The organism is Pseudomonas sp. NPDC087814 (assembly GCF_044742865.1).
Classification (GTDB): domain Bacteria; phylum Pseudomonadota; class Gammaproteobacteria; order Pseudomonadales; family Pseudomonadaceae; genus Aquipseudomonas.
On the sequence record NZ_JBIUVK010000054.1, the window covers coordinates 1 to 42,147 of the forward strand.

The following is a 42,147-nucleotide window of genomic DNA, read 5'->3' on the forward strand; positions in this document are numbered from 1 at the left end:
CTTGACCTCTTGCGGCATCCAGTGGTTGGCGCAGCCGTCGAGGTATTTCTGCCAGGCCCAGTCGTACTTGAAGGGTACGAGTTGGTTGAGGTCGGCGCGGCAGTTGATCATGCGCTTTTCGTCAACGGCCACGCGGGCGGCGGAGCCTTCGAGTTCGGCGAGGCCTTCGGCGACGTCGAGTTTGTCGAGGGCGGCCTTGGCGCGCACGATGGCGGCGGAGTCAGCGGCGGTGACGGCGCGGGCTTCGATGGCGGCAGCAGCGCCGGCGCCGTCGAGGCGGTCCATGTTGGCTTCGGTGGCGTGGCCGGCGTTGGCGCCTTTGGCAACTACTTCGCCGTCTTCTTCTTTGTCGAACTCGTCCCAGCTCAGCATGACGTGTCGTCTCCTGCGTGAGGGCTCTAAGGTGCCCGTGTGAAACCGGATGGTTGGGTGTTCACACGGCCCAAAGGCCGCGGTGGATCTTAAGGAATCGTTTGTTGCAGCTAGCGCACGCATTAAACGGAATCAGGGTTACGGGTGTTCTGCTTGAGGCTTGAGGGGCGGAGCAATGCTTACTGGCTCCAGCGGGGGCCTCAGGTCTGGCTCTTCGTCCCCATGTAAAGGGATATTGCAGGCCCGATTTACCCGCGCATTATAGGGAAAAATTCGACTTTGTGTTGCGGCGGATGGTCTCGGTGAGCGGCCAAAATGGTGGTGTTTGCAGCCAAGGTCCGGGTTTACAAGGCTTTGCCTGGCTTGGATTTTTTTGACGGGCGGTAGGCGTTTGTTTCAGCGCGCCGAACTGGGGCAGATTCGGTCTGGAAGTTCTTGCGCCGTTTGGCGCAAGAACGGGTCGCGGGGGGTTACTGGGCTGCGGCTTTGATGCTGGCAAACATTTGCTTGCCAGCCTTGGCGGGGTCCGCGTCTTTATTGCTCATGAAGTTGCTGACCACATCAAACACCGCCCCTTGCACCGCCTGGGACGTGGACATGTTGAAGGCCATGCTCGGCTCCAGCGTGCCGGCGTTCTCGGCTTCGGCGAAGTCCTTGGCGGAAGCCTGGGCACAGCTGTCGAACTGGCTCATGTCCAGGCCCTTGATCACCGGGATGGAGCCTTTGTTCTGGTTGAACACGCTCTGGAATTGCGGCTCCAGGGCGATCTTGGCCAGGTCGTCGCGAGCCGCGTTGTTGCTCGGCGTATCATTTTTACTGGACGGTTTGAACATGGCCAGTGAGTCGATGGTGTAGCTATAAATGCCTTGTGAGCCGGGGAAGGGCACGCATTCATAATCGGCCCCGGCTTTTTTACCCGCCGCGGTCCACTCACTCTTGGCCCAGTCCCCCATGATTTGCATGCCGGCCTGGCCATTGATGACTTTGGCGGTTTCCATGTTCCAGTCCTGACCTGCGCCATTGGGGTCCATGTAGGTCTTCAACTTGCGCAGCGCGACAAAGACTTCGGTCATTTTGGGGCCGGTGAAGGTGGCTTCGTCGTTGTCGATAAAGGCTTTCTGGAAGCCATCGGCGCCCAGGATGCTGAGCACCAGGCCTTCAAATACGGTGGTGTCCTGCCAGGGTTGGCCGCCGTGGGCGATGGCGATATAGCCGGCGGCCTTGAGTTTGTCGCCGGCGGCGTAGAGTTCTTCCAGGGTGGCCGGGGCTTTGGACACGCCGGCTTTCTTGAGCACCTCGGGGTTGATCCATAACCAGTTGATGCGGTGGATGTTGAGTGGTACGGCGACGTAGTGGCCGTCGAATTTCATCAGTTGCGCAATGCTTTCGGGCAGCAGGCTGTCCCAGTGATTGGCCTTGGCGACGTCGTCGACGCTGGTCAGCAGGCCCAGCTTGCCCCACTCCTGAATGTCCGGAGCTTTGATCTGCGCGGCAGAGGGCGGGTTGCCGGAGACGGCGCGGCTCTTGAGGACGGTCATGGCAGCAGCGCCACCGCCGCCGGCCACGGCACTGTTTTGCCAGGTGAAGCCGTCTTTCTCGATCAGTTGTTGCAGCACTTGCACAGACTTGGCTTCCCCGCCCGAGGTCCAGTAGTGGACGACTTCAACAGTGCCTTTGCTGTCGGCTGCGTGAGCGGCGAACGTGCAAAGGCTGGCGAGGGAGATGGCAACGGCAAGGCGATGGGGGATTTTCATGTGGGATAACCCTTTTTGTTGTTTTAGGGAGCGGTGCTTATTCCAGCCCCAGCCCTTTGCGGCCGAGGGTGTTCAGTTGCGGCGTCATGAAGCGGTCTTTCCACTCTTTCTCGTAGTCCTCCCGGGCGAAATCATCCGGTGAGGCCCCTTGCTCGAACGCCCTGAGCACATCCTTGGCGTACCGCAGGTTTTTCGGGCACATGGGCGCGGCGGGCACGTACATCACGTTGCCCCAGCCCTGTTGATTTTCGACGGGGGCGACGCTGTGGATCACGTCGCAGTGCCACCACACCGAATCGCCGGCCTGCACGTCCGGAATCGGGGTCATGCCCTGGACCAGCAGCGGGTGCCATTTCTCTGAAACTGGCAGCACCTTGCCCGGCGCAACGCCGCACAGCTCATCTTCGGGGACATCGTCCAGCAGCGGGCGCAGCAGCATGTAGGCCATGGCCTTGGGGATCGGCAAGGTATGCAGCACGCCCTGGTCGGCCTGCATGTCGCACAGTGCGGTCCAGCCCTGGAAGGTGCGGAAGGCCGAGCATTTCACCGTGTCCTTGTAGGCGTATTCATCGACTTCGGTGCGATGGGCGGCGTCCCAGGGGTCGTAGGACTTGAAGTCGTTGCGGTAGATCTTGTCGAACACCTTGAGGTAGGCGGGGTGCAGCCAGCGTTCCAGGGCGCCCGAGTCGGTGTGCGGGCCAAGCCCTTTGGAGCTGGTGCCCGGTGGGCGGCGGCGGACGCGGTCGGGGTATAGCGCATTGATGTCTGGGTCGAACCATTGCCGGCCTTGGGAATCGTAGGTCCACAGGCGATTCAGGAACGACTGCGCGGCGCCCATGCGCTCGTGTTGGCGCAGTTGCATCTGGGCGTCGGACCAATAGATCGGGAATATCTCCGGGCGCGAGGCTTCGAGGTTACCGAAGAAATTGTCGGCCGGGCCGCGATACACCTCGTCGAAATGGTTGTGGTCGAGGTAGTCCAGCAGGCTCTTGTCCCACCCCAGCACTTGTTCCCTGGGGAAGTGGTTGCGGATCACCAGGCAGCCCCTGCGCTTGATGATTGCCAGTTGTGCTTCGGTGACCTGGCCGTTGGCGATGGTTTCAAAGTCAAGCTCGGGCCAGGCGGACTGCTGTGCCTTGATCGAGGCGATTTCAGTACTGATGAACTCGCTGACCTCGGCGAACAGCGTAGGCACATCGCCGATCTGCGCGCGCAGGGCCTTTTTCATCGCGACGATGCTGCGCTTGTAGTCGTCCGGCAGCTCGGCGCATTCGAAGGCGTGGTAGTTGCTCATGGGGTGACCTGTCTTGTTGTTGTGTGCATACAGGTATGGAATCACCCCGGCCCGCCTGGGCGGCAGCCTGATTTGGCGCGTTGAGCAGTACGATTGTGGCGTTTGTTGTAAGGCGTATAGAAGAATCGGCTTATTGAAAGTGATGCCCGTGTTGAAGCCGAAACTGTGACGGCGTCATGCCCTTGTGCGCCTTGAACTGCCGATTGAACAACGCCTGGGAGGCATAGCCGACCTGTTCGGAAATCGCGCTGACCGCCAGGTTGCCCTGCATCAATAAAGCGCAGGCATGTCCGATGCGTAGCCGGACGATGTAGTCCAGCGCCGTGCAGCGTGTGTGTTTGCGGAACATGCGATGGAAGGCTGAAACGCTGACGCAGGCCATTTGCGCCAGCTCGGGAATGCCGACAGGTTGCGCATAGTGGCCGTGCAGGTAGTCCAGGACGCGGCGGATGCGCGCGTCTTCAACGATGTGAGGGGCGGCGTTTTCCGTCGCGATGCGCTGCGCGGCGATATCCCGGGACAATGTGTTGAGCACGGTAAGCAACGAGATCAGTCGCTGGGAAGCGTCTTGCTCGACCATGGCTTCGATCACCGGGCGCAGCGCCCGGGACGTAGCATCACTGAAACTCAACGCCTGTCGCGCAGCAGCCAATAGCGCGCGCGTCGACCCCATCTCCGGAAACAGTTGCACCAGCGAGTCCGCCCAGGCCTCGGAAAACCAGATGACCAGGGCAATGTGCGGTTTGGCGGGGTCGATCAGCTCGGCGGAAGACCAGCTATGGGGCACGTTCGGGCCCACCAGCACCAGGTCGCCGTCATCGTACAGCGCCACATCGTTGCTGATATAGCGGTGCCCGCGGCTGTTGAGGGTCAGGGTCAGTTCGTATTCGGGATGGTGATGCCATTCAAACGGAATCGCTTCCGGTAGACGCCTGTTCAGCAGGGTCCAAGAGGTGTTCGCCTCGGTGGGGATTTTTTCGAAACTGGCTCGCATGAATACATCCTGCCTTGCAGGTGAGGTGGCGGCGCCACAATCGTAGCATTCGATTCAAGCGGTAGGGGATAAGCCGGCTCTTTGCCGCAAGAACGATTTCTTGCGGCGAATAAGATCAGGTTCAGTTCAAACTAACGAAGTTATTATCCGTTAGAGCAACCGTTACCCATGACCTGATATTGAAGAATATGACGCTGACCTTGTGAGTCTTCATATTCCATCTTTACCGGTACTACTTGGCATACATCCGGGACTTCACTCATGGACACTACTTTGGCGACGTCCAGATGGGTGCTGTAAGTGTAATCCTCAACAATCGGGGTGCTCTGGCTGGCTACGTCAGTCGGGGCTTCGTCGGCCAGGGCGGCGGTGGCGCACAAGCTGCTAAGGGCCATAACTAATAACGCTTTCATTTGACTATTTACCTTTTGGCGGTCGAAAGGGGTCACGGGGCCCTTGTGAGGCCACGTGTGTAACTTGATTGGGAAGTTCGGATTAACGTTGCCTTCGTGGGGGCTGTTACGTTGTTAATCACAGTGCCTTGATGGCGAGGTTGATTTTAGGCGTCCGAGTTATATTCATATACCCGTGCTTTTGATAAACACTATTGGTGGTTTTTGTAACAATCGCGAAATGAAGGTTTTTTCAGAAACCTGCAAAGCGCCACGGGCCGCGGGCCAGAGCGCTGTCGGGGGATAGGTGGGCAATTTGTAGGGGCTTGTTACTACCATCGTCGAATGGTTCTATAGGTCCGGCCCGGCTACAACAGGGCCATACAACAACAACTATGTCACCGAGGTAAGAAAGATGAGTGCGGCTTCTCTGTACCCCGTTCGCCCCGAAGTAGCAGCCAATACGCTGACCGATGAGGCGACCTACAAGGCCATGTACCAGCAGTCGGTGGTCAACCCCGACGGTTTCTGGCGCGAGCAAGCCAAGCGCCTTGACTGGATCAAGCCTTTCACCACGGTGAAGCAGACCTCCTTCGACGATCACCATGTCGACATCAAATGGTTTGCCGACGGCACCCTCAACGTTTCCTACAACTGCCTGGACCGCCACCTCGCCGAGCGTGGCGACCAGCCAGCAATCATCTGGGAGGGCGACGACCCTGCCGAAAGCCGCACCATCACCTACCGCGAGCTGCATGAAGAAGTCTGCAAGTTCGCCAACGCCCTGCGCGGCCAGGATGTGCACCGCGGCGACGTGGTGACTATCTATATGCCGATGATTCCCGAAGCCGCGGTCGCCATGCTGGCCTGTGCCCGGATCGGTGCGATTCACTCGGTGGTGTTTGGCGGGTTCTCGCCAGAGGCCCTGGCCGGTCGGATCATCGACTGCAAATCCAAGGTGGTGATCACCGCCGACGAAGGCATTCGTGCCGGCAAGAAGATTTCCCTGAAGGCCAACGTCGACGACGCCCTGACCAACCCGGAAACCAGCAGCATCCAGAAAGTCATCGTGTGCAAGCGCACCGGTGGCAACATCAAGTGGAACCAGCATCGCGACATCTGGTACGAAGACCTGATGAAAGTGGCGGGCACCGTGTGTGCGCCGAAAGAGATGGGCGCCGAAGAAGCGCTGTTCATCCTTTACACCTCCGGCTCCACCGGCAAGCCGAAGGGCGTGCAGCACACCACCGGCGGCTACCTATTGTACGCAGCCCTGACCCACGAGCGCGTGTTCGACTACCGCCCGGGCGAAATCTACTGGTGCACCGCCGACGTCGGCTGGGTCACCGGCCACACCTATATCGTCTATGGCCCACTGGCCAACGGCGCGACCACGCTGATGTTCGAAGGCGTGCCGAACTATCCGGACATCACCCGGGTGGCGAAGATCGTCGACAAGCACAAAGTGAACATCCTCTACACCGCACCGACCGCGATCCGCGCCATGATGGCCTCCGGCACCGCCGCCTGCGAAGGCGCCGATGGCAGCAGCTTGCGCCTGCTGGGTTCGGTGGGTGAGCCGATTAACCCGGAAGCGTGGGACTGGTACTACAAGAACGTCGGCCAATCCCGTTGCCCGATCGTCGATACCTGGTGGCAGACCGAGACCGGCGGCAACATGATGAGCCCGCTGCCGGGCGCCCATGCCCTCAAGCCGGGTTCGGCGGCGCGCCCATTCTTTGGCGTGGTACCGGCGCTGGTGGATAACCTCGGCAACCTGATTGAAGGCGTGGCCGAGGGTAACCTGGTGATCCTGGATTCGTGGCCGGGCCAGGCACGTACGCTGTATGGCGACCATGACCGGTTTGTGGACACCTACTTCAAGACCTTCCGTGGCATGTACTTCACCGGTGACGGTGCGCGTCGTGACGAGGATGGCTACTATTGGATCACCGGGCGGGTGGATGACGTGCTGAACGTGTCCGGCCATCGCATGGGCACCGCCGAGATTGAGAGCGCCATGGTTGCGCACCCGAAAGTCGCGGAAGCGGCGGTGGTGGGGGTGCCTCATGACATCAAGGGCCAGGGCATCTATGTGTATGTCACGCTGAAAAACGGCGAAGAGCCGAATGAAGCGTTGCGCCTGGAGTTGAAAAACTGGGTGCGTAAAGAGATCGGGCCGATTGCTTCACCGGATGTGATCCAGTGGGCACCGGGCTTGCCGAAGACCCGTTCGGGGAAAATCATGCGCCGGATCCTGCGCAAGATTGCCACCGCTGAATACGACGGGTTGGGCGATATCTCCACCCTGGCGGATCCGAGTGTGGTGGCGCATTTGATCGAGACGCACAAGACCATGAACGTCGCGTAAGGCGGGTTTGTGGGACGAAGCCCCATTCGGCGTAGGCCGGGTGGGGCTTTTTTGTGCGATCGGACAGGCGACCTATAACCCCTGTGGGAGCGGGCTTGCTCGCGAAGGCGGCGTGTCAGCCAGCACATCACCCACTGACACACCGCCTTCGCGAGCAAGCCCGCTCCCACATTTTGATTGCATTCCAAGATTGGTCATTCAGTGGGGCGACTTACACAAAGCCAATAAATATCGGATTGTGTTGTAGGAAGTTTCTGAATGTTACCGAGCCCGGCAAATGTGTAACCCCACGCCCAAACATGAGGCAAAGTGCTACGCCGTTGCCCCGAAAACCCGCGTCTTAGACGCCCTGAAAAATTAGATCCAACGCTACACTTGCCGTGCTAGAAGGGTTTGCGAATAATAGGCCCGCAACTTGCAGCGTTAACAGGTTTAATATCTTTTGCCTCTGCATAAAATCAAGAGGCTGTCAATGTGCTGGAACCGCTTTCTCGGTGCTTCTGTAAATTGTTGTCGCATTGAGGAAATATCGGCTTCCGGCCTGTCGTTAGAATGCCGATCACTCGCTCGTCGTCGCCGATGCTGAACTGGCGCAGGACGCAGCACCGCTATTCGGTTTCACTCATTCGCATCGTGGGCCCTGGCTCATACTGCTGTTTTGCCCTATACCGATGGAGTCCCAAGATGAAGAAACTCGTGCTGTTGGGCGCCCTGGCGCTGTCCGTGCTGTCCATGCAGGCTTTCGCCGAAGGCAAGCCACTGAAGATTGGTATTGAAGCGGCTTACCCTCCGTTTGCCTCCAAGGCACCGGACGGCAGCATCGTCGGTTTTGACTACGACATCGGCAACGCCCTGTGTGAGCAGATGCAGGTCAAGTGCACCTGGGTCGAGCAGGAATTCGACGGCCTGATCCCGGCGCTGAAAGTGCGCAAGATCGACGCCATCCTGTCCTCGATGTCCATCACCGACGATCGCAAGAAGTCCGTGGACTTCACCAACCGCTACTACCTGACCCCAGCTCGCCTGGTATTGAAGGAAGGCACTGCCGTCAGCGACAGCCTGGATGAATTGAAAGGCAAGAAAATCGGCGTGCAGCGCGGTTCGATCCACGACCGTTTCGCCAAGGAAGTGCTGGCTCCCAAAGGCGCCACCATTGTTCCTTACAGCTCGCAGAACGAAATCTACCTGGACGTAGAAGCCGGTCGCCTTGATGGCACCGTGGCCGACGCCACCCTGTTGCAGGAAGGTTTCCTCGACACGCCAGCCGGTAAAGGCTACGCGTTCACCGGCCCGGCCTTCACTGACGCCAAGTACTTCGGCGACGGTATCGGCATCGCGGTACGTAAAGGCGACAAGGAAAACCTGGACCGCATCAACGCTGCAATCGCTGCGATCCGTGCCAACGGCAAGTACAAGGCAATCCAGGACAAGTACTTCAACTTCGACATTTACGGCCCAGAAGCCAAGTAAACCGTCGCAGCTGTCTGTCCAGAATGGCGCAAGCACCAGGATCTCTGAAGTTTGCGCCATTTTTTCATCCCCCTTTTCGAGGACCTGAATCATGTTGAAAGGCTACGGGGCTGTCATCCTCGATGGCGCATGGTTGACGCTTCAGCTCGCCTTGTCGTCCATGGCCCTGGCCATTGTTCTGGGTCTGATCGGGGTCGCGTTGCGCCTCTCGCCGGTGCGCTGGTTGGCCTGGCTGGGCGACCTGTACTCCACGGTGATCCGCGGGATCCCCGACCTGGTGCTGATCCTGCTGATTTTCTACGGTGGTCAGGACCTGCTTAACCGCGTTGCGCCGTTGCTCGGCTACAACGACTACATTGACTTGAACCCCTTGGCCGCCGGTATCGGCACCCTGGGTTTCATCTTTGGCGCCTACCTTTCGGAAACCTTCCGTGGCGCCTTCATGGCCATTCCCAAGGGCCAGGCCGAAGCCGGCCTGGCTTATGGCATGAGCCCGTTCCAGGTGTTTTTCCGGGTGATGGTGCCGCAGATGATTCGGCTGGCGATCCCCGGGTTTACCAACAACTGGCTGGTACTGACCAAGGCCACCGCATTGATTTCGGTGGTGGGCCTGCAAGACATGATGTTCAAGGCCAAGCAGGCGGCAGACGCCACCCGCGAACCTTTTACCTTCTTCCTCGCAGTGGCGGCGATGTACCTGGTGATCACCAGCGTGTCGTTGCTGGCCCTGCGTCATCTTGAGAAGCGCTACTCGGTAGGCGTAAAGGCGGCTGATCTATGATCTTCGACTACAACGTCATCTGGGAGGCCATGCCGCTGTACCTCGGCGGCTTGCTGACCACCCTGAAACTGCTGGCCATTTCGCTGTTCTTCGGTTTGCTCGCGGCCTTGCCCCTGGGCCTGATGCGCGTGTCCAAGCAGCCCATCATCAACGGTGTTGCCTGGCTCTACACCTATGTGATTCGCGGCACGCCGATGCTGGTGCAGCTGTTCTTGATCTACTACGGCCTGGCCCAGTTCGAAGCGGTGCGCGAAAGCTTCATGTGGCCACTGCTGTCCAGCGCGACCTTCTGCGCGTGCCTGGCGTTTGCCGTGAACACCAGCGCCTATACCGCCGAGATCATCGCCGGCAGCCTCAAGGCCACGCCCCACGGCGAGATCGAGGCAGCCAAGGCCATGGGCATGTCGCGCTACAAGCTGTACCGCCGGATCCTGCTGCCATCGGCCCTGCGCCGGGCGCTGCCGCAATACAGCAACGAAGTGATCATGATGCTCCAGACCACCAGTCTTGCGTCCATCGTCACCCTGATCGACATCACCGGTGCCGCACGCACGGTGAACGCCCAGTACTACTTGCCGTTCGAAGCCTATATCACTGCGGGTGCGTTCTACCTGTGCCTGACCTTCATCCTGGTGCGCCTGTTCAAGTTGGCCGAAGGCCGCTGGCTGAGCTACCTGGCTCCACGGAAGCATTGATATGGAACGTATCGATCACCTGTTGCCCTGGGGTCACCTGGGCTGCGAACGCCAGCTGACGGTGTTTCGTTTCGGTAGCGGCGAGCGCAAGGCTTATATCCAGGCCAGCCTGCACGCGGATGAATTGCCCGGCATGCGCGCCGCCTGGGAGCTGAAAAAACGCCTGACGGAACTGGAACAGCAAGGCGCCCTCAACGGCGTGATCGAGCTGGTTCCCGTCGCCAATCCGATGGGCCTGGGGCAACTGCTGCAAGGCAGTCACCAGGGCCGTTTCGAGATCGGCAGCGGCAAGAATTTCAACCGCGACTTCGTTGAGTTGAGCGAGCCGGTTACCGAGTTGCTCAACGGCAAGCTGGGGGATGATCCTCACGCCAATGTGCGCTTGATCCGCCAGGCCATGAGCGATGCGCTCAATGCGTTGCCGGCGCCGAGCAGCCAGTTGCAAGGCATGCAGCGGGTGTTGCTGAGCCATGCCTGCACCGCCGACGTGGTCCTCGACCTGCATTGCGACGCCGAAGCCGCGTTGCACATGTACGCGCTGCCGCAACACTGGCCGCAGTGGCGTTCGCTGTCGGCGCACCTGAATGTGAAGGTCGGCCTGCTGGCGGAAGATTCCGGCGGCAGTTCGTTTGACGAAGCCTGTTCGCTGCCGTGGCTGCGCCTGTCCCGGGCGTTCCCCGAGGCGCAGATTCCCCTGGCATGCCTGGCGACGACTCTGGAGCTGGGTGGCCAGGCCGATACTGGCCGTGACGAAGCGATTTTTCACGCCGAAGGCATCCTGGCGTTCCTCGCCGAGCAAGGCCTGATCCGTGGTGAATGGCCCGCGCCGCAGCACGAGCCCTGCGAAGGCCTGCCCTTCGAAGGCACCGAGTTGTTGTTCGCGCCCCACGCCGGTGTGATCAGCTACCTGCGTAAAGCCGGTGACGTAGTCGAAGCCGGCGACCCGATATTTGAAGTGATCGATCCCTTGTCCGACCGCGTGAGCATTGTTTGCGCGGGTACGCCTGGGGTGTTGTTTGCCGTTGAACGGCTACGTTATGCCCAAGCGGGTTTCTGGCTGGCCAAGGTGGCGGGGCGCGAAGCGCTGCGGCACGGGCGCTTGCTCAACGACTGACCAACTGTTTTTGTGAGAACCGACCGCATGTACAAACTTGAAGTCCAAGACCTGCATAAACGCTATGGCAGTCATGAAGTGCTCAAAGGTGTTTCCCTGGCCGCCGCGGCCGGTGATGTGATCAGCATCATCGGGTCCAGTGGCTCGGGCAAAAGTACCTTTTTGCGCTGCATCAACCTGCTGGAGCAGCCCCACGCCGGCAAGATTCTGCTCAATAACGAAGAGCTGAAACTGGTGGCCAACAAAGACGGCGCCATGAAGGCTGCAGACCCGAAACAGCTGCAACGCATGCGTTCGCGACTGTCGATGGTGTTCCAGCATTTCAACCTGTGGTCCCATATGACCGCGCTGGAAAACGTCATGGAAGCACCGGTGCACGTTCTGGGCATGTCGAAAAAAGACGCCCGGGAAAAGGCCGAGCACTACCTGGCCAAAGTCGGTGTGGGCCATCGTAAGGATGCGTTCCCTGGCCACATGTCCGGCGGTGAACAGCAACGCGTGGCGATTGCCCGTGCCCTGGCGATGGAGCCTGAGGTGATGCTGTTCGACGAACCCACTTCGGCGCTGGACCCGGAGCTGGTGGGCGAAGTGCTCAAGGTGATGCAGGACCTGGCCCAGGAAGGCCGGACCATGGTGGTGGTGACCCACGAAATGGGCTTTGCCCGTGAAGTCTCCAACCAACTGGTGTTCCTGCACAAGGGCATCGTCGAAGAGCGTGGCAACCCGCGCGAAGTGCTGGTCAACCCACAGTCCGAGCGTTTGCAGCAGTTTCTTTCCGGCAGCTTGAAGTAAACAGAACTGCTTTTATGCACTGAATTAGTGCAAGCTTCACAATCCTGAGGTTGCCCAATCCCCTGTGGGAGCGGGCTTGCTCGCGAAAGCGGTGTATCAGTTGATACATCCGGTGACTGATCCACCGCATTCGCGAGCAAGCCCGCTCCCACATTTGGATCTTCACCCGCTTTAGAGATTTGTGTTGGTTTACGGGCTAGCATTGGCCTTTGTCTTCATTACTGTTACTCGCTTCGGATAGCACTCCATGACTGCCCATCGAATTGGTTTCCTGATTTGGCCCAGCACTAAAGCACTGACGCTTGCGCTGGCTGAGGAGGCCTTGCGCGTTGCTCAGCGGGTGCATCCGGACGTGGTGTACGAACTCTCGTTTTTGCAGGCCGAGCCGCCAATGGACGGCGCCTGGCAACTGCCGGGTGAGCCCTGGGCCGGCAAGCTGGAAGGTTTCCAAAAGCTGTTCCTGCTGGCCGATGAGCCACCGACCGTCATCGCCTCCCAGCTCAGCACCGCCCTCAAGCAACTGGTGCGTGCCGGGTGTGTGATCGGCGGCCTGTCGGCCGGTGTGTATCCGTTGGCTCAGCTCGGTCTGCTCGACGGCTATCGCGCCGCTGTGCACTGGCGCTGGCAGGACGATTTCGCCGAGCGTTTCCCCAAGGTGATCGCCACCAGCCATCTGTTCGACTGGGACCGTGACCGCCTGACCGCCTGCGGTGGCATGTCGGTACTCGACCTGCTGCTGGCAGTGCTGGCCCGTGACCACGGCGCCGAACTGGCCGGGGCAGTCTCGGAAGAACTGGTGGTAGAGCGCATCCGTGAGGGCGGCGAGCGCCAGCGCATCCCACTGCAAAACCGTCTGGGTTCCAGCCATCCAAAGCTGACCCAGGCCGTGTTGCTGATGGAGGCCAACATCGAAGAGCCGCTGACCACCGACGAAATCGCCCAGCATGTGTGCGTGTCCCGACGACAGCTCGAGCGGATCTTCAAGCAATACCTCAATCGCGTCCCCAGCCAGTACTACCTGGAACTGCGCCTGAACAAGGCCCGCCAGATGCTCATGCAAACCAGCAAGTCGATCATCCAGATCGGCCTGTCCTGCGGCTTCTCCTCGGGGCCGCACTTCTCCAGCGCCTACCGCAACTTCTTCGGCGCCACCCCTCGTGAAGACCGCAACCAGCGCCGCAGCAGCAGCCCGTTCGAATTGTCGTCGGTGCCGTCCGAGCGCGGCTAGGCATCAGTGCTCGGCCGGCATCTCCAGGCATGGCGCTGTTCCTGTGCGCGGATGAGATCAGCAGCAGACCAAAACGGCCATCGGCGACGGCATTGGATAGTTGTGCCTCACCGACCGCCCAAAACCGGCCCGGGCGGTTTAAACTGCGCCATTGCGATGCTATTTGTCGCATTGGCGTAAACCCGCGAAAATCGCGGGTTGGCGCTATAAGAAGTTGTCGCTTGGCGGCAAGGCCGCGCTGAAAACTGTCCTTACAATCCCTGCATCGCCCGCCAGTTTCAGGCAGGCGTTCCTCTTCAGGAGACTCCGATGTCCGTTGAGCAAGCCCCGGTGCAACGTGCCGATTTCGACCAGGTCATGGTTCCCAACTACGCACCTGCCGCTTTCATCCCCGTGCGTGGCGCAGGTTCGCGCGTATGGGACCAGGCGGGCCGAGAGCTGATCGACTTTGCCGGCGGCATCGCGGTCAACGTATTGGGCCACGCCCACCCGGCGCTGGTCGGTGCACTGACCGAACAGGCCAACAAGCTGTGGCACGTGTCCAACGTCTTCACCAATGAGCCGGCCCTGCGCCTGGCCCATAAGCTGATCGACGCCACGTTTGCCGAGCGTGTGTTCTTCTGCAACTCCGGCGCCGAAGCCAACGAGGCCGCCTTCAAGTTGGCCCGTCGTGTCGCGTTCGACCGCTTCGGCACCGAGAAATACGAAATCATCGCCGCGCTGAACAGCTTCCACGGCCGTACCCTGTTCACCGTGAACGTGGGTGGCCAGTCGAAGTACTCCGACGGCTTCGGTCCGAAGATCGTCGGCATCACCCACGTGCCTTACAACGATCTGGAGGCGCTGAAAGCCGCCGTCTCGGACAAGACCTGCGCCGTGGTGCTGGAGCCGATCCAGGGCGAAGGCGGCGTGCTGCCGGCAGAACTGTCGTACCTGCAAGGTGCCCGCGACCTGTGCGACGCGAACAACGCGCTGCTGGTGTTCGACGAAGTGCAAACCGGCATGGGCCGCAGCGGCGAGTTGTTCGCCTATCAGCATTACGGCGTCGTGCCGGACATCCTCACCAGCGCCAAGAGCCTGGGCGGCGGTTTCCCGATCGCGGCCATGCTGACTCGCGAAGACCTGGCCAAGCACCTGGTGGTCGGCACCCACGGCACCACCTACGGCGGCAACCCGCTGGCGTGCGCGGTGGCGGAAGCGGTGATCGACGTGATCAACACGCCAGAAGTGCTGGCCGGCGTTAACGCCAAGCACGACTTGTTCGTTTCCCGTCTGGAGAAGATTGGCCAGCAATACGGCATCTTCACCGAAGTGCGTGGCCTGGGCCTGCTGCTCGGTTGCGTGCTGAGCGATGCCTGGAAAGGCAAGGCCAAGGACATCTTCAACGCCGCCGAGCGCGAAGGCTTGATGATCCTGCAAGCCGGCCCGGATGTGGTGCGTTTCGCCCCGAGCCTGGTGGTGGAAGATGCCGATATCCAGGAAGGTCTGGACCGCTTCGAACGTGCGGTGAAAAAGCTGACGCAAGCCTGATGGACCGTTGGGTGCCCGGCGAGTCGGGCGCCCAACACAAATTTTGTATGCCGGACTCTTTAGTTGAAGCTGTGAAGATCAAATGTGGGAGCGGGCTTGCTCGCGAATGCAGTGGCTCAGTCACCTGAAATGTTGAATGACACACCGCTTTCGCGAGCAAGCCCGCTCCCACACTTGACCTCACTGATTTCAAGATCGTGTCCGGCATTTTTTCCTGTGAGTTTTCGAGTTAAGGAGTGACACCATGCTGGTGATGCGCCCCGCGCAAATGGCTGATCTGGGCGAGGTACAGCGTCTGGCTGCGGACAGCCCGATTGGTGTCACCTCCTTGCCGGATGATGTCGAACGCCTGAGCGACAAGATCGCTGCGAGCGAAGCGTCCTTCGCCGCCGAGGTCAGCTTCAACGGTGAAGAAAGCTATTTCTTCGTCCTGGAAGACACCGACGCCGGCAAGCTGGTGGGCTGTTCGGCCATCGTTGCCTCGGCCGGCTACTCGGAACCGTTCTACAGCTTCCGCAACGAGACCTTCGTGCACGCTTCCCGCGAGCTGAAGATCCACAACAAGATCCACGTGCTCTCGCAGTGCCATGACCTCACCGGCAACAGCCTGCTGACCAGCTTCTACGTGGTGCCGGAGCTGGTGGGTTCGCCGTGGTCGGAGCTCAACTCCCGTGGCCGCCTGCTGTTCGTGGCCGGCCACCCGGAGCGCTTCGCCGATTCGGTGGTCACCGAGATTGTGGGCTACAGCGACGAGAACGGTGATTCGCCGTTCTGGGACGCCATCGGCCGCAACTTCTTCGACCTCAACTACGCCGCTGCCGAGCGCCTGTGCGGGTTGAAGAGCCGGACCTTTCTCGCCGAACTGATGCCGCACTATCCGATCTACGTGCCGCTGTTGCCCGACGAAGCCCAGGAAGCCATGGGCCAGGTGCACCCGCGGGCGCAGATCACCTTCGACATCCTGATGCGCGAAGGCTTCGAGACCGACCATTACATCGACATCTTCGACGGCGGCCCAACCCTGCATGCGCGCGTCTCGGGCATTCGCTCGATCGCCCAGAGCCGTGTGGTGCCGGTGAAGATCGGTGAGATGGTCAAGGGTGTCGGCCGCCAGTACCTGGTGAGCAACGGCCAGTTGCAGGATTACCGCGCGGTGATGCTGGAGCTGGACTACGCGCCGGGCAAGCCAGTGACCCTGGACCTGGAAACCGCCGAAGCCCTGGGCGTCGGCGAAGGTGCCAGCGTTCGACTGGTAGCGGTTTAAGAATGAGTTTCGCGGGTGGCTTGCAAGGCGGCCCGTTTGAGGAGATAGCATGATCGTTCGTCCCGTACGCAGCAGCGATTTACCGGCCCTGATTGATCTGGCGCGCAGCACCGGCACCGGCCTCACCACCTTGCCGGCCAACGAAGAGCGCCTGACCCATCGGGTCGGCTGGGCTGAAAAGACCTTTCGCGGCGAAGCCGGGCGCGGTGATGCGGACTACCTGTTCGTGCTGGAAAACGACGAAGGTCGCGTGGTGGGGATTTCCGCCATCGCCGGTGCAGTCGGTCTGCGCGAGCCCTGGTACAACTTCCGGGTCGGCCTGACGGTCAGCGCCTCCCAGGAGCTGAGCATCTACCGTGAAATCCCGACGCTGTTTCTGGCCAACGACCTGACCGGCAACTCCGAGCTGTGCTCGTTGTTCCTGCACGCCGATTACCGCAACGGCCTTAACGGCCGCATGCTGGCCAAGGCGCGCATGCTGTTTATCGCGGAATTCCCGCAGCTGTTCGGCAACAAGATCATCGCCGAGATGCGCGGCATGTCCGACGAAGCCGGGCGCTCGCCGTTCTGGGAAAGCCTGGGCCGGCACTTCTTCAAGATGGAATTCAGCCAGGCCGACTACCTCACCGGCGTGGGCAACAAGGCGTTTATCGCCGAGCTGATGCCGAAGTTTCCGCTGTACACCTGCTTCCTGTCTGAAGACGCGCGCAATGTGATCGGCAAGGTCCACACCGACACCGAGCCGGCCCTGAGCATGCTCAAGAGCGAAGGTTTCAGCTACCAGGGCTACGTCGACATCTTCGACGCGGGCCCGGCGGTGGAGTGTGAAACCACCAAGATCCGCGCCGTGCGCGACAGCGAAGCGCTGGTGCTGGCGATTGGTACGCCGGGCGACGACGCCACGCCGTTCCTGATCCATAACCGCAAACGTGAAGATTGCCGCATCACCGCCGCGCCGGCGCGGTTGGCTGCGGGCACCCTGGTGGTCGATCAACAGACCGCCAAGCGCCTGCAACTGATCGCCGGTGATCAAGTGCGTGCCGTACCGTTGTCCGCTGCCCGGGAGTCGAAATAATGAATTCGCTATACATCGCAGGTGAATGGCTGGCTGGCCAGGGTGAAGTGTTTGAGTCGCTGAACCCGGTGACCCAGCAGGTGGTGTGGTCGGGTAATGGCGCCACCGCCGAGCAGGTCGAGTCCGCCGTCCAGGCCGCACGCCAGGCGTTTCCGGCCTGGGCCAAGCGTTCGTTGGAAGAGCGCCTGAGCGTGCTGGAAGCCTTCGCCGCCAACCTGAAGAGTCGTGCTGACGAACTCGCCCGCTGCATCGGTGAGGAAACCGGCAAGCCTTTGTGGGAATCGGCGACTGAAGTCACCAGCATGGTCAACAAGGTCGCGATCTCGGTGCAAAGCTACCGCGAGCGTACCGGCGAGAAGAGCGGCCCATTGGGCGACGCCACTGCCGTGTTGCGCCACAAGCCCCACGGGGTGGTGGCGGTGTTTGGCCCCTACAACTTCCCGGGTCACTTGCCTAACGGGCATATCGTGCCGGCCTTGCTGGCGGGTAACACCGTGCTGTTCAAACCGAGTGAGCTGACCCCGAAAGTCGCCGAGCTGACCGTGCAATGCTGGATCGACGCCGGCCTGCCGGCGGGCGTGTTGAACCTGCTGCAAGGCGCGCGGGAAACCGGGATCGCCCTGGCGGCGAATCCGGGCATCGACGGTCTGTTCTTCACCGGCTCCAGCCGCACCGGCAACCATCTGCACCAGCAATTCGCCGGGCGCCCGGACAAGATCCTCGCGCTGGAAATGGGCGGCAACAACCCGCTGGTGGTGGACGAAGTGGCCGATGTGGATGCGGCCGTGTACACCATTATCCAGTCGGCGTTTATCTCCGCTGGCCAGCGTTGCACCTGTGCCCGTCGCCTGCTGGTGCCGGAAGGCGCCTGGGGCGATGCGTTGCTCGCACGCCTGGTGGCGGTGAGCTCGACCATCGAAGTCGGCGCATTTGACCAAACGCCGGCGCCGTTCATGGGCTCGGTGATTTCCCTCGGTGCTGCCAAGGCGTTGATGGATGCCCAGGAATTGCTGTTGGCCAATGGCGCCGTGGCGCTGTTGGAAATGACTCAACCCCAGGCCCAGGCTGCGTTGCTGACGCCGGGGATTATCGATGTGACCGAGGTTACGGAACGCGCTGACGAAGAGCTGTTCGGCCCACTGCTGCAAGTGATCCGCTACGCTGATTTCGAGGCGGCGATTGCCGAGGCCAACAACACTCAATACGGCTTGGCGGCCGGGTTGCTGTCGGATTCCGAGGCGCGTTACCAGCAGTTCTGGCTGGAAAGCCGCGCCGGGATCGTCAACTGGAACAAACAGCTGACGGGTGCTGCGAGCAGCGCGCCATTTGGCGGGGTAGGGGCTTCGGGCAATCATCGCGCCAGCGCCTATTACGCGGCGGACTATTGCGCGTACCCGGTGGCCTCCCTTGAGACCCCGAGCCTGGTGCTACCGGCGACGTTAACCCCGGGTGTGACGCTGATCTAAATGTGGGAGCGGGCTTGCTCGCGAAGGCGGTGTGTCATTCAACATTTCAGGCGACTGAACCACCGCTTTCGCGAGCAAGCCCGCTCCCACACTTGATTTGTGGTGTGTTCAAGTAATTTGATGCCTATAAAAATACAGATGTTCGTGGAGCCTCGCCGATGAAATCCTGTGAAGTCAATTTTGACGGTCTAGTGGGGCCGACCCATAACTACGGCGGCTTGTCCTACGGCAACGTCGCGTCCCAAAGCAACAGCCAGCAGTCCTCCAACCCGAAGGAAGCTGCGCTGCAAGGCTTGGCGAAGATGAAGGCCCTGATGGAAATGGGCTTTGTGCAAGGTGTGCTGGCGCCCCAGGAACGTCCGGATGTGGCCGCCTTGCGCAACCTCGGTTTTGCCGGCACCGACGCACAAGTCATCCAGCAGGCCGCCAAGCAAGCCATGCCGCTGCTGGTTGCCAGTTGCTCGGCGTCGAGCATGTGGGTGGCCAATGCCGCGACCGTCAGCCCGAGCGCCGACACCTTTGACGGTCGCGTGCATTTCACCGCCGCCAACCTCAACTGCAAATACCACCGCAGCATCGAACACCCGACCACCAGCCGCGTGCTGGGGGCGATGTTCGCTGACCAGAAGCACTTCGCCCACCACGCCGCATTACCGGCGGTGGCGCAGTTCGGTGACGAAGGCGCGGCCAACCACACGCGTTTCTGCCGGGACTATGGCGAGGCGGGCGTAGAGTTTTTCGTGTTCGGCCGCAGCGCGTTCGACACCCGCTACCCGGCGCCGCAAAAGTACCCGGCACGCCAGACCCTCGAAGCTTCCCAGGCGGTCGCGCGCCTGCACGGCCTGCGGGATGACGGCGTGGTCTACGCCCAGCAGAACCCGGCGGTGATCGATGCCGGTGTGTTCCACAACGATGTGATCGCGGTGGGCAATGGCGAGGTGCTGTTCTATCACGAGGATGCGTTCCTCAATACCGATCAGATGCTCGGTGAATTGCAGGGCAAGCTCGGCAAGCTCGGCGGCAATTTCCAGTCGATCTGCGTGCCACGGGCCCAGGTGGGTGTTGAAGACGCGGTGCGTTCCTACCTGTTCAACAGCCAGCTGCTGACCCGCGCCGACGGTTCGATGCTGCTGATCGTGCCGGAAGAATGCCGCGCCAACGAGCGTGTCTGGCAGTACCTGCAAGGCCTGACGTCCTCCGGCGGGCTGATCCGCGAAGTCAAAGTCTTCGACCTCAAGCAAAGCATGCAGAACGGCGGTGGCCCGGCGTGCCTGCGCTTGCGTGTAGCCTTGAATGAAACCGAACTGGCGGCGGTCAACCCAGGGGTTATCATGACGGCGCCGTTGTACGACACGCTGACCCAATGGGTCGACAAGCACTACCGCGACAGCCTGCGGGAAACCGACCTGGCTGACCCGCAATTGCTGCTTGAGTGCCGGACGGCACTGGATGAACTGACGCAAATCCTTAAACTGGGCTCGGTTTATCCTTTCCAGATCAATTAACGCCGCACGGCTGAGAACTATTTATGACCACCGACACCCTGAAACTGATCCTTGAAGACACCGACGGCACCCAGCTGGAAACTTCCTGCACCCGCGTCGCCGTGGTGTGGCAGGGCAAGGAGATCTGGATCCAGCACGACGGCCGTGGCCAACTGCTGATCGGCGTGGACGTGGAAGAAGGCGACGCGGAATACGCCAACCTGCTGATGCGCCCATTGGCCACCAACCTGATGAGCCTGCAACTGGAAATGGAACCGGCCGACGTTGAAGGTGATGACGACGATCACGTCCACGGTCCTGGCTGCAACCACTAAGGAAGCTGCGTATGCTCGCCCTCGGCAAACTGCTTGAACTGACCCTCGCCGGTCGCGAACCGGCGCAAAAAATTCAACTGACTGTCGACGGCGTGCAACTGCGCTGGCTCAGTGAGGGCGCGCTGGAAGTGCGGCCTCCTGAGGCGCGGGACAACGGCTGCGACGTACTGCTGTCGTCCGGCATCCATGGCAACGAAACCGCGCCAATCGAATTGGCCGATCGCTTGCTGCAGGGCATTGCCCGTGGGGAGATCAAGCCCCGTACCCGTATCCTGTTCCTGTTCGGCAACCCCGAGGCCATGCGCCGTGGCGAGCGTTACCTCGAACTGGACGTCAACCGGCTGTTCAACGGCCGTCATGAACAAAACATCGGCCCTGAAGCCATGCGCGCCGCCGAGCTTGAACAGTTGGCCCGCACCTTCTTCAGCGTGCCTGGGCGTAGCCGTTTGCACTACGACCTGCACACCGCCATCCGTGGCTCGAAGATCGAGCAGTTCGCACTGTACCCGTGGAAGGACGGTCGCCAGCATTCACGTCGTGAACTGGCGCGCCTGCGAGCCGCCGGCCTGGAGGCGGTGCTGTTGCAGAACAAGACGTCGATCACCTTCACGGCGTTTACCTACGAGCAGCTGGAGGCCGAGTCCTTCACCCTGGAGTTGGGCAAGGCCCGGCCGTTCGGGCAGAACCAGGGCGTGGACGTATCGCGCCTGGAAACCCGCCTCACGCAGATCATCGAGGGTAACGAGCCGGCCACCGAGAGCCTGGATGGCCTGCAGCTGTTCAGCGTCTCCCGGGAAGTGATCAAGCACAGCGATACCTTCGTCCTGCATTTGCCGGCGGACGTGGAAAACTTTTCGGAGTTGGAGAAGGGTTATCTGCTGGCCGAGGACATTGCCAAGACCCGCTGGGTGATCGAGGAGGAGGGCGCACGCATCATCTTCCCGAACCCGAAGGTCAAGAATGGCTTGCGAGCAGGGATATTGATTGTGCCGACCACGGATGCCGGCCTGGCCTGAATCCCGAGACCGACTCGGTCAAATGTGGGAGCGGGCTTGCCTGCGATAGGATCAACTCGGTCTGCCAGATACACCGAGGCGATGCTATCGCAGGCAAGCCAGCTCCCACACAAGCCCAGCTCTGAGACTGGGCTTTGTGGTATTGCTTAAACCGCGAGAGCCCGTGGCTCATTGCGACGCAGTGCGCGAACCTTGTGCAGGGTGTCGGCGCAGGTGCGTGCCGCTTCCTGGCCCTTGTGCACGAAGTGCTCATAGAAGAACGTATGGTGCTCGCTGCCCGCGTGGAAGTGGTGCGGGGTCAGGGATACCGAGAACACCGGCACTTCGGTTTCCAGCTGGACCTGCATCAGGCCGCTGACCACGGACTGGGCCACGAACTCGTGACGGTAGATCCCGCCGTCCACCACCAGGGCGGCCGCGACGATACCGGCATAACGGCCGGACTTGGCCAGCAGCTTGGCGTGCAGGGGCATTTCAAAGGCGCCGCCGACTTCGAAGAAATCGATGTCCGATTCCTGGTAGCCCTGGGCGATCATTTCGGCGAGGAAACCTTTACGGGATTGGTCGACAATATCCTTGTGCCAGCAGGCCTGGATAAACGCGACGCGCTCGCCGTGATGGTTTTTGCTTTTGCTGTCGATTGCGGTGGGTTGCATGTTCTGACTCCTGTTTAAGAAAAAAACAGGGCGTTATGAATCGAATGGGATTTAAGGGTACGCACAGCGGGCTCATGTGAACATGACGTCAGCGCGGCCCTTAGGTGCCAATCCCGTTCTCTCTTCATCCGGACTATGACCGTCGGCCCCGGGATCACACCGGGTCTGCTGACCTTGTCGCCGTCCTGCCGAGGCAGTTCGAGGCGCCAAGCGCTCGCGGGCTATGCACATTGCGTGCAATTACCGCCGGTGGGGAATTACACCCCGCCCTGAGAACGTTGCCGCCAGAACCCTGGCGGCGGAGAGTTTTTATCATGGTTTTTCAGAAACTGCACGGTTGGTTTATCGATAACCTATATCGGTTTGTTTGGTTGGTATTCGATTGTGCAAGCGCGGGGCTTGATATTCCGCGGGTTTGCCCGCAGTAATCGTCAACACAAGAAACGCTCCAATCCGCTAGAGGCTAGTTTGATGAACGTGATTGACCTGCGCAGCGACACAGTGACCCAACCGACCCCTGGCATGCTCGAGGCGATGGCCACTGCCGCCAGCGGCGACGACGTCTACGGCGAGGACCCGAGCGTCAATCGCCTGGAAGCCGAACTGGCCAAGCGCCTGGGTTTTCCCGCCGCGTTGTTCGTGCCCACCGGCACCATGAGCAACCTGCTGGCGTTGATGGCGCACTGTGAGCGTGGCGAGGAATACATCGTCGGTCAGCAGGCCCACACCTACAAATACGAAGGCGGCGGCGCGGCGGTTCTCGGCTCGATCCAGCCACAACCCCTGGAAGTGCAGGCCGACGGTTCCCTGAACCTGGAGCACGTGCTGGCCGCGATCAAGCCGGACGACTTCCACTTCGCCCGTACCCGCTTGCTGGCGCTGGAAAACACCATGCAGGGCAAGGTCCTGCCGCTGGAATACCTGGCGGCCGCGCGAGCCTTTACCCGGGAACACGGCCTGGCCTTGCACCTGGACGGCGCGCGGCTCTACAACGCGGCGGTCAAGCTGGGTGTGGATGCGCGGGAAATTGCCCGGCACTTCGATTCGGTGTCGGTGTGCCTGTCCAAAGGCCTGGGCGCGCCTATCGGCTCGGTGTTGTGCGGCTCCACGGCATTGATCGCCAAGGCCCGCCGTTTGCGCAAAATGGTCGGTGGCGGCATGCGCCAGGCCGGTTCGCTGGCGGCGGCGGGGCTGTACGCCCTGGATCACCAGGTGCAGCGCCTGGCCGACGACCACGCCAACGCCCAATGGCTGGGGGATGAACTGCGCAAGGCGGGTTATACGGTGGAGCCGGTGCAGACCAATATGGTCTACGTCGACATCGGTGATCGAGCCCAGGCCTTGAAGGCGTTTGCCGCCGAGCGCGGGATCAAGTTGAGCGCGGCGCCTCGCCTGCGCATGGTCACGCACCTGGACGTCAGCCGGGCGCAGATCGAGCAAGTGCTCGCGACATTTGTCGAGTTTTCCCGGAAATGACAGTGCAGACCGTCTAATTGACTGTTTCTATCACATAAACACGCTGTACCACGGGCAAAGGGCCGATATAATGCGGCCCTTTGCCGTCGCTCCGTCTGATGACGTTTAGCACTGGCCTTTGGCCGCAGCCTCCGTGGAAGAACCTAATGAAAAGCGCAGAAATCCGTGAAGCCTTCCTTCGCTTCTTCGAAGAGCAAGGTCACACCCGTGTCGCCTCCAGCTCCTTGATCCCAGGCAATGACCCAACCCTGCTGTTCACCCACGCGGGGATGAACCAGTTCAAGGACTGCTTCCTGGGCCAGGAAAAGCGCGCCTACACCCGCGCCACCAGCAGCCAGAAGTGCGTACGCGCCGGCGGCAAGAACAGCGACCTGGAAAACGTGGGCTACACCGCCCGCCACCACACATTCTTCGAGATGCTGGGTAACTTCAGCTTCGGCGACTATTTCAAGAAAGACGCGATCACCTTTGCCTGGACCTTTCTGACCGGCGTGCTGAAGCTGCCGAAGGAAAAACTCTGGGTGACCGTCTACGCCACCGATGACGAAGCCTACGACATCTGGACCCAGCAAATCGGGGTGCCAGTCGAGCGCATGATTCGCATCGGCGACAACAAGGGCGCGCCTTACGCGTCCGACAACTTCTGGACCATGGGCGATACCGGCCCGTGCGGCCCGTGCACCGAGATTTTCTACGATCACGGCGCCGACATCTGGGGTGGCCCACCGGGCTCGCCGGAAGAAGACGGCGACCGCTACATCGAAATCTGGAACAACGTGTTCATGCAGTTCAACCGCACCGCCGATGGCGTGTTGCATCCGTTGCCAGCGCCGTCGGTGGACACCGGCATGGGCCTGGAGCGGATCAGTGCGGTGATGCAGCACGTTCACTCCAACTACGAGATCGACCTGTTCACCAACCTGCTGAGCGCTTCGGCGGCGGCCATTGGCTGTGCCAACGACAACCAGTCGTCGCTCAAGGTGGTGTCGGATCACATCCGTTCCTGCGGCTTCCTGATCGCCGATGGCGTGCTGCCGTCGAACGAAGGCCGTGGCTATGTGCTGCGCCGCATCATCCGTCGCGCCTGCCGTCACGGTAACAAGCTGGGCGCCACCGGCAGCTTCTTCTACAAGATCGTTGCCGCGCTGGTGGCCGAGATGGGCGATGCCTTCCCGGAACTCAAGCAGCAGCAAGCCAACATCGAGCGCGTGCTCAAGGCTGAAGAAGAGCAGTTCTCCAAGACCCTGGAGCACGGCCTGAAGATCCTCGAGCAGGACCTGGTCGAGCTCAAGGGCACCGTGGTGCCGGGCGACGTCGTGTTCAAGCTGTACGACACCTACGGTTTCCCGATGGACCTGACCGCCGACATCGCCCGCGAACGCGAGCTGACCATCGACGAGGCCGGGTTTGAGCGTGAGATGGAAGCCCAGCGCGTCCGTGCCCGTTCCGCCAGCTCCTTTGGCCTGGACTACAACACCCTGGTAAAGGTTGATGTGGCGACTTCGTTCATTGGTTACGAAGCCACCGTTGGCTCGGCCAAGATCGTGGCTATCTATAAGGACGGCAAGTCGGTTGACGTGCTGAACGAAGGTGACGAGGGTGTTGTGGTCCTCGACCAGACCCCGTTCTACGCTGAATCCGGTGGCCAGGTTGGCGACTGTGGTTTCCTGAGCTCCACCTCCGGTCGTTTTGAAGTGCGCGACACCACCAAGACCGGCGGTGCGTTCCTGCATCACGGCGTGCTGGTGCTGGGCAACCTGACCGTCGGCGCGCCGGTGGACACTCAGGTAGATGCCGACGTACGGCATGCAACTGCCTTGAACCATTCTGCCACTCACTTGCTGCACGCTGCGTTGCGTCAGGTGCTGGGTGAGCATGTGCAACAGAAGGGTTCGTTGGTCGATAGCCAGCGCCTGCGTTTTGACTTCAGTCATTTCGAGGCGATCAAGCCTGAGCAGTTGAAGGCCCTGGAAGACATCGTCAACGCCGAGATTCGCAAGAACACCCCGGTGGAAACCGAAGAAACCGATATCGAGACCGCCAAGCAAAAAGGCGCCATGGCGCTGTTTGGCGAGAAGTACGGCGACGAAGTGCGCGTATTGAGCATGGGCGGCAGCTTCTCGGTGGAGCTGTGTGGTGGTATTCACGCCAGCCGTACCGGCGACATCGGCCTGCTGAAAATCATCAGCGAAGGCGGCGTGGCTTCCGGCGTACGTCGTATTGAAGCGATCACCGGTGCTGCGGCCCTGGCCTACCTCAATGCGGCAGAAGAACAACTCAAGGAAGCGGCCGGCCTGGTCAAGGGCAGCCGCGACAACCTGATCGACAAGCTCTCCGGCGTACTGGAGCGCAACCGTCAGCTGGAGAAACAGCTGGAGCAGTTGCAGGCCAAGGCGGCCAGCGCGGCGGGCGACGATCTGTCGGCTTCCGCCCTGGACGTCAAGGGTGTGAAAGTGCTGGCCGTACGCCTGGACGGTCAGGACGGCAAGGCGCTGTTGGCCTTGGTCGATCAGTTGAAGAACAAGCTCGGCCGCGCAGTGATCCTGCTCGGCAGTGTCCATGAGGAAAAGGTCGTTCTGGTTGCCGGTGTAACCAAGGACCTGACTGGCCAACTCAAGGCCGGTGATTTGATGAAGCAAGCCGCCGCGGCAGTGGGCGGGAAGGGCGGTGGTCGTCCGGACATGGCGCAAGGCGGTGGTGTTGACGCCGGCGCCCTGGACGCGGCCCTGGCCCTGACCGTGCCGTTTGTCGAGGCAGGTATTTAAGACGCTGTTAATGAGCCCGTGGTCTAGTCGCGGGCTCAGTCAGTGCTGGTTGATTGAATAACAGGCGCCCCTTTACGGGCTGAGGCGGCTTAGAAATGGCTTTGATCGTACAGAAATTTGGAGGCACCTCGGTCGGCTCTGTCGAAAGAATCGAGCAGGTCGCCGACAAGGTTAAGAAATTCCGCGATGCCGGCGATGACCTGGTGGTGGTGCTGTCGGCCATGAGCGGCGAGACCAATCGCCTGATCGATCTGGCCAAGCAAATCAGTGGCGATCAGCAACCGGTTCCCCGTGAACTGGACGTGATCATTTCCACCGGTGAGCAGGTGACCATCGCATTGCTGGCCATGGCGCTGAACAAGCGTGGTGTGCCGGCGGTGTCCTACACTGGCAACCAGGTCCGCATTCTTACGGATAGCGCGCACACTAAAGCCCGCATCCTGCAGATTGATGACCAGAAGATTCGCGCTGACCTGAAAGCCGGTCGTGTGGTAGTTGTCGCCGGTTTCCAGGGCGTCGACGAGCACGGCAACATCACCACCCTCGGTCGTGGCGGTTCCGACACCACTGGCGTGGCCCTGGCGGCAGCCCTGAAGGCTGACGAATGCCAGATCTACACCGATGTGGATGGCGTCTACACCACCGACCCGCGGGTCGTGTCCGTGGCCCAGCGCCTGGACAAGATCACCTTCGAAGAGATGCTGGAAATGGCCAGCCTCGGTTCCAAGGTGTTGCAGATCCGTGCCGTTGAGTTTGCCGGCAAGTACAACGTTCCGCTGCGCGTACTGCACAGCTTCAAGGAGGGTCCGGGCACCCTCATTACTATTGATGAAGAGGAATCCATGGAACAGCCGATCATTTCCGGTATCGCTTTCAACCGTGATGAAGCCAAGCTGACTATCCGTGGCGTGCCAGACACCCCGGGCGTGGCTTTCAAGATCCTGGGCCCTATCAGTGGCGCGAACATCGAAGTCGACATGATCGTGCAGAACGTCTCGCACGATAACACCACCGATTTCACCTTCACCGTGCACCGCAACGAGTACGATGCGGCGGAGCGGATCCTGCAGAACACTGCGAAGGAAATCGGCGCCCGTGAAGTGGTCGGCGATACGAAGATTGCCAAGGTGTCGATCGTGGGTGTGGGCATGCGTTCCCATGCGGGCGTTGCCAGCCGCATGTTCGAAGCCCTGGCCAAGGAAAGCATCAACATCCAGATGATCTCCACATCGGAAATCAAGGTGTCGGTGGTGATCGAAGAGAAGTACCTGGAACTGGCTGTACGCGCACTGCATACCGCTTTTGAGCTGGACGCTCCGGCCCGACAGGGCGAGTGATGCGTTGCCAGGAAGGCGCGGTTATCCGCGCCTTTCATTTTTTTGCCGGGTGTGTGGTTAAGACCTGTTCTTTTACCTGCGCTCGACAATACTTAGGCGTGTAGGGCTATGGCCATTTGGTTGTAGGTCGAATGCCTTTTTTTTGCAGACTGTTGTTCCCGAAATGAAATGCGTGAGGAGAAAGGTATGCTGATTCTGACTCGTCGATGCGCAGAAAGCCTGATTATTGGTGATGGCGAAATCACCGTGACCGTGCTCGGCGTCAAAGGCAATCAAGTGCGTATCGGGGTTAACGCTCCGAAAGAGGTGGCTGTCCACCGCGAGGAAATCTACCTGCGGATCAAGAAAGAGAAGGACGAAGAACCAAGCCATTAATTTTTATCGTTTTTTATGTTTGCAAACGGGGATGAAGCTGGTTAATATACGCCCCGTGTTGCGGAGAGCTGGCCGAGTGGCCGAAGGCGCTCCCCTGCTAAGGGAGTACACCTCAAAAGGGTGTCGGGGGTTCGAATCCCCCGTTCTCCGCCATTATTTGCTTAGTACGTTGCAATCTGGTTTTTTCGCTAAGTTGTTGAAACTAAACGAAAAAATAGCTTTACATAGAGATTGAACGGCCTATAATGCGCGGCAACAAATGCACTCGTAGCTCAGCTGGATAGAGTACTCGGCTACGAACCGAGCGGTCACAGGTTCGAATCCTGTCGAGTGCACCAAACAACAAAAAGCCCGCCTAGTGCGGGCTTTTTGCCGTCTGGGGTTTTTATTTCCCGGGGCGCCTTTTTCTCCCGCCCATGTGTTTTCCTCTCAAGCTGCGTCGTCGCAGTTCATATGTGTGGCCAATGCTCAGCTTTGTGTCGCAAGCGCTTGTTCTTTCCAGTTTTTTGACGTTAAACGCGGCCGCCCGGTGTATCATTGCGCCCGTCAGCCCCGCCGGGGCTTGTGGAACACCTCCATGGACTTACCCAGTAGTTACTCAGTACCCCGTTTTACCAATCATGAATTGACTGATTGATCCTTCCGGCGTGCCCCGCTGCTGGGAGTGGAGTTCGCCTATGACCGAAGTTGAAGTAAAGAAAACACAAGAAAGCCTGCAGGATCGCCTGGCTCAAGTCGTCGAGCTGCTGCAGCGCCAGCGCGTGGTCGAAGACCTGACGCATCGCCAGGAAGGCGCGAACAATGACCGGGTCGAGAACCTGGTCCACCGGCAAAACCTTGTCGAGCTGCAACGCAAGCTCGATGACCTGCACTCCGCCGACGTTGCCTACATCCTCGAAGCCTTGCCGCTGAATGACCGCCTGACCCTTTGGCAGTTGGTCAAGGCTGACCGCGACGGCGACATCCTCCTCGAAGTATCCGACTCGGTCCGTGAAACCCTGATCGCCGACATGGACGATCACGAGCTCCTGGCGGCCGCCAAGGACATGGATGCCGACGAACTCGCTGACTTGGCTTCCGAGCTGCCGCGTGACGTCGTCCATGAGCTGATGGAAACCCTCGATGGCCAGCAGCGCGAGCGTGTGCGCTCGGCGTTGTCCTACGACGAGGAGCAGGTCGGTGCGTTGATGGACTTCGAGATGGTCACCATCCGCGAAGACGTCAGCCTGGAAGTGGTTCTGCGCTACCTGCGCCGGTTGAAAGAGCTGCCAGGCCACACCGACAAGCTGTTCGTGGTCGACTACGAAGGGATCCTCAAGGGCGTACTGCCGATCAAGCGCCTGCTGGTCAATGATCCGGACAAAAAAGTCGCGGACGTCATGGCCAGTGACCCGGTGAGTTTCCATCCGGACGAAGACGCTTACGACGCGGCCCAGGCGTTTGAGCGTTATGACTTGATCTCGGCCCCGGTGGTCGACAAGAACGGCAAGCTGATCGGCCGTCTGACCATCGATGAAATGGTCGACCTGATTCGTGAGGAGAGCGAAAGCGAAGTCCTCAACATGGCCGGTCTGCGGGAAGAAGAGGATATTTTTGCGTCGGTCTGGAAGTCCCTGCGTAACCGCTGGGCCTGGCTGGCGGTGAATTTGATTACCGCGTTTATTGCTTCACGGGTGATCGGCCTGTTTGAAGGCTCCATCGAGAAGCTCGTGGCCCTGGCTGCACTGATGCCGATTGTGGCGGGTATTGGCGGTAACTCGGGTAACCAGACCATCACCATGATCGTCCGCGCCATGGCGCTGGATCAGGTGGGGACCGGGCATGGCAAGCGTTTGATGCGCAAGGAGCTTGCGGTCGCGCTGATCAACGGCCTGGTGTGGGGCGGTGTCATCGGTATCGTGGCGTACCTGCTGTATGGCAGCTGGTCGCTCGGCGTGGTCATGACGGCGGCCATGACGCTTAACCTGCTGCTGGCAGCGTTGATGGGGGTTCTGATTCCAATGACCCTGGTGCGCCTTGGACGAGACCCGGCGATGGGCGCCAGTGTGATGATCACGGCCATGACCGACAGTGGCGGCTTCTTCATCTTCCTGGGCCTGGCAACCATCTTCCTGCTTTGATCCCTTCCATGGATCGGGGGCGTTTGCCCCTTGATCCTTTCCTGACCAAATCCCGGGCAAAAAAAAAGCCAGCGCATGGCTGGCTTTCAGCTTTCAGTTGCCAATCAGTTGGCTTCTGCAGCTGCCTCAACGTCGTGGGCGATCAGCGAGACGAGAGCATTTTGCTGGCGGTGGGAGAGCTGACGAAAACGCTGCAGCAGTTCGCGTTCGTGCAGTGACAGCTCGGGGCTGTCCAGGCGCATGCTCAGCTCGTCGCCCAGCGCACCTTCCTGAATCAGGCTTTGTTCCAGGCGTGCGATGATTTCGGAGTTCATGCTGCGGTGATGATTGCGAGCCACCTCGGCAATGCGTTCCCGCATTCCGTCTGGCAGACGTACGACGAACTTGTCAGCCGTACGGCTGGAATAAATTGCCTGTTTCAATGGGCGCATATATTTAACCGGTTAGTTCAGGGGAGCGGTTTTTGGAATTGGCCGCAAGATGCATGTTAGGACAAGGTTTGCTGCCAAATGTTCAACCTGAATTGCAAAGAGGCCGCATCATGCCTCAGATTTGCCAGTTCCTTGGCGTCAATTCTGTGACAAATATTGAACCGGCTACCGGCTTTATGCCAGTACTCATTTCAAAATTTGCGGACTGGTTGGAAAACTTTCCGCGGACGCACCCAAATGAGTGTTGAGCCCGCAGACCCTGGGCGCAAAAGGCTTTTCGGGCGCACATCCTATAGCAATATGGCCTTTTGCCCTTAACTTTAAGATTAGTGGCAAATTGCCAATTTACGAATGCGGAGCGACATATGGTCGGCTGTCCGGACGGACGAGCCGAGGCGTGGCAGCGATTTTAGCGAGGGCGACGAGCGGGGGGATTCAGCGCAGTACGGGATCGAATTTGATGCGGCGACCAATGAAGACTGCCAAGACCCACAGGCTGCCAAACACGCCGGCGGCGACGAAGGAGACTGTCTGTACGTTTTGCGACAATACGTTCAGGCCGAGGCCGGCGGCGGCCAGTGCCAGGGTCAGAAACAGCCAGGCGGACTTGTTCATGGAATGCTCCGGTAAGCGGTTCAGAAAACCCAGTGTTCAGTGGCAGGAGCAGCTTGAGTGCCCTGGGTCAGTTGCAGTGGGGATTGCATGTTCGGCTTCATGACAGCCAGTTGCGGGCGCTGTTGCAGGTGATGGGGAATCGCCTGGCTGACCTGCGCGGCGTCGTCGGAAGTGGTGGACTGAAAATGGAACATCACCAGCGCAGCCAGTGCAACGGTATTGAGGGCTAGTAGAAGTGCGCTGTTCATGTGCATGTTCTCCGCAGGTGGCTGGGCCGGACTGTATTTGTAGGATAAAGGATTGCAGGTGTCGTGCCAGTCTTTAATTGACAATAAATCCTTTAAAATCAGACATTTATATAGCGTCCAGATTGCCATGCTGTTGCAATTTGCAATGATGGCATTTTGGGGGAGTGCATTTTGCACGATGGTCCGAACCGTCCGTAATCGTTGAGCGGAATACCACCGGCTGTCACTGGCATGGGCCTACACTCAAAAAGCCAACGGACGACATGACAAAATTCACCTGCGCCGTTAACATGCACGCCGTCCGTCGCCGTGCCCATCGCCGGTTGGCTGTCATTAGTCCCAGTAGCTCAATTGGATAGAGCATCCCCCTCCTAAGGGGAAGGTTGGCCGTTCGAACCGGCCCTGGGACACCACTTCACCGTTGCTGCCCATGCGGCCTCGACGTCCGCAAGCCCCGATCAGATTTATCTGGCGGGGCTTTTTTGTGGCCGGGCGTTTGAGTGCGGCAGACTTTTCAAACACCAACCGAACCTTGCCCGCGTTTGAGGTTCACACGGGAGGCAAGAGCGGGGCGGCGCAAGTATTCGTCTGCATCCTGTACCTCGCGGGTGACTGGCGAGCGTCTGACACGTAGCCAATTGGCATGAGCAAAATATTCCCCGGCAACCGCATGTTTTGGCTGTCCGGACCCGACGACCCGGGACTATCATTCCGGTAGTCCTGACACCCACAGCAAGGAGCCGCTCGGAACGCCGATGCGCCAGATCTGGAAACCTTTTCGAGCCCTTTATTTTGCTTCCCTGATGATGCTGATCGGCTCTGGCCTGCTCAGTACTTACCTGGCCTTGCGCCTGGCGGCAGATCACGTCGACAGCCTGTGGGTCGGTGCGTTGATGGCCGCCAACTATTTTGGCCTGGTGTTGGGGGGCAAGATCGGTCACCGCCTGATTGGCCGCGTCGGGCATATCCGGGCCTACGCCACCTGTGCCGGGATCGTCGGCGCGGCGGTGTTGGGCCACGGGCTGATCAACTGGCTGCCAGCCTGGATTGTGCTGCGGATGATTGTCGGCCTGGGCATGATGTGCCAGTACATGGTCATCGAGAGCTGGCTTAACGAACAAGCTGAAGCCAAGCAACGCGGTGCGGTGTTCAGCGGCTATATGATCGCCTCGTACCTGGGCCTGGTGCTGGGCCAGTTGATCCTTGTGATGCACCCGCAGTTGGGGCTTGAGTTGCTGATGCTGGTCGCGCTGTGTTTTGCGCTGTGCCTGGTGCCGGTGGCCATGACTCGCCGCATTCACCCGGCGCCGCTGCATCCGGCGCCGATGGAGCCGCGCTTCTTTATCAAGCGGGTGCCGCAGTCCCTCAGTACGGTGTTGGGGGCCGGGCTGATCGTCGGTTCGTTCTACGGTTTGGCGCCGCTGTACGCGTCTCAGCAAGGGCTGACCACCGAGCAGGTCGGCCTGTTCATGGGTAGCTGCATTTTCGCCGGGCTGCTGGTGCAGTGGCCATTGGGCTGGCTGTCCGATCGATATGACCGCGCGCTGTTGATTCGCTGTTTCGCCTTGTGCCTGGCGGTGGCCGCGTTGCCGTTGGCGATTATGACCCAGGTACCACTGGAAGTGCTGTTCGTCGCGGGCTTTCTCTGTTCCCTGGTGCAGTTCTGCCTGTATCCGCTGGCTGTGGCGTTTTCCAACGACCACGTCGAGGGTGATCGCCGGGTGTCGCTCACTGCGATGTTGCTGGTGACCTACGGCATCGGCGCCAGTGTCGGCCCGCTGTTGGCCGGTGTGGTGATGAAGCTGTTCGGCAGCCATATGCTGTATGCGTTTTTCAGCGTGTGCGCATTGATCCTGGTGTGGCGCATTCGGCCCAAGGCGGTCACCAACCTGCATCAGGTGGACGACGCACCGCTGCATCACGTGGCGATGCCCGACAGCATGTCCAGCTCGCCCCTGGTAGCATGCCTCGATCCGCGAGTGGACGAACAGGTGGTGCAGGACCAGATGCAGACCGCCGTTGTGGATCCCGAGCCGGAAGTCGATCCCGAACTGGGTCAGCCGGAGCCTGTCACCGAGCCACCAGAGCATCCGGACCCGGATGATCACCCCCACGACTTGAGCAGGGCGCGCCCCTGAAAGCAAAAACGGGCAGCCCCCTTGAGGGACTGCCCGTTTTTTTGTCGCGACCTTTATTGTTTAAAGGTCGTCGTCCTTGTCAAACCGCCGCGCTTCACGCTGCAGTTGATACACAAACCGCTCGACCTGGCGCTGCACCAGCCCGCTCATGTTATGAAAACGTAGGCCGGCGAAGGTGGTGTTGATCCTTTCTTCGAAGTGCAGGTAACGCAGTTCTACCGAGGTGGTCATGCTGCCAAAGGGTAGCGCGGCGATAAATCGGTCGTAGACCTGGCCCAGTTGCAGGCGCTCGGAAATATCCCCTTCGAAGCGCAATTTGCAGCCGGTGGCGGAAATATCCAGCAACTTGCCGCTGATGGGGGCCTTGAGTTTGTCGCCGCCCAGTTCGACGCTCACCAGTTGCGCCAGCTTCAGCGCCGCGCGGAAGGCGTTGCGACGCTGATGGTAAATCACCTCGCCAGGCATGCTGCCGCGGTAAATACGGTGGCCGCCGGCTTCATCGAGGGTCAGGGTGCCGTTGCTTTCCCAGGCTACCCGCACACCATCGTGAAAACCTTCGATCCGGAAAGCTTCGCCATTCTCGAGGTAGCGTTCGCCGTCGCGCGGGACCATTTCGTCCAAGGCCAGTGTCTTGCTGTCCCGGTCGATTTCCACCAGGTAGCTTTGAAACCGCTGGTTGCGTTCATGGAAGGTGATGATCAGCGGATCATGGCTTTCTTGCAGCATCCGCAAGGTGCCAGCGATTTCCAGCGGCGTGGTGAGTACCTTGGGTGGCTGCGGAGCATCTTCCGCGTTAAGGGTGTTGAACACGGTTCTTCCATCTCCAGACAAAATACGACTACACGCAAGTGCTGTCATTTTGCCAGTATGTGGCGCGACTTGGATAGGGCGCGCTCAAACTGGTTTCAGGCTTGGCTGCGGGTGCTTGGCTTGGCCAGGCGTGAGGTGGAGCCTTGAGCGTTGTAGAGAGCCGGAGGCTCGCCGCCGTGGAGGATACGCAACTGATTGGCGGTCGTGGCTTGCTGAAGCTGGATGGCCTGGCCGTTGAGGAGGTTGGTTTCCTGGCACAGGGTCAGCAACTGGTTGAGTTCTTTGCTCTGGGCCAGCAACTGGTCGCCCACAGTGGAGTGGATGGCGAGTTGTTCCAGGCCCTTGTGGTCGGCCGTGAGGCCCAGGCTGATCAGAATCTGGCTGCGCTTCTTGCCGTGCTGTTCCAGCAGGACGATCAGCGATTGCTTGCGCGCCAGGATTTCTTCCAGCATGCGCATGTCCCGGCCGTACAGGGCCAGTGATTCTTCTCGAAGGAGCTCCAGCAGCTGCTGTGCGGGAGGCAGGTCTTCAATGATCAGTTGTAGCAAGTTTTCGTCGTGCATGGCTGGCCTTGGGGTTTAAGCGTCCAAAAGCCTGGCGCAGGCCTTTGCCTAGCGCTCGGCTTCGAAGTTAAGCAGTTTGCTGGCTACACGGTTGCTGTCGACCTTATAGCTGCCATCGGCAATCGCCTGTTTCAATTCGGCCACACGGGCTTTATTGACAACTGGCTGATCGCTCAGCGAGTCAGTGACCTTCTGCAACTGTTGAGCCTCATTGCTCAGGTGTACCGATTCCCCGCTTTGGCTCGCACCGGCCTGTTCTGTCTTGGCAGGCAGAGGCTGGGACTTGGCTTCAACGCTGTCTTTGGCACCGTTGGTGCGCGAAGAACCGGGCGTTGGCAGGGCGTTATTCAAACGACTGAAATCGATGACCATGTTAAAAAAACCTCTGGGTATTTGGACGCTTGCCATGTTTTCGGCCATACCCGGACAAACTTTAGGCTCGATTGACAATAAACCTATGCGCGATGCCGCTTTGCGCACAGTGTAGGAAAAGCTGGCGTCCGATGCCAGTGATCTATAAAGCCACCTCAACCTGCCCCGGCGCAGTCACCCGGGCCTTGATCACGCGGTTGGAATTCAGGTTCTTGACGCGAATCTGTTCACTCATGCCGCCGTTGGACAGGGCTTCCCCCGGCATTTTTACATTCAGGCCACCGCTGCTGGCGGAAATCACCACCTGGTCACCTTTGCGCACGACTTCGGCCTGCTCGAGATGGACCAGGGTAATCACCTGGTCGGCGACCATTGGTCGGGTAAGTTTCTGCCCGAGTGCCTGGTCAAGGGACGTGAGGTAGCTCTGGGTGATCATGCTGATGTCGCGCTCGCGCATCGCGACGTCATCATAACCAATGATTCCGGTACGTTTCAGCGGGCGCGTCACCACCACCACTTCGCGAAACAGTTTGACCTGGGCCGGCACGAACACCGTCCAGGGCGAGGCGCCTTCGCAGCGCACTTTCACGGTCACGCGCCCGATGGGCTGGGCGGGGCTTTCCAGGGAGGCTGTCAATTCTCTGTCGCACATGGGCATGCGCAGGCGCGGATCCAGCTGGTTGACCTGGATTTCGTAGCGGCCCGGTGTCTGCGTCGTGGCCAGATAATCTTCTACAGTGAACTCAAGAAAGCCTTGAGTGACGCCGATAAGCAGATCAGGCAAGGTGACGTTATCGGCGCGGGCCGGCTGGCCCGTAGCCAAGGCAAGCAACGCCATCGAGACGCAGAGCAATCTGCGGTACTGTGGGGATCGGAGGCGTCGGGAAACTGTCGTTTTGATGTCCATGGCCAATAAAAAAGCAAAGCTCGTGCCGTTTAGTGTTGGGTACGCGTCGTACCCCTAAGTTTTAGCGTAGGAGTCTGGGCATGGCCGGTGTAATGGATTCAGTGAACCAGCGCACACAGCTGGTGGGGCAGAATCGCCTGGAGTTGCTGTTGTTCCGTCTGGACGGCAAGCAGCTGTACGGGATTAATGTCTTCAAGGTTCGCGAAGTGCTGCAGTGTCCCAAGCTGACAATAATGCCCAAGTCCAGCCCGGTGGTTTGCGGTGTGGCGAACATTCGTGGCGCGACCATCCCGATTCTTGACCTGGCAATGGCCACCGGTTCGGCGGGGTTGCAGGACCGCGAGAGCCCGTTCGTGATCATTACCGAGTACAACACCAAGACCCAGGGTTTCCTGGTGCGCTCGGTGGAGCGCATCGTCAACATGAACTGGGAAGAGATCCATCCGCCGCCCAAGGGCACCGGTCGCGATCACTACCTCACGGCGGTGACGCGGGTCGACAACCAGTTGGTGGAAATCATCGACGTGGAGAAAATCCTCGCCGAAGTGGCCCCGACCTCCGAGGCGATATCGGTGGGTGTGGTAGACGCCGAAACCGCGCACAAGGCGATCTCGCTGCGGGTGCTGACGGTGGACGACTCTTCGGTCGCGCGCAAGCAGGTGTCCCGTTGCCTGCAGACCGTTGGGGTCGAAGTGGTCGCGCTCAATGACGGTCGCCAGGCCCTGGATTACCTGCGCAAGCTGGTGGATGAGGGCAAGAAGCCGGAAGAAGAATTCCTGATGATGATCTCCGACATCGAGATGCCGGAAATGGACGGCTACACCCTCACGGCCGAGATACGCAACGACCCACGCATGCAAAAACTACATATCATCCTGCATACTTCGTTGTCGGGTGTATTCAATCAGGCGATGGTCAAGAAGGTCGGTGCCGATGACTTCCTGGCCAAATTCCGCCCTGATGACCTGGCATCCCGGGTAGTCGACCGGATCAAGGCAGCAGATCACGGCTAGGGGCCTTTTCCCTGGCGATCACACGATTTAAGAGGCGGTATCATTGTCTACGGGTAATTTGGATTTCGAACAGTTCCGGGTCTTCCTGGAAAAGGCCTGTGGCATATTGCTCGGTGAAAACAAGCAGTACCTGGTATCCAGCCGTCTCAACAAACTGATGGAGCAGCAAGGCATCAAGTCCCTCGGGGAGTTGGTGCAACGGATCCAGGGCCAGCCACGCAGCGGGCTCAAGGAGATGGTGGTCGACGCCATGACCACCAACGAAACCTTGTGGTTTCGCGATACCTATCCGTTTGAAGTGCTCAAGAACAAGGTGCTGCCCGAGGCGATCAAGGCCGCTCCCGGCCAGCGCCTGCGCATCTGGTCGGCCGCCTGTTCGTCGGGACAGGAACCGTATTCGATTTCGATGGCCATCGATGAGTTCGAGCGGACCAACATGGGCCAGTTGAAAGCCGGGGCGCAAATCGTGGCCACGGATTTGTCCGGCACCATGCTCACCAACTGCAAGACCGGCGAGTACGACAGCCTGGCGCTGGGGCGCGGGTTGTCCCAGGAGCGCTTGCAGCGTTTCTTCGATCCCAAGGGAGCAGGGCGTTGGGCGGTCAAGGCGCCGATCAAGAGCCGGGTGGAGTTTCGCTCGTTCAACCTGCTGGACAGTTATGCCAGCCTGGGCAAGTTCGACATGGTGTTTTGCCGCAACGTGCTGATCTACTTCTCGGCCGAGGTGAAGAAAGACATTCTGTTGCGCATCCACGGCACCCTCAAGCGTGGCGGTTATCTGTTCCTGGGGGCTTCCGAGGCGCTGAACGGTTTGCCGGATCATTACCAGATGGTGCAGTGCAGTCCTGGAATCATTTACCAGGCCAAGTGATGAGTGCTTGAACAAAAAGGGAGGCCTGCACAGGCCTCCCTTTTTTATGGCCGCAAAGCGGCAAGCCCTCATTGCCGCTTTACTGGCGTTTCGCGGAAACCCTTTGCCGCTTTTCTGGCATTGCCGCCGGCAATTCCCTCGAAAACCCTTGATTTACGGGGCTCAAGCAACTTGGCATGGCCCTTGCTAAATCCTTGTTACGAAAAGCAGGTCAGCCCCTAAAGGTTTCCGCCATGAGCATCAGCTTCGATAAAGCGCTCGGTATCCACGAACAAGCACTGGGCTTTCGCGCCCAGCGTGCCGAAGTCCTGGCCAACAACATCGCCAACGCCGACACCCCGAACTACAAGGCTCGGGACCTGGACTTCTCTGCCGTGCTCGCCGCCCAGCAAGACAAGACCAAGAACGGCACCTTCGCCCTGAACATGACCAACAGCCGTCATATCGAGGCGCAAGGCCTGGGCAATGGTGACGAGTCGCTGCTGTATCGCACGCCGATGCAACCGTCGATCGACCAGAACACCGTGGACGCCCAGTTGGAGCAATCGGCCTACGCCGAGAACTCAGTGAACTTCCAGGCCAGCTTCACCCTGCTCAACAGCAAATTCAAAGGGCTGATGTCAGCCTTGCGTGGAGAATAAGCCATGTCCCTCGCCAGTGTTTTCAATATTGCCGGTAGTGGCATGAGTGCGCAGACCACGCGCCTCAACACCGTCGCCAGTAACATCGCCAACGCCGAGACCGTGTCTTCGAGCATTGACCAGACCTACCGCGCCCGGCACCCGGTGTTCGCCACCATGTTCCAGGGCGGCCAGGGCGGCCAGAGTGGCAGCGGCGATTCGCTGTTCCAGAACCAGGATGCCGCAGGCCAGGGCGTGCAGGTGCTCGGTGTGGTCGAAGACCAGAGCAACCTCGAAGCCCGCTACGAGCCGAACCACCCTGCCGCGAACGAAAAAGGGTACGTGTACTACCCCAACGTCAACGTGGTCGAGGAAATGGCCGACATGATTTCCGCCAGCCGCTCGTTCCAGACCAACGCGGAAATGATGAACACCGCCAAAACCATGATGCAGAAGGTCCTGACCCTGGGTCAGTGATAAGGGGCGCCAAATAATGGCCATTGTTGATAACAGTTCGACGAACACGGCAGTCCAGGACCTTTTTAACTCCAAGGTCAAGACGGCGACAGATAACACCAGCGTCGGTGACGCCGCCAAGTCGGCGACGGGCAACCAGGCGATGGGCAAGGACGCGTTCCTGCAATTGCTGGTGACCCAGCTGAAAAACCAGGACCCGCTGTCGCCCCAGGACAATGGCGCGTTCGTCGCACAGTTGGCGCAGTTCAGCAGTCTGGAAGGCATCAACAACCTGAATGACTCGGTGAATGCGATTTCCAGCAACTTCAGCTCCTCCCAGGCGCTGCAGGCTTCGTCGCTGGTGGGGCGTTCGGTCATCACCCAGACCGACAAGGCGATGGTGGATACCAGCAAGAGCATGACCGGTTCCGTGGCGGTGACGGCGGCGACGGGCAACGTCTCCGTCAAGATCACCGACAAGGATGGCAACGTCGTTCGCACCATCGACATGGGCGCCCAGAGCGCCGGCAACTCCAGCTTCGTCTGGGACGGCAAGACCGATGCGGGTGAGACGGCGCCACCCGGCACCTACACCTTCAATGCCACCACCAAGAATGACAAGGGTGACTCGGTGGCCCTCGCCACCTCGCTGCCGGCAACGGTGACCAGCGTAACCCTGGGCACGAACGGCGCTGAAATGGTGCTGAACCTGGCGGGCGGCCTGGGCAGTATCAAGCTGTCGCAAATTCAGACTATCGGTACATAGAGCCGGCTAAATACGGCAAAAGGAGAGAACAATGTCTTTTAACATCGGCCTTAGCGGCCTCTATGCGGCCAACAAACAACTGGACGTGACGGGCAACAACATCGCCAACGTCGCGACCACCGGCTTCAAGTCCTCCCGTGCGGAATTCGCGGATATCTACGCGGCTTCCAAGCTGGGTACCGGCCAGAACAGCGTCGGCAACGGCGTGAACCTGGCGGCCGTGTCCCAGCAGTTCACCCAGGGTGACGTCAACAACAGCGGCGGCACGCTCGACATGGCGATCCAGGGCGGCGGCTTCTTCGTGCAGAAGGGCAGCGACGGTTCGCTGGAATACACCCGCAACGGTGCGTTCCGGGCCGACAAGGACGGCTACATCACCAACAACACCGGCACCTCGCGGCTGCAAGGCTACGCAGCGGATGCAGATGGCAACATCCAGAAGGGCGGCTTGACCGACCTGCAGCTCAACCTGTCGTACCTGCCGCCGAAGGCTTCGAGCAAGGTGGATTCCACCAGTAACCTGAACTCCTCCGAGACGGCGATCGACCAGACGGCGCACCCGTTTGATCCGACCAAATCGGACAGCTTCACCACTCAATATTCCACCACGCTCTACGATACGCAGGGCAACGCGCATCCGATGGTGCAGTACCTGGTGAAGACCGACTCCAACACCTGGAAGTCCTACACCCTGATCGATGGGCGCAACCCTGACGGCTCGCCGATCAGCGGCACCGGTGCTGACGTGAAGGCGCCAGTCGCCTCGACGCTGTCGTTTGACACCTCCGGCAAGCTGACCGGGATCGTTACCCCGCCAGCCACCGCTTCCAATACCACCCTGACCATTTCCGACTGGAAGCCGGGCGGCCTGGTCAATGGTGTCTGGACGCCTAACGGTGCGGCCGCCAACGCAGACGGCGTGGCCGTCAACATGGGGAACATCACCCAGTACAACTCCGCCACCTACCGCAACCCGCCGACCACCGATGGCTACGCCACCGGGCAAATCACCGGGCTGAAAATCGACGGCAGCGGCGTACTGTTCGCCACGTTCAGCAACCAGCAGAGCAAGGCCATCGGCCAGATCTCCCTGGCCAGCTTCAACAACGAGCAGGGCCTGCAGCCAGCCGGCGGCACCACCTGGAAAGAAACCTTCGCGTCGGGCCAGCCGGGTTTTGATACCCCGCAAGTCGGTACCCTGGGTTCGATCGTGGCCAACTCCCTGGAGAACTCCAACGTCAACCTGACCAACGAGCTGGTGGACCTGATCAAGGCCCAGAGCAACTATCAGGCGAACGCCAAGACCATCTCCACCCAAAGCACCATCATGCAGACCATCATTCAGATGACCTGATGTTGTCGCTTTAACTCGCTTTACCGAAAAGCCCCTCGCGTGAGGGGCTTTTTTTTGGACGTTCAGATAACGCCTATAGGCGGGGGCGTCACAGGCGGATACACGGCTGTCGGAACGGTACAAGGCCAACCGGGCGATATCTGGAGCGGATTCAGTCAGGGCCCTGGCGGCAACTGCATCACTGTTTCAGCGATAACGTCGCCATGATGCACGTCGGCCAGAAGCCCACCGATGTTTTCAAGGAGGTGAAATACCTGCGCGAATCGCGATGGTGTTGTTCCAGGCAAAAGAAAACCCCCGATACGCCGTAGGCCTATCGGGGGTTTTTCAACCTTGGGTGGTTAGACCCAGGGTGGGCTCAGCTTATTGGCAAGCTTCGCAATCCGGCTCGTCGATCGCGCAGGCTTTAGGCACTGGCGCCGGGCCGGCAGGTGCGGCGAGAACCGAATCATCACCGTGGTTGCCGCCGCTGGAAACAGCGTTCAGCTTGCCGGTGTTGATGGTCGACTTCTCGGTGCTGGTGGCAGCCAGGGCACGGAGGTAGTAAGTGGTTTTCAGGCCACGGTACCAGGCCATGCGGTAGGTCACGTCGAGCTTCTTGCCCGATGCGCCGGCGATGTACAGGTTCAGCGACTGAGCCTGGTCGATCCACTTCTGGCGACGGCTGGCGGCGTCGACGATCCACTTGGTGTCCACTTCGAAGGCAGTCGCGTAGAGCTCTTTGAGTTCTTGCGGGATGCGCTCGATCTGCTGCACCGAACCGTCGTAGTACTTAATGTGGGGGGGGGGGGGGGGGGTGGGGGGGGGGGGGGGGGGGGGGGGGGGGT

At 60.0% G+C, this 42,147-nt stretch carries 38 protein-coding genes, 3 tRNA genes, 2 pseudogenes and 1 riboswitch; of the genes and pseudogenes, 29 read left to right on the forward strand and 14 right to left on the reverse strand.

All coding sequences use genetic code 11. The annotated features are described in order from the left end of the window. From ACIOMR_RS26505 to ACIOMR_RS26525, 5 genes and pseudogenes are all read right to left on the reverse strand, one after another. Window positions 1-372, reverse strand: a pseudogene (locus ACIOMR_RS26505) (ribonucleotide-diphosphate reductase subunit beta); the annotation flags it as partial. 470 nt (window positions 373-842) lie between these two features. Beyond that, window positions 843-2,126, reverse strand: coding sequence for an ABC transporter substrate-binding protein (locus ACIOMR_RS26510; RefSeq protein WP_134327172.1), 1,284 nt, complete (start codon window positions 2,124-2,126; stop codon window positions 843-845). Window positions 2,127-2,163: 37 nt separating this feature from the next. Further along, complete coding sequence (locus ACIOMR_RS26515; RefSeq protein WP_401197249.1) at window positions 2,164-3,420, reverse strand: DUF1479 domain-containing protein; 1,257 nt, start codon at window positions 3,418-3,420, stop codon at window positions 2,164-2,166. A 130-nt stretch (window positions 3,421-3,550) separates the two neighbouring features. Further along, on the reverse strand, window positions 3,551-4,414 hold the full coding sequence (locus ACIOMR_RS26520) for an AraC family transcriptional regulator (protein WP_003214350.1): 864 nt from the start codon (window positions 4,412-4,414) through the stop codon (window positions 3,551-3,553). A gap of 143 nt (window positions 4,415-4,557) precedes the next feature. After that, window positions 4,558-4,827, reverse strand: a complete 270-nt coding sequence (locus tag ACIOMR_RS26525) for a DUF2790 domain-containing protein (protein ID WP_003214348.1) — start codon at window positions 4,825-4,827, stop codon at window positions 4,558-4,560. A gap of 394 nt (window positions 4,828-5,221) precedes the next feature. On the opposite strand from ACIOMR_RS26525, the gene acs reads away from it, so the two are divergent. The 14 genes from acs (at window position 5,222) to astE (ending at window position 21,427) form a co-directional block, all read left to right on the forward strand. After that, window positions 5,222-7,177 (forward strand): acetate--CoA ligase, encoded by a 1,956-nt coding sequence (gene acs, locus ACIOMR_RS26530; protein WP_003214346.1) that lies wholly within the window; start codon window positions 5,222-5,224, stop codon window positions 7,175-7,177. Window positions 7,178-7,861: 684 nt separating this feature from the next. Further along, window positions 7,862-8,647 (forward strand): ABC transporter substrate-binding protein, encoded by a 786-nt coding sequence (locus tag ACIOMR_RS26535; protein WP_003214343.1) that lies wholly within the window; start codon window positions 7,862-7,864, stop codon window positions 8,645-8,647. Between the two features lie 91 nt (window positions 8,648-8,738). After that, window positions 8,739-9,428 carry an ABC transporter permease gene (locus tag ACIOMR_RS26540; protein WP_003214341.1) on the forward strand — a complete coding sequence of 230 codons (690 nt, stop codon included), beginning with the start codon at window positions 8,739-8,741 and terminating at the stop codon, window positions 9,426-9,428. After that, window positions 9,425-10,123: an ABC transporter permease gene (locus tag ACIOMR_RS26545; protein WP_177068833.1), complete on the forward strand. Its 699-nt coding sequence runs from the start codon at window positions 9,425-9,427 to the stop codon at window positions 10,121-10,123. The genes ACIOMR_RS26540 and ACIOMR_RS26545 overlap by 4 nt, the downstream gene beginning before the upstream one ends. 1 nt (window position 10,124) lies before the next feature. Continuing rightward, window positions 10,125-11,237, forward strand: a complete 1,113-nt coding sequence (locus ACIOMR_RS26550; RefSeq protein WP_008435255.1) for a succinylglutamate desuccinylase/aspartoacylase family protein — start codon at window positions 10,125-10,127, stop codon at window positions 11,235-11,237. A 27-nt stretch (window positions 11,238-11,264) separates the two neighbouring features. Further along, entirely contained in the window at window positions 11,265-12,029 is a 765-nt protein-coding gene (locus ACIOMR_RS26555; protein WP_003214336.1) for an ABC transporter ATP-binding protein, read from the forward strand. Between the two features lie 247 nt (window positions 12,030-12,276). Continuing rightward, the gene (locus tag ACIOMR_RS26560) at window positions 12,277-13,257 is read left to right on the forward strand and encodes a GlxA family transcriptional regulator (RefSeq protein ID WP_008435259.1); all 981 of its coding nucleotides are present in this window, start codon (window positions 12,277-12,279) and stop codon (window positions 13,255-13,257) included. Window positions 13,258-13,566: 309 nt separating this feature from the next. Beyond that, complete coding sequence (locus ACIOMR_RS26565; protein WP_003214332.1) at window positions 13,567-14,787, forward strand: aspartate aminotransferase family protein; 1,221 nt, start codon at window positions 13,567-13,569, stop codon at window positions 14,785-14,787. 244 nt (window positions 14,788-15,031) lie between these two features. Next, complete coding sequence (gene aruF, locus ACIOMR_RS26570; protein ID WP_003214328.1) at window positions 15,032-16,051, forward strand: arginine/ornithine succinyltransferase subunit alpha; 1,020 nt, start codon at window positions 15,032-15,034, stop codon at window positions 16,049-16,051. Between the two features lie 49 nt (window positions 16,052-16,100). Next, a complete protein-coding gene (astA, locus tag ACIOMR_RS26575) occupies window positions 16,101-17,126 on the forward strand; it encodes an arginine N-succinyltransferase (protein WP_401197258.1) in 1,026 nt (341 codons plus the stop codon). Further along, window positions 17,123-18,592, forward strand: a complete 1,470-nt coding sequence (gene astD / locus ACIOMR_RS26580; RefSeq protein WP_168197533.1) for a succinylglutamate-semialdehyde dehydrogenase — start codon at window positions 17,123-17,125, stop codon at window positions 18,590-18,592. Before astA ends, astD begins: the two co-directional genes overlap by 4 nt. A 158-nt stretch (window positions 18,593-18,750) precedes the next feature. After that, window positions 18,751-20,097, forward strand: a complete 1,347-nt coding sequence (gene astB, locus ACIOMR_RS26585) for an N-succinylarginine dihydrolase (protein ID WP_102369720.1) — start codon at window positions 18,751-18,753, stop codon at window positions 20,095-20,097. A gap of 23 nt (window positions 20,098-20,120) precedes the next feature. Continuing rightward, window positions 20,121-20,411 carry a hypothetical protein gene (locus ACIOMR_RS26590; protein WP_003214319.1) on the forward strand — a complete coding sequence of 97 codons (291 nt, stop codon included), beginning with the start codon at window positions 20,121-20,123 and terminating at the stop codon, window positions 20,409-20,411. Window positions 20,412-20,422: 11 nt separating this feature from the next. After that, window positions 20,423-21,427 (forward strand): succinylglutamate desuccinylase, encoded by a 1,005-nt coding sequence (gene astE, locus ACIOMR_RS26595; protein ID WP_102369719.1) that lies wholly within the window; start codon window positions 20,423-20,425, stop codon window positions 21,425-21,427. 146 nt (window positions 21,428-21,573) lie between these two features. Here the strand turns inward: astE and ACIOMR_RS26600 are convergent, their stop codons facing one another. Then, on the reverse strand, window positions 21,574-22,083 hold the full coding sequence (locus ACIOMR_RS26600) for a 6,7-dimethyl-8-ribityllumazine synthase (RefSeq protein ID WP_003214313.1): 510 nt from the start codon (window positions 22,081-22,083) through the stop codon (window positions 21,574-21,576). A 111-nt stretch (window positions 22,084-22,194) separates the two neighbouring features. Next, window positions 22,195-22,364: riboswitch (FMN riboswitch) on the reverse strand. Window positions 22,365-22,554: 190 nt separating this feature from the next. Between ACIOMR_RS26600 and ltaE the strand changes: the two genes are divergently transcribed. From ltaE to mgtE, 7 genes are all read left to right on the forward strand, one after another. Continuing rightward, entirely contained in the window at window positions 22,555-23,559 is a 1,005-nt protein-coding gene (ltaE, locus tag ACIOMR_RS26605; protein WP_401197263.1) for a low-specificity L-threonine aldolase, read from the forward strand. Window positions 23,560-23,705: 146 nt separating this feature from the next. Next, entirely contained in the window at window positions 23,706-26,324 is a 2,619-nt protein-coding gene (gene alaS / locus ACIOMR_RS26610) for an alanine--tRNA ligase (protein WP_401197266.1), read from the forward strand. 95 nt (window positions 26,325-26,419) lie between these two features. Then, window positions 26,420-27,661 carry an aspartate kinase gene (locus ACIOMR_RS26615; protein WP_003214308.1) on the forward strand — a complete coding sequence of 414 codons (1,242 nt, stop codon included), beginning with the start codon at window positions 26,420-26,422 and terminating at the stop codon, window positions 27,659-27,661. Between the two features lie 186 nt (window positions 27,662-27,847). Then, a complete protein-coding gene (csrA, locus tag ACIOMR_RS26620) occupies window positions 27,848-28,036 on the forward strand; it encodes a carbon storage regulator CsrA (protein ID WP_002554426.1) in 189 nt (62 codons plus the stop codon). Between the two features lie 62 nt (window positions 28,037-28,098). Then, window positions 28,099-28,189: transfer RNA gene (locus ACIOMR_RS26625), tRNA-Ser, on the forward strand. 108 nt (window positions 28,190-28,297) lie between these two features. Further along, window positions 28,298-28,374, forward strand: a tRNA-Arg gene (locus ACIOMR_RS26630). A 339-nt stretch (window positions 28,375-28,713) separates the two neighbouring features. Next, window positions 28,714-30,156 carry a magnesium transporter gene (gene mgtE / locus ACIOMR_RS26635; RefSeq protein WP_003214265.1) on the forward strand — a complete coding sequence of 481 codons (1,443 nt, stop codon included), beginning with the start codon at window positions 28,714-28,716 and terminating at the stop codon, window positions 30,154-30,156. A gap of 104 nt (window positions 30,157-30,260) precedes the next feature. On the opposite strand, the gene ACIOMR_RS26640 is transcribed toward mgtE, so the two are convergent. From ACIOMR_RS26640 to ACIOMR_RS26650, 3 genes are all read right to left on the reverse strand, one after another. Further along, a complete protein-coding gene (locus tag ACIOMR_RS26640; protein ID WP_003175643.1) occupies window positions 30,261-30,587 on the reverse strand; it encodes an Arc family DNA-binding protein in 327 nt (108 codons plus the stop codon). A 435-nt stretch (window positions 30,588-31,022) separates the two neighbouring features. Beyond that, window positions 31,023-31,202, reverse strand: coding sequence for a PA3371 family protein (locus tag ACIOMR_RS26645; protein ID WP_401197271.1), 180 nt, complete (start codon window positions 31,200-31,202; stop codon window positions 31,023-31,025). A gap of 20 nt (window positions 31,203-31,222) precedes the next feature. After that, window positions 31,223-31,450 (reverse strand): hypothetical protein, encoded by a 228-nt coding sequence (locus ACIOMR_RS26650; RefSeq protein ID WP_003214261.1) that lies wholly within the window; start codon window positions 31,448-31,450, stop codon window positions 31,223-31,225. A gap of 336 nt (window positions 31,451-31,786) precedes the next feature. Between ACIOMR_RS26650 and ACIOMR_RS26655 the strand changes: the two genes are divergently transcribed. Together ACIOMR_RS26655 and ACIOMR_RS26660 are read left to right on the forward strand one after the other, a co-directional pair. Further along, window positions 31,787-31,863, forward strand: a tRNA-Arg gene (locus ACIOMR_RS26655). Between the two features lie 342 nt (window positions 31,864-32,205). Continuing rightward, the gene (locus ACIOMR_RS26660) at window positions 32,206-33,588 is read left to right on the forward strand and encodes an MFS transporter (protein WP_177054600.1); all 1,383 of its coding nucleotides are present in this window, start codon (window positions 32,206-32,208) and stop codon (window positions 33,586-33,588) included. A gap of 60 nt (window positions 33,589-33,648) precedes the next feature. On the opposite strand, the gene ACIOMR_RS26665 is transcribed toward ACIOMR_RS26660, so the two are convergent. The 4 genes from ACIOMR_RS26665 to flgA all read right to left on the reverse strand — a co-directional run bounded on the left by ACIOMR_RS26665 (window position 33,649) and on the right by flgA (window position 36,240). Further along, window positions 33,649-34,398, reverse strand: a complete 750-nt coding sequence (locus ACIOMR_RS26665) for a flagellar brake protein (protein ID WP_177066986.1) — start codon at window positions 34,396-34,398, stop codon at window positions 33,649-33,651. 95 nt (window positions 34,399-34,493) lie between these two features. Then, window positions 34,494-34,961, reverse strand: a complete 468-nt coding sequence (gene flgN, locus ACIOMR_RS26670) for a flagellar export chaperone FlgN (protein WP_401197276.1) — start codon at window positions 34,959-34,961, stop codon at window positions 34,494-34,496. A gap of 48 nt (window positions 34,962-35,009) precedes the next feature. After that, window positions 35,010-35,333, reverse strand: a complete 324-nt coding sequence (flgM, locus tag ACIOMR_RS26675) for a flagellar biosynthesis anti-sigma factor FlgM (protein WP_003214254.1) — start codon at window positions 35,331-35,333, stop codon at window positions 35,010-35,012. Between the two features lie 142 nt (window positions 35,334-35,475). After that, a complete protein-coding gene (gene flgA / locus ACIOMR_RS26680; protein WP_032899382.1) occupies window positions 35,476-36,240 on the reverse strand; it encodes a flagellar basal body P-ring formation chaperone FlgA in 765 nt (254 codons plus the stop codon). Window positions 36,241-36,320: 80 nt separating this feature from the next. Between flgA and ACIOMR_RS26685 the strand changes: the two genes are divergently transcribed. The 6 genes from ACIOMR_RS26685 to flgE all read left to right on the forward strand — a co-directional run bounded on the left by ACIOMR_RS26685 (window position 36,321) and on the right by flgE (window position 41,320). Further along, the gene (locus tag ACIOMR_RS26685; protein WP_003214250.1) at window positions 36,321-37,253 is read left to right on the forward strand and encodes a chemotaxis protein CheV; all 933 of its coding nucleotides are present in this window, start codon (window positions 36,321-36,323) and stop codon (window positions 37,251-37,253) included. A 43-nt stretch (window positions 37,254-37,296) separates the two neighbouring features. Beyond that, window positions 37,297-38,124, forward strand: coding sequence for a protein-glutamate O-methyltransferase CheR (gene cheR / locus ACIOMR_RS26690; protein WP_003214248.1), 828 nt, complete (start codon window positions 37,297-37,299; stop codon window positions 38,122-38,124). 233 nt (window positions 38,125-38,357) lie between these two features. Beyond that, window positions 38,358-38,765 carry a flagellar basal body rod protein FlgB gene (gene flgB / locus ACIOMR_RS26695; RefSeq protein ID WP_003214246.1) on the forward strand — a complete coding sequence of 136 codons (408 nt, stop codon included), beginning with the start codon at window positions 38,358-38,360 and terminating at the stop codon, window positions 38,763-38,765. A 3-nt stretch (window positions 38,766-38,768) separates the two neighbouring features. Then, a complete protein-coding gene (flgC, locus tag ACIOMR_RS26700) occupies window positions 38,769-39,221 on the forward strand; it encodes a flagellar basal body rod protein FlgC (protein WP_003214244.1) in 453 nt (150 codons plus the stop codon). A gap of 16 nt (window positions 39,222-39,237) precedes the next feature. Beyond that, window positions 39,238-39,966, forward strand: coding sequence for a flagellar hook assembly protein FlgD (gene flgD / locus ACIOMR_RS26705; protein ID WP_003214242.1), 729 nt, complete (start codon window positions 39,238-39,240; stop codon window positions 39,964-39,966). 31 nt (window positions 39,967-39,997) lie between these two features. Next, window positions 39,998-41,320 (forward strand): flagellar hook protein FlgE, encoded by a 1,323-nt coding sequence (gene flgE, locus ACIOMR_RS26710; protein WP_401197283.1) that lies wholly within the window; start codon window positions 39,998-40,000, stop codon window positions 41,318-41,320. 363 nt (window positions 41,321-41,683) lie between these two features. Here flgE and ACIOMR_RS26715 read toward each other — a convergent pair. Beyond that, window positions 41,684-42,147 (reverse strand): annotated as a pseudogene (locus ACIOMR_RS26715) (hypothetical protein); the annotation flags it as partial.

Excerpts from the sequence above, each read along its gene's own strand:
- ACIOMR_RS26540 (WP_003214341.1), top strand. The coding sequence starts at position 8,739 with ATGTTGAAAGGCTACGGGGCTGTCATCCTCGATGGCGCATGGTTGACG.
- ACIOMR_RS26525 (WP_003214348.1), bottom strand. The coding sequence starts at position 4,827 with ATGAAAGCGTTATTAGTTATGGCCCTTAGCAGCTTGTGCGCCACCGCC.
- flgA (WP_032899382.1), bottom strand. The coding sequence starts at position 36,240 with ATGGACATCAAAACGACAGTTTCCCGACGCCTCCGATCCCCACAGTAC.
- flgB (WP_003214246.1), top strand. The coding sequence starts at position 38,358 with ATGAGCATCAGCTTCGATAAAGCGCTCGGTATCCACGAACAAGCACTG.
- ACIOMR_RS26510 (WP_134327172.1), bottom strand. The coding sequence starts at position 2,126 with ATGAAAATCCCCCATCGCCTTGCCGTTGCCATCTCCCTCGCCAGCCTT.
- flgC (WP_003214244.1), top strand. The coding sequence starts at position 38,769 with ATGTCCCTCGCCAGTGTTTTCAATATTGCCGGTAGTGGCATGAGTGCG.
- ACIOMR_RS26560 (WP_008435259.1), top strand. The coding sequence starts at position 12,277 with ATGACTGCCCATCGAATTGGTTTCCTGATTTGGCCCAGCACTAAAGCA.
- ACIOMR_RS26590 (WP_003214319.1), top strand. The coding sequence starts at position 20,121 with ATGACCACCGACACCCTGAAACTGATCCTTGAAGACACCGACGGCACC.
- ACIOMR_RS26615 (WP_003214308.1), top strand. The coding sequence starts at position 26,420 with ATGGCTTTGATCGTACAGAAATTTGGAGGCACCTCGGTCGGCTCTGTC.
- ACIOMR_RS26565 (WP_003214332.1), top strand. The coding sequence starts at position 13,567 with ATGTCCGTTGAGCAAGCCCCGGTGCAACGTGCCGATTTCGACCAGGTC.
- ACIOMR_RS26645 (WP_401197271.1), bottom strand. The coding sequence starts at position 31,202 with ATGAACAAGTCCGCCTGGCTGTTTCTGACCCTGGCACTGGCCGCCGCC.
- flgN (WP_401197276.1), bottom strand. The coding sequence starts at position 34,961 with ATGCACGACGAAAACTTGCTACAACTGATCATTGAAGACCTGCCTCCC.
- ACIOMR_RS26650 (WP_003214261.1), bottom strand. The coding sequence starts at position 31,450 with ATGAACAGCGCACTTCTACTAGCCCTCAATACCGTTGCACTGGCTGCG.
- astE (WP_102369719.1), top strand. The coding sequence starts at position 20,423 with ATGCTCGCCCTCGGCAAACTGCTTGAACTGACCCTCGCCGGTCGCGAA.
- astA (WP_401197258.1), top strand. The coding sequence starts at position 16,101 with ATGATCGTTCGTCCCGTACGCAGCAGCGATTTACCGGCCCTGATTGAT.
- ACIOMR_RS26685 (WP_003214250.1), top strand. The coding sequence starts at position 36,321 with ATGGCCGGTGTAATGGATTCAGTGAACCAGCGCACACAGCTGGTGGGG.
- alaS (WP_401197266.1), top strand. The coding sequence starts at position 23,706 with ATGAAAAGCGCAGAAATCCGTGAAGCCTTCCTTCGCTTCTTCGAAGAG.
- ACIOMR_RS26660 (WP_177054600.1), top strand. The coding sequence starts at position 32,206 with ATGCGCCAGATCTGGAAACCTTTTCGAGCCCTTTATTTTGCTTCCCTG.
- ACIOMR_RS26555 (WP_003214336.1), top strand. The coding sequence starts at position 11,265 with ATGTACAAACTTGAAGTCCAAGACCTGCATAAACGCTATGGCAGTCAT.
- acs (WP_003214346.1), top strand. The coding sequence starts at position 5,222 with ATGAGTGCGGCTTCTCTGTACCCCGTTCGCCCCGAAGTAGCAGCCAAT.
- flgE (WP_401197283.1), top strand. The coding sequence starts at position 39,998 with ATGTCTTTTAACATCGGCCTTAGCGGCCTCTATGCGGCCAACAAACAA.
- csrA (WP_002554426.1), top strand. The coding sequence starts at position 27,848 with ATGCTGATTCTGACTCGTCGATGCGCAGAAAGCCTGATTATTGGTGAT.
- astB (WP_102369720.1), top strand. The coding sequence starts at position 18,751 with ATGAAATCCTGTGAAGTCAATTTTGACGGTCTAGTGGGGCCGACCCAT.
- ACIOMR_RS26545 (WP_177068833.1), top strand. The coding sequence starts at position 9,425 with ATGATCTTCGACTACAACGTCATCTGGGAGGCCATGCCGCTGTACCTC.
- flgM (WP_003214254.1), bottom strand. The coding sequence starts at position 35,333 with ATGGTCATCGATTTCAGTCGTTTGAATAACGCCCTGCCAACGCCCGGT.
- flgD (WP_003214242.1), top strand. The coding sequence starts at position 39,238 with ATGGCCATTGTTGATAACAGTTCGACGAACACGGCAGTCCAGGACCTT.
- mgtE (WP_003214265.1), top strand. The coding sequence starts at position 28,714 with ATGACCGAAGTTGAAGTAAAGAAAACACAAGAAAGCCTGCAGGATCGC.
- ltaE (WP_401197263.1), top strand. The coding sequence starts at position 22,555 with ATGAACGTGATTGACCTGCGCAGCGACACAGTGACCCAACCGACCCCT.
- ACIOMR_RS26520 (WP_003214350.1), bottom strand. The coding sequence starts at position 4,414 with ATGCGAGCCAGTTTCGAAAAAATCCCCACCGAGGCGAACACCTCTTGG.
- ACIOMR_RS26600 (WP_003214313.1), bottom strand. The coding sequence starts at position 22,083 with ATGCAACCCACCGCAATCGACAGCAAAAGCAAAAACCATCACGGCGAG.
- aruF (WP_003214328.1), top strand. The coding sequence starts at position 15,032 with ATGCTGGTGATGCGCCCCGCGCAAATGGCTGATCTGGGCGAGGTACAG.
- ACIOMR_RS26515 (WP_401197249.1), bottom strand. The coding sequence starts at position 3,420 with ATGAGCAACTACCACGCCTTCGAATGCGCCGAGCTGCCGGACGACTAC.
- ACIOMR_RS26640 (WP_003175643.1), bottom strand. The coding sequence starts at position 30,587 with ATGCGCCCATTGAAACAGGCAATTTATTCCAGCCGTACGGCTGACAAG.
- ACIOMR_RS26535 (WP_003214343.1), top strand. The coding sequence starts at position 7,862 with ATGAAGAAACTCGTGCTGTTGGGCGCCCTGGCGCTGTCCGTGCTGTCC.
- ACIOMR_RS26550 (WP_008435255.1), top strand. The coding sequence starts at position 10,125 with ATGGAACGTATCGATCACCTGTTGCCCTGGGGTCACCTGGGCTGCGAA.